Here is a 57,671-nt window from a genome sequence, read left to right as displayed (position 1 = left end):
GGACAGCGCCGTCACCGCGCTGCGCCAGCGGCACCGGGTGCTGGTGCTGCCCTGCGGACCGGACTCGCTGCGGTTCCGCCCTCCGCTGACCGCCGAGCACGCCGACCTGGCCGAGGCGGCCGCGGCACTGCGCCGGACCCTCGCCGAACTCGCTTAGGACGCCCGCGCTGCCATGCGGTCCTCCGTCACTGCCAGGACGGGAGCCACATCTGCGCCTGCCAGTGCTGCGGGGTGATCGGTTCGCCGTTGAGGATCGGCCACAGCCACACGAAGTTCGCCACCACCAGGCCGACGTACAGCGAGACGGCCAGCAGTCCGGTGCCCCGCCGCTCCGGACGGCCGGTCGCCGGACCCAGCAACTCGCCGAGCACCAGCACGATGCCCAGCACCAGGAACGGTGCCAGCGGCGTCGCGTAGAAGTAGTACATCTGCCGGTCCAGATTGGTGAACCAGGGCAGGTAGCCGGCCGCGTAGCCCACCAGCACGGCCGCGTAGCGCCAGTCCATCCGGGTCGCGGTGCGCCACACCGCCCAGCCCGCCACCGGCAGGGCCAGCCACCACATCGCCGGTGTGCCCAGCAGCATGGTCGCTTCCACGCAGTCGGTGCGGCCGCAGCCGGAAACATCGGACTCGTAGTAGTAGAGCATCGGGCGCATGCCCATCGGCCACGCCCACGGCTTGGACTCCCACGGGTGCGGATCGTCCGGCGTCACCAGCGAGGTGTGGAAGTCCAGCACGTTGAGCTGGTAGTACAGCAGCGAGCGCAGCGGGTCCGGCAGGAAGCCCAGCCCGACGTCGTCGCTGATGTCCACGGCGTGCCGATCGGTGGCGGTCTCGCTGGCGAACCAGCCCGACCAGCTCGCGAAGTACACCAGCAGCGGGACCGCGACCAGACCCCACAGGGCCGGTGCGGTGTCCCGGCCGAGCGCTCCGCGCCACGGCTTGCGCACCCCGGCCGAACGCCTGCTCAGCGCATCCCAGAACACGCTGAGCAGGCCGAACGCCATGATGTAGTAGATCCCGTTCCACTTCACCCCGCAGGCCAGGCCGAGCATCAGGCCGGCGCCGAACCGCCACCAGCGCACGCCCAGCCGCGGACCCCAGGTGCTCACCGCGATCCGGCCCGCCTCGTGCGCGCGCAGCAGCCGGCTGCGCGCGTCGTCCCGGTCGACCAGCAGGCAGGCGAACGCGGCGAGCAGGAACATCGCCTGGAAGATGTCCAGCATCCCCACCCGCGACTGCACATGGCTGAGCCCGTCGCAGATCAGCAGCACCCCGGCCAGCGCGCCGAGCAGCGTGGACCGGGTCAGCCTGCGCGCGATGCGCACGACGAGCAGCACCATCACCGCGCCGGACACCGCCGCGGCCACCCGCCAGCCCCAGGGCGTGTAGCCGAACAGCCACTCGCCGGCCGCGATCAGGTGCTTGCCGATCGGCGGGTGCGCGACCAGCTCGTAACCCGGGTTGTCCTCGTAGCCGCCGTTGCGCAGCACCTGCCACGCCTGCGGGACGTAGTGCTTCTCGTCGAAGACCGGGGTTCCCTCGTCGGTGATCCGCCCGAGGTCCCACAGCCGCACCAGGCCCGCCAGCAGGGTCAGCACCGCGGTGACGATCCAGCTGCGCAGCCGGTCGGCGGGATTCCAGACGTCCAGCAGCGGTCCGGGATCGGTCTCGCCCGGTCGCCGGGCTGGCGGGGTGCTACCGGGCCGCACCAGGTCCGTACCGGAGTTGCCGACGAGAACGCTCACGCCCCCAGATCGTAGAGCCGGGCGGCGGCAGCCGGGCTCAGGCCCGACACGGCTCGCCGAATACGCTGTGCAGCCATGGACCCCGAAGCCCGACCGGGCACCTTGCTGCTGGCCGCGACGCCGCTCGGCGATGCGCGGGACGCCTCGGCCCGGCTGGTCGACGCGCTGTCCGCGACCCCGGTCGTGGCCGCCGAGGACACCCGCCGCGTCCGGGCGCTGGCCGCGCACCTCGGGGTCCCTCCGACGGGCCGGGTCGTCAGCTACTACGAGGCGGTGGAGTCGGCGCGCACCCCGGTGCTGCTGGAGGCGCTGCGCGGCGGCCAGGACGTGCTGCTGGTGACCGACGCGGGCATGCCCAGCGTCTCCGACCCCGGGTACCGGCTGGTCACCGCGTGCGTGGCCGAGGGGTTGCCGGTCACCTGCCTGCCCGGTCCGTCGGCGGTGACCACCGCGCTGGCCGTGTCCGGCCTCCCCTCCGACCGGTTCTGCTTCGACGGGTTCCCCCCGCGCAAGCAGGGCGAGCGGCGCCGCTGGCTGGCGCGACTGGTGGGCGAGCAGCGCACCTGCGTGTTCTTCGAGGCCCCGCACCGGCTGGCCGACACGCTCGCCGACGCCGCCGACGTGCTGGGCGCGGACCGCCCGGCCGCGGTCTGCCGCGAGCTGACCAAGACCTACGAGCAGGTCCGCCGCGGCGGGCTCGGCGAGCTCGCGCAGTGGGCCGCGGACGGTGTGCGCGGGGAGATCACCGTCGTGCTCGGCGCGGCGGCCGAGGTGGCGACCGACCCGGGCGAGCTGGTCGCGCGGGTGGAGCAGCGCGCCGCGGACGGGCTGCGGCTCAAGGACGCGGTGGCCGAGGTCGCCGAACTGGCGGGCGTGCGCAAGAAGGACCTCTATGACGAGGTGCTCAGCGCCCGAGCCGACGGCTAGGGATTGTCTTCGGGAACACCCTGTTCAACGGAGCAGGGATAGCGCCGGGGCTGCTTTGGTGAGGCACTCCTGCCACTCGCGGTCCGGGTCCGAGTCGGCGGTGATGCCGCCGCCCACGCCCAGGTGCAGCGTGCCGGCCGACTGTTCCAGCGTCCGGATGGCCACGTTGAGCTCCATGCCCGCGACCGGGGAGGCCATGCCGACCGCCCCGCAGTAGACGTCGCGCGGCTGCGCTTCCAGTTCGGCGATGACCTCCAGCGCGCGGGGTTTCGGCGCCCCGGTCACCGATGCGGGCGGGAAGGTGGCCGCCAGCAGCCGGGAGTTGGGCGTTCCGGCGGGAAGTCGCGCGCGCACGTCCGAGACAAGGTGCCACACACCGGGATGCGGTTCCACGGCCAGCAGGCGCGGGACGCCGACCGTGCCGACCTCGGCCACCCGGCCCAGGTCGTTGCGGGCCATGTCCACGATCATCACGTTCTCTGCGGTGTCCTTGACCGAGGAGCGCAGCAGTTCGGCGTTGGCCGCATCGGCCGGACCGCGCCGCGGAGTGGTCCCCTTGATCGGGCTGGAGCGCACCACGTCGCCGTGCCGGGCCAGGAACAGTTCCGGGGACAGCGAAGCCACCGCACCCCAGTCGCCCGCGACGTGCGCGGCGCGGGCCGGGGCGAACCGCTCGCTGCCCGCGGCGAACACCTCCAGCGCATCCCCGTCGAACGGCACCGCGAACCTGCTGCAGATGTTGGCCTGGAAGATCTCGCCGGCCGCGATCTCGGCCACGCACCGGTGCACCGCCTTGCGGTGCAGGTCGGCGTCCGGGTACTCGACCGGCCCGGCGCGCAGGGCGTCGGCGGGCCGGTCCTGGCAGGCGAGCAGGTCCGCGAGCTCGGCCTCCAACCCGGGATCGGGCCCGGTCAGCGATTCGAACCACCACTGTCCGTCCGGGGCGAGTCGGAGCACCTGGTCGGTCCAGCCCCAGGCGGCGTCCGGCAACCGCCGCGGGTGCAGGTCCGGGTCGGTGCAGCCGTACCCGAGGTAGCCGATCCAGCCGCCGCCCACCGGTCCCGGGCCGCCGGTCCCGGCCGCGGGCAGGTCCAGCGGTGCGAACCCGCCGCCCGGCGGGGCGGGCGTGATCCGCACGGAGGGCACCAGCACCGCCGCACCGCCGAACCAGTCCCCGGTCAGCGCCGCGGGCGGAGGCAGATCGCGGTCCCGCGCCCTGGCGCCGAGCAGGCGCAGCGCTCCGGTCGCGGTGAGGTCGCTGTCGATCGGCCGCGTGTAGGTGTCCACCTGCCCAGTATGAGCGGACCGGGCGGCGCGCCCGTGCGGCTCCGCGACGGGTGCGGTCGAGGATCTGCGCAGGTCACCGCCCGATTACCGGCGCAGGTGCGTTCGCGAGGGTGACCCTTCGCACCGCTCGCGGCTCCCGGGCGCGGTGCGGCTGACGTGCGGGCACGACCCGGCGGGCGTGCGCGGCGGGTGGTTTACGCTGAAGGCATGAGTGCCTCCGTGCTGACCGCTGTGGCCTGGCCCTACGCCAACGGTCCTCGGCACATCGGCCACGTTTCCGGGTTCGGTGTGCCGTCCGACATCTTCTCCCGCTACCAGCGCATGGCCGGCAACCAGGTGCTCATGGTCTCCGGTACCGATGAGCACGGGACCCCGATCTCGGTGCAGGCGGACAAGGAGGGGCTCACCCCGCGCCAGGTCGCCGACAAGTACAACCGGGTGATCACCGAGGACCTGCAGGGCCTCGGCCTGTCCTACGACCTGTTCACTCGCACCACCACCGGCAACCACCAGCGGGTCGTGCAGGACCTCTTCCTGGCGATGCACCGCAACGGCTACATCGTGCCGCGGACCACCACCGGCGCGGTCAGCCCGTCCACCGGCCGCACGCTGCCGGACCGCTACATCGAGGGCACCTGCCCGATCTGCGGGACCGACGGCGCGCGCGGCGACCAGTGCGACACCTGCGGCAACCAGCTCGATCCGGCCGACCTGCGCAACCCGGTGTCCCGGATCAACGGCGAGCGCCCGGAGTTCATCGAGACCGAGCACCTGTTCCTCGACCTGCCCGCGTTCACCGAATCGCTGGGCAAGTGGCTGTCCACCCGCACCGACTGGCGGCCCAACGTGCTGCGGTTCGCGCAGAACTTGGTGGAGGACATGCGCCCGCGGCCGATCACCCGCGATCTCGACTGGGGCGTGCCGATCCCGTTGGACGGCTGGCGGGACCAGCCGATGAAGCGGTTCTACGTCTGGTTCGACGCGGTGATCGGCTACTTCTCGGCCAGCGTCGAGTGGGCGCAGCGGATCGGCGAGCCGGACGCCTGGCAGCAGTGGTGGACCGATCCCGCCGCACAGCCGTACTACTTCATGGGCAAGGACAACATCACCTTCCATGCCCAGATCTGGCCCGCGCTGCTGATGGCGCACAACGGTCAGGGCGACAAGGGCGGTGAGACCGGTCCGTTCGGCGAGCTCAACTTGCCCGGCGAGATCGTCTCCAGCGAGTTCCTCACCATGAGCGGCTCGAAGTTCTCCACCTCGCGCGGCACGGTGATCTACGTGCGCGACTTCCTGCGCGAGTTCGGTCCGGACACGCTGCGCTACTTCATCTCGGTGGCCGGACCGGAGAACCAGGACACCGACTTCACCTGGGACGAGTTCGTGCGGCGCACCAACTTCGAGCTCGCCAACGAGTGGGGCAACCTGGTCAACCGCGCGGTGTCCATGGCCGCGAAGAACAACGGGGCGATCCCGGCGCCGACCGCGCCGCACGCCGACGACGAGGAGCTCAAGGCGCAGTCCCGCGCCGCGTTCGACGTGGTCGGCGGGCACCTGCAGCGGTCCCGGTTCAAGGCTGCCGCGCAGGAGGCCATGCGCGTGGTCTCCGCCGCGAACAAGTACCTGTCCGACCAGCAGCCGTGGAAGCTCAAGGAGGACACCGACCGCCGGGATGCGGTGCTGCACACCGCGCTGCAGGTGGTGTCCGACGCCAATGCGCTGCTCACGCCGTTCCTGCCGCACTCGGCGCAGAAGGTGCACGAACTGCTCGGCGGCAGCGGGGTGTGGGCGGCACAGCCGCAGCTGCACGACGTGTCCGATTTGGACGATCCGTCGATCGAATACCCGGTGCTGATGGGCGATTACGCCGCCGAGCAGGCGCGTTGGGCCTCCGCGGACATCGAGGTCGGCCGCCCGCTGGCCAAGCCCACCCCGCTGTTCGGCAAGCTGGCGCCGGAGCTGGGCGAGACCGGCCCGGAGTGGGCGCCGATCCCGCAGGACTGACCGGCCCCCAGGACCGTCCTGTCCCGGGTAGTGCCGGCCGGAGACCACCCCGTGCACCCCGGCCATCCGCTGCGGTGGCCGGGGTGCACCTGTGCTGGAAAGGATCCCGATGGGCAAGAGCGAGCGCAGGCGCGAGCCGCCGCCGGTCCCCGAAGCGCTCCCGGCACCCGCGGTGGACGCGCACACCCACCTGGACGCGTGTGGGGCACGCACCCCCGAGGACGTGCGCGCGCTGGTCGACCGGGCCGAGCGGGCCGGGATCGAGCGCGTGGTGACGGTGGCCGACGACATCGCGGCCGCCCGCTGGGCCACCGAGGCCGCTTCCTGGGACGACCGGGTCTTCGCGGCCGTGGCGCTGCATCCGACGCGCGCCGGTGATCTGGGCGAAGCGCAGCGCAGCGAGCTGGCGGAGCTCGTGACGCGCCCGCGGGTGGTCGCCGTCGGCGAGACCGGGCTGGACTACTACTGGGACTACGCCACGCCGCAGGACCAGCAGGAGGCCTTCCGCTGGCACATCGACCTGGCCAAGCGCACCGGCATGCCGCTGATGATCCACGACCGGGACGCGCACCAGGACATCCTGGATGTGCTGCGCTCCGAGGGCGCGCCGGAAACCGTGGTGTTCCACTGCTTCTCCGGCGACGAGGTGTTCGCCAAGACCTGCGCGGACGCGGGCTACGTGCTCTCGTTCGCCGGTACCGCGACCTTCCGCAACGCGGCCGGGGTGCGCGAGGCGGCGCGCATCGTGCCGGTGGAGCAGATGCTCGTGGAGACCGACGCCCCGTTCTTGACCCCGCACCCGTTCCGCGGGCAGCCGAACGAGCCGTACTGCGCCAACTACACGCTGCGGGCCCTGGCGGAGCTGCGCGGGGCGGATCCGGCGGAGCTCGCCGCGGCCACCACGGCCACGGCCGAACGGACCTTCCGCTTCGACCGGGTGTGACCCGCCGCGTCGTCCGGAGTGCTGCGCGTGGCCGCGCGCGGCTCGGCCGATCGCGCTCGGACCGGTCGCACGCGGGCGGCGCCGCTCGGTTTTCCGGACATTTCGGGAGTCACCGGATCGGGATGACGAGTGCGATATGTCACGGGTGATCTTGCGACGTAGGAGTAACACCGGTCGGGCACACCGCCACCAGGAGGGGATTCGCCAGCGGCTCGGATACGGGCTGTGCCAGGTTGTTCGGCGATTTGGTGTGACCCAGATCACATGCCGGTTGCGGGATCTTGGCCCCCCGCTTTGATCACGCTAGAGTCTCGGCCCCGTAACCGATGACAACCAGTCATGGGGAACGCCCGCTAGTCGCCGCCGGTGTACGTCGGGGAAGCGGGGCCCGCTGCAACGGAGCTCGGGTCCGCTGGACGGCGCTTGGCTACGGGAGTCGGATACACACGCGAAGCACGAAGGTTCCGTGCTCGTGCCGCCGGGAGGAGCGTCTGCGGAGTCAGCTCCGCCGACGCCGAACAACTCGGCGGACGGCACGGCTTTGCGCCTTCGGGAGGTAACGGCCCTGTGAACGGACGCGACGAACCCGGTTATCCCGGGTACGGCAACTACCCGCGGGCAGGCAGCAGCCCCTGGGTCGATCCACTCGACACGGCGACGGACTGGTTCACCCCGGTCCAGCCGGCGCAGACCCGCACCGCGGTGGGCGTGCTGGACCGCCCCCAGCCACTCGACCGGACCGGCTCGCCGGAGCGGACCGAGTCGCTGGACCCGATCCGCTCCCTCGACCGCCCGCAGCCGCAGCGGTACCCGACCGAGGACTACCCGAGCATCCCGCCGGGCACGCTGGACATCACGCCGGAGGACATCTACGAGGCGCTGGGCCCGCAGGCCCAGGACATGCTGTCCACGGCAGAGATCGATGTGGACGAGGTCATCCGGCTGATCAACGCCGAGACCACCGTCCTGCCCCCGCTGGTCATCCCGGACACCGTCGCGGATGCCGAGACCGGGGAGTACCCGCCCGCCGAGCTCGTCGAGGCGGTCACCGACTGGAAGCGCCGCTTCCTCAAGGGTGCGGTGGCCGGGGTGCTGCTGACGCTGACCTCCACCGGCGGTGCCGCCGCCGCGATGGACAAGTCCGTCACCGTCGAGGTCGACGGCCAGGAGCACAGCGTCAACACGTACCAGTCGACCGTCGGCGAGGTCCTCGAAGGCGAGGGCATCGACATCGGCCGGCACGATGCGCTGAGCCCGAGCCCGCAGGCCGAGGTCGGCCACGGCGACACCATCACGCTCGACCGCGGCCGGCTGCTCACGATCAACGTGGACGGCGAGCAGCGCGAGGAGTGGGTCCGCTCGGTCACGGTCGACCAGGCGCTGCGCCAGCTGCAGATCCCCGCGGACGGTGCTCAGCTGTCCGCGGACCGCGGGATGGCGGTCCCCGAGGGCGGCATGGAGCTCACGGTCAAGACCGCCAAGGACATCACCGTAGTCGACGGCGGCGGGGCTCCGCGCCAGGTGACCACGCACGCGGTGACCACCGACGAGCTCATCGCCGAGCAGAACCTGCAGGTCGGGCCGCAGGACCAGGTCACCGGCGGCGCCGAGGGCAAGGTCACCGACGGCGCCGAGATCCGCATCGACCGCACCGGCAGTTCGGTGGTCCCGGAGACGATGCCGGTGGAGCCGCCCGTCGAGGAGATCGTCGACCCGAACATGTTCCAGGGCGAGGAGCGGGTGGAGAAGCCCGGTACGCCCGGCGAGAAGGTCGTGTTCACCCGGATCACCGAGGAGAACGGCCAAGAGATCGGCCGCGAGGTCGTCGAGGAGCGGGTCACCAAGGAGGCCGCGCCGGAGGTCGTCCGGGTCGGCGGCAAGGAACCGCCGAACAGCGGCGTCTGGGACAAGCTCGTGGAGTGCGAGGCCACCGGCGACTGGTCGATGAACAGCGGCAACGGCTACTACGGCGGGCTGCAGTTCGACAAGTCCACCTGGGACTCGCACGGCGGCGATCAGTACGCGCAGTACCCGCACCAGGCCAGCCGCGAACAGCAGATCGCGGTCGCCGAGCAGGTGCGCGACGAGCGGGGCGGCAGCTACGGCGCTTGGCCGTCCTGCTCCTCCGAGCTCGGCCTGAGCTGATCGGCCGCGGTGCCCCGGCCGTCGTCCGGGGCACCGCGGCGGGTCCGGGTGGGTGGTGCCGGGGCGCTCCGGATGCGCGGGTACGTTGCCGTACGTGGACCAGCAGGCATCGCTGCTCGGCCCGGCCGATGTCCGTCGACTGGCCGGTGAACTGGGCATTCGGCCGACGAAGAAGCTCGGCCAGAACTTCGTGCACGACCCGAACACCGTGCGCCGCATCGTGGCCGCGGCCGGGGTCGGTGCCGAGGACGTCGTGCTGGAGGTGGGCCCGGGTCTGGGCTCGCTGACCCTGGGGCTGCTCGAACCGGCGCAGCACGTGGTCGCGGTCGAGGTCGATCCCGAGCTGGCCGAACGGCTACCGCGTACCGCGGCGGAGCGGGCGCCGGACGCGGCCGACCGGTTGACCGTGCTCACCGCGGACGCGCTCCGGCTGCGCGCGGCCGATTTCCCGCGGCAACCCACCGCTCTGGTCGCCAACCTGCCCTACAACGTGGCGGTGCCGGTCGTGCTGCACCTGCTGGCCGAACTCCCGCAGCTGCGGCACGGGTTGGTCATGGTGCAGTCCGAGGTCGCCGAGCGATTGGCCGCAGGCCCCGGCGGGCGGGTGTACGGGGTGCCGAGCGTGAAAGCCGCCTGGTTCGCCGACGTCCGGCGCGCGGGTGCGGTACCGCGCAACGTGTTCTGGCCGGTGCCCAACGTCGACTCCGGGCTGGTGTCGTTCACCCGCATACCGCCGCCGTCCTCGTCCGCGCCACGTGCCGAGGTCTTCCGGGTCGTGGATCTCGCGTTCGCCCAGCGACGCAAGACGCTGCGGGCCGCGCTGTCCGGCTGGGCCGGGTCGGGGGCGGCCGCCGAGGAGCTGCTGCGCTGCGCCGGGGTGCAGCCCGGCGCCCGCGGGGAGCAGCTGGAGATCGCCGACTTCGCCCGGCTCGCGGAGTGCGCTCAGGAACGGAGCGCGTAGCGCGCCCCTCGTTCGGGCGGTTGTTTTTCCGCAGAACTGTGTTACCGCGCGTGACCAAACAACCCGCCGGGCCAGATCATTCCCGCTCGACCGGGTATGTGACCTTTCAAACGATTTCGGAAAGTGACCAGTATCAACTTGCGTCGGCAAGTGCCAGTGGGGTCTACTATCCGAGAAATCCATCCCGAGCGGCCGAGAGATCTGGCTCGTCGACGCCGCAGCAACCACCCGCCGTGGCAGGTGCTACCGCCAGGACCGATGGAGCTGTTGTGGTTTCCAAAGCACTGTTAGCCGGCCCGGGCCAAGACCGGAGCCCCTCTCGATCGAAGCGATCCCGATGCACCCACGTCCGGAGGCTGCTGACCCAGCGGCGCGTGATCGATCTCGGACGGCGGACCACCACCGCCTGTCGACGCGCTGTGTGACGCAAGCCTTCGTCCCGCTTCCCCCAGGAACCGCGCGAGCCCGCGCGGCCTGCACGAGCTGATGTGGAGCAGATCGTGATCACAGTCGAGAACCTCTCGAAATCGTTCCAGCAGAACAACGAGACCGTGCGCGCGCTCGACGGCGTGTCCATGGAGGTCGCCCCCGGATCGGTGTGCGGCGTGGTCGGGGAGAGCGGTGCGGGCAAGTCGACCCTGGCCCGGTGCATCGGTCTGCTGGACAAGCCGGACTCCGGTGCCATCCGGGTCGACGGCACGGACCTCGTCTCGCTGGACGGCAAGGCGCTGCGCGCCGCCCGCCGCCAGATCGGCGTCGTTCCGCAGGGCGACTCGCTGCTGCGCCAGCGCACCGCCGCGGGCAACGTCGCCCTCCCGCTGGAGGCCGCGGGGATTCCCGCCGCGCAGCGCCGCCAGCGGGTGACCGAGCTGTTCGAACTGGTCGGTCTCAGCGACAAGGCGGGTGCCTACCCGGACCAGCTGTCCGGCGGCCAGCGCCAGCGGGTGTCGATCGCGCGGGCTCTGGCGGGCAAGCCGTCCGTGCTGCTGGCCGACGAGCCGACCTCCGCGCTCGACCCGAGCACCACCGACTCCGTGCTGACCGTGCTCGACCGGGTGCGCTCCGAACTCGGGGTCACCGTCCTGGTCGTCACGCACGACATGGCCGTGGTGCGGCGGATCGCCGACGACGTCGCGGTACTGGAGCAGGGCCGCGTGATCGAGCACGGCAAGGTGCTCGACCTGGTCGCCGAGACCAGCAGCCGGGTCGGCGAGACGCTGCTGCCCGCCACCGACCAAGCCGCGCCGCTGCGCCCGGCCCGGACCGGTCACGACGTGGTCGCCGAGGTCGTGCTGGTCGGGTTCGCCGCGGTCGGTGCGCTGCTGCCCGAGGCCTCCAGCCGGTTCGAGGTCGACCTGTCCATCCTCGGCGGCGGGCTGACCAGGCTCGGCGACACCCCGGTCGCGAAGTTCAAGGTCGGGCTGACCGGGGAGCGCTCGGAAGCCGCCCTGAACTGGATGATCGAACGGGACGCGAACGTGCGCCGCGCCCCGGTGGCCGTTGACGGAGTCGCTGCGTGAGTGATCTGACCCCTTGGTCGGAGGTCTTCGAAGTACTGGGTGAGGCGACCGCCGAGACGCTGTACATGGTGCTGGTTTCCACCGTGCTGGCGGTTCTCGGCGGTCTGCCGCTCGGCGTGCTGCTGCACCTGACCTCACCCGCGGGCCTGACCCCGAAGCCGGTGCTCTACCGCGTGGTCGGCGTGGTCGTCGACGTGGTGCGCTCGGTCCCGTTCGTGGTCCTGCTGGTGATCCTGGCCTCGTTCACCCGGCTGCTGATCGGCACCTCGTTCGGCAGCAGCGCGGTGATCGTGCCGCTGACCATCGGCGCGGTGCCGTTCTTCGCGCGGTTGACGCAGAACGCGTTGCGCGAGGTCGGTTTCAACGTGGTCGAGGCCGCGATCACCACCGGATCCAGCAAGTCGCGCATCGTGTGGACGGTGCTGCTCGGCGAAGCCCGGGCCGCGCTGGTCGGCGCCATCGGCGTCACCGCGGTCGCGCTGATCGGCTACGCGGCGATGGCCGGGGCCATCGGCGGCGGCGGGCTCGGCACCACCGCGATCCAGGACGGCTACCAGGGCTACGACGACCGGCTGCTGTACAGCTCGGTGGTCGTGCTCGGTGTGCTCGCCTTCGCGATGCAGCTGCTCACCGACCTGGTGGCCAAGCTCGTCGACCGCAGGCGCACCGCGACCACGTAGCGGGAGCGCCGATCCGCTCGTCGGGCGGTGCGGGCCGATCTCCGGAAGCCGCCGCCGCTGCGGGAACAGGCCCGAGGCGGGCGGCCTGCCCGCTTGCTCACGGGGACCTTCCCCGCGCATCAGAAAGGACAACCCATGCGGAAACGTTTCGCCGTCGTGCTGGCCGCTGCCGGACTGGCGCTGGCCGGGTGCGGTGGTGGCGCCACCGACGCCGCGCAGGATCCGGAGGCCCCGCTCACCATCGGCGTGAGCCCCACCCCGCACGGCGAGATCCTGGAGTACGTGCAGGACAACCTCGCCGCGCAGGCGGGCATCGAGCTCGAACTGGAGCAGTTCGACGACTACAACCGGCCGAACGAGGCCGTGGCCAACGGTGAGCTGGACGCGAACTTCTTCCAGCACAAGCCGTACCTGCAGGAATACCAGCAGGAGCGCGGCGGCGAGTTCACCTGGGTCGAGTCGGTCCACCTCGAACCGCTGGCGGTGTACTCGACCAAGCACCGCTCGCTGCAGGAAATCCCGGACGGCGGCACGGTCATGCTCTCCAACGACCCGGCCAACCAGTTCCGCGGTCTGCAGCTGTTGGCCGACAACGGGCTGATCGAGCTCAAGCCGGACGCCTCCCCGGACACCCGGGTGGACGCGGCGATCGCGCAGAACCCGAAGAACATCGAGTTCCAGCCGATCGCCCCGGACCAGCTGCCGCGCTCGGTGGAGGACGCGGACGCCTCGGTGGTCAACGGCAACTACGCGCTCAAGGCCAACCTGTCCGACCCGCTGGTCGCGGAGGAAGCAGAGGGCAACCCGTACGCCAACGGCCTGGTCGCCAACCCCGCCATGGCCGAGGACCCGCGGATGGTCAAGCTCGCCGAGCTGCTCAAGTCCGACGAGGTGAAGAAGTTCATCCAGGACGAGTGGCGCGGCGTCGCGGTCGTGCCCGCGGACTGATCCCGCTCGTGGGGCGTCCTCGCGATCGCCGGGGACGCCCTGCGCACATCGGCACCGGCCCGCCGACACGTCCCCGTGCGCAGGGAAGTCGGCGGTGCGGTCCGGCGGGCACGTACGCTTGGAGCGTGCTGTCCGTGGTTCCAACACCGATCACCGTCCGCGTCCCGGCCAAGGTCAACCTGCACCTGTCGGTCGGCGAATCCCGCGAGGACGGGTACCACGAGCTGGTCACCGTGTTCCAGGCGCTGTCGCTGACCGACGACGTCACGGTGGTCGGTTCCGACGAGCCCGGTGTCGAGGTGCACGGCGAGGGCGCCGGGGAAGTCCCCGCCGACGGGCGCAACCTGGCCTGGCGAGCGGTCCGGCTGCTGGCCGAGCACGCCGGCCGCGATCCGGAGGCGCCGGGCGTGCGGGTGTCGATGAACAAGGGCATCCCGGTGGCCGGCGGGATGGCCGGTGGCAGCGCGGACGCCGCGGCGACCCTGCTGGCGCTGAACGGCCTGTGGCACCTGGAGCTCGGCCGGGACGAGCTGTCCGAGATCGCCGGCCGGCTGGGCAGCGATGTCCCGTTCGCGCTGCAGGGCGGAACGGCGCTGGGCACCGGTCGCGGCGAGCGGTTGGTGCCGGTGCTGGCGCGGCACACGTACCACTGGGTGATCGCCCTGGACCGGGACGGCATGGAAACCCCGGGCGTGTACGGCGAACTGGACCGGCTGCGCGCCGAGTCCAAGCCCAACCCGGTGGGCGACGTGGAACCGCTGCTGGAAGCGCTGGCGTCCGGGGATCCGCGGCAGCTGGCCCTGCTGCTGGGCAACGACCTGCAGGCGGCGGCGGTCTCGCTGCGGCCGGGGCTGCGCCGCACGCTGCGCGCCGGAGTGCAGGCGGGTGCGCTGGCCGGGATCGTGTCCGGATCCGGTCCGACCTGCGCGTTCCTGTGCACCGACGCCGATGCCGCGGTCAAGGTGGCCGCTGAGCTGTCCGGTGCCGGGGTGTGCCGCACCGTCCGGGTGGCGCACGGGCCGGTACCGGGCGCGAAGGTCTCCGAGGAGCGCAGCGACCGACCCACCCCGCCGCAGGTGCACGCCTGAGCGCAGCGCTCGGCGGCCGCGATCGGCAATCAATCGACGGAAGTGGAACGACCACCTGATGGTGAACCTGGTCAACCTGGAATCGGTCAGCAAGAGCTACGGCGTGCGCCCGCTGCTGGACGGCGTGTCCCTCGGCGTGGCGCAGGGTCAGCGGATCGGGGTGGTCGGGCTCAACGGCGGCGGCAAGACGACGCTGCTGGAAGTGCTGTCCGGGCTGGCCGATCCGGACGGCGGGCGGGTCAGCCACGGCCGCGACCTGCGCATGTCCGTGGTCACCCAGCGCACCGAACTGCCCGCCGGGGCGACCGTGCGCAACGCGGTGCTCGATCCGCTGGGCCTGTCCGCCGAGCACGAGTGGGCCGCCGACCCGCGGGTGCGTTCGGTGCTGAGCGGGCTCGGCATGTCCCGACTCGGCCTGGACACCCCGGTGGACGGTTTCTCCGGTGGTGAGCGCCGCCGCGTCGCGCTGGCCGCCGCGCTGGTCCGCGATCTCGACCTGCTGGTGCTGGACGAGCCCACCAACCACCTGGACGTGGAAGGGGTCGGCTGGCTCGCGCAGCACCTGCTGGACCGCAAGTGCGCGCTGGTGATCGTCACGCACGACCGCTGGTTCCTGGACGCGGTGTGCAACCGCACCTGGGAGGTCGTGCAGGGCCGCGTCGAGCAGTACGAAGGCGGGTACGCGGACTGGGTCTACGCACGCGCCGAACGGGCCCGGATCGCCCAGCAGACCGAGGAGAAGCGGCAGAACCTGGCCCGCAAGGAACTGGCCTGGCTGCAGCGCGGCGCCAAGGCGCGCACGTCCAAGCCCCGCTACCGGGTCGAGGCGGCCGAGGCGCTCATCGCCGACGTCCCGCCGCCGCGGGACACGGTGGAACTGGTCAGCTTCGCCAAGCGCAGGCTGGGCAAGACGGTGCTGGAGCTGGAGGACGTGGACCTGCGGGTGGCCGACCGCTCGCTGCTGGACGGGCTGACCTGGCGGATCGGCCCGGGTGACCGGATCGGTCTCGTGGGGGTCAACGGTTCCGGCAAGACCACGCTGCTGAACCTGCTGGCCGGCGAGCGCGAGCCGGACGCGGGCAAGCGCACCGAGGGCAAGACGGTCCGCATCGCGCACCTCACCCAGGAGCTGCACGACCTCCCGGGGCACTGGCGCGTGCTGGAGGCGATCGAGGACGTCGCCAAGCAGGTGACGCTGGGCAAGTACGAGCTGACCGCCTCGCAGCTGGGCGAGAAGTTCGGCTTCGGCAAGGGCAGGCAGTGGACGCCGGTGCAGGACCTCTCCGGCGGGGAGCGCAGGCGGCTGCAGCTGGCCCGGCTGCTCATGGACGAGCCGAACGTGCTCATCCTGGACGAGCCCACCAACGACCTGGACATCGACACCCTGCAGCAGCTGGAAGACCTGCTGGACGGCTGGGCGGGGACCCTGGTGGTCGTCTCGCACGACCGGTACCTGGTGGAGCGGATCTGCGACAGCGTGCACGCGCTGTTCGGCGACGGGAAGCTGACCCACCTGCCCGGTGGGATCGACGAGTACTTGGCGCGCAGGCATTCCCTGCTGGAGGCCGCGCAGAACGTCGGCAAGCAGGCCGATGACGCGGGTACCCGCGCGGGGTTGTCCGGGGCCCAGGAGCACGCCGCCCGCAAGGAGCTCGCGCGCTGCGAGCGGCAGCTGGACAAGCTCGCGACGAAGGAGCAGCAGCTGCACGAGAAGCTCGCCGAGGCGGCCACGTCGCCCGAGCGGTTGCAGGAGCTCAACGGGCAGCTGCGCGACCTCGGCGCGGAGAAGGAGCAGGTGGAGAGCCGCTGGCTGGAGCTCGCCGACCAGCTCGACTAGGGATTGATCTTTCGCGCACGGGCTTGCTGGGCGGTGCGGGTTGATCGGTGGGGTGGAAGCGGTCGGCGCCGCTCGGCAGGAGTCCTGCGGCCCGGTCGACGCGGAGTCGTGCGTGCAAACCGGTTTCCGTGATCGGGGGCACGGTGCCGATTCCGGTTGCGCGGTGTCGGCCCGCGCGCGTCGGACCGTACGCTGACGGGTCATGAGCCGGTTCGTGGACACGATGGTCGCCACCGCACGGGAGAACGACGGCCCGGACGCGCGCGGGTTGACCACGGGGGAGCCGCACCAGCCGCGCCGCCGCACCTGGGGGCAGGTGCACTCTGATGCGCGGCAGGTGGCGGGGGCGCTCGGCGAGGACCTGCGCCCGGGTGCCGCGGTGGCCGTGCTGGCCGCCGATCCGGAACTGATCGCCACCGCGGTGCAGGCCGTGTGGCTCGGCGGCGGCAGCGTGACCATGCTGCACCAACCCACCCCGCGCACCGACCTGGAGCACTGGGCGCAGGACACCCTCGCGGTGCTGGAGATGATCGAGGCCGAGCTGGTGCTGCTCGGCTCACCGTTCGACGACCTCGCCGGACTGCTGGACGAGAAGGGCATCCGGTACCGGACTTCGGCGGATCTGGCCTCCAGCGACGCCGCACCGCTGGCCGCGCCGATCGAGGTCGGCGAGCAGGAGACCGCCCTGCTCCAGCTGACCAGCGGGTCGACCGCCGAGCCCAAGGCGGTGCGGATCACGCACGGCAACCTGTACGCCAACCTGCGCGCGATGGTCTCGGCCGCGGAGCTCGACCCCGCGGTCGACGTCGTCGTGTCCTGGCTGCCGCTGTTCCACGACATGGGCATGGTCGGCTGCCTGACGGTGCCGATGGCCATCGGGGTCGAGGACGTCAAGGTGACCCCCGCCGACTTCCTCGCGTCCCCGCTGCTGTGGCCGGAGCTGATCAGCAAGTACCGCGGGACCGTCACCGCCGCGCCGAACTTCGCCTACGCGATCGTCGGCCGCCGGATGGCGCGGGCCGACGAGGGTTCGTTCGACCTGTCCAGCCTCCGCTTCGCGCTCAACGGTGCCGAACCGATCGACCCGAGCGCGGTCGCCTCGTTCACCGAGGGCGGTGCCGCGTTCGGGCTCGACCCGGGCTGCATGGTGTGCGCGTTCGGCATGGCCGAGGCCACGCTGGCCGTCTCGTTCACCCCGCTGGGCGCGGGTTTGCAGGTGGACGCGATCGACGCCGAGGCGTTGGAGGCGCGGCACCGCGCCGAACCCGTCGACCCGGAGCGGGCGAGCCGGCGGTTCGCGCTGCTCGGCGCACCGCTGCCCGGTCTGCAGGTCGAGGTCCGCGACGACGCGGGTGCCCGGCTCGGCGAACGCGAGGTCGGGCGGCTGCACATCCGCGGCGAGGCGGTCACCCCCGGGTACCTCACGGTGCGCGGACCGCTGGACGCGCAGGGCGCGGACGGCTGGCTGGACACCGGGGACGAGGGCTACCTGGCCGGCGGGCAGGTGGTGATCTGCGGGCGCCGCAAGGACGTCATCATCATGGGCGGGCGCAACATCTACCCGGTCGACATCGAGCGGGCGGCCGGCGAGGTGCCCGGGGTCCGCGCGGGCAACGCCGCCGCGGTGCGGCTGGACGCGGGCGGGCGGCGCGAGCGGTTCGCCGTGGTGCTGGAGTCGCGGTCGGCCGAGGACGCCGATGCGGTCAAGCAGCTGCGCAAGGACGTCGCGGCCCGGGTGTTGGACGAGGTCGGCGCGCGCCCGGCCGAGGTGGTGGTGTTGGCTCCCGGCACGCTGCCCAAGACGCCGTCCGGCAAGCTCAAGCGGGCGGCGACCGCGGAGTTCGTGGCCGGCTGACCTGCGCGGACGCGGTCAGTGGAAGCGGTTCTGCGCCGCTTCCAGGCCCTCGGTGGCCAGCGCTTCCACGGCGTCGGCGCAGCGGTCGATGAAGAACTCCAGCTCCTTGCGCTCCACGGTGCTGAAGTCCTTGAGCACGTAGTCCGCCGGGTCCATCCGGCCCGGCGGACGGTCGACGCCGAAGCGCACCCGCACGTAGTCGCGCGTGCCCAGCGACTTGCTGATCGAGCGCAGCCCGTTGTGCCCGTTCTCGCCGCCGCCGCGCTTGAGCCGGACCGTGCCGAACGGCAGGTCCAGTTCGTCGTGGATGACGATGACCGACTCCGGCGCGACCTTGAAGAACTTGGCCGCACCCGCCACCGGGCTGCCGGAGAGGTTCATGAACGAGCGCGGCTTGACCAGCACGCTGCGCGTCCCGGCCAGCCGTCCTTCGACGACCTCGGCACCGGATTTGTGCGCCTTGAACCGGCCGCCCGCGCGGTCGGCGAGCTCGTCGGCGACCAGGAAACCGATGTTGTGCCGGTTGCCTTCGTAGCGGGGCCCGGGGTTGCCGAGGCCGATGATCAGCGCGATCGAATCCGAGTCGGGCACGGGAGGTCGTCTCCTGCTGGGTCATGGGCACCCGCCGCGCCGCCCCACCGGAGGGCGGGACGGCGCGGGGTGCGCCCGACGACGAAGGGTGAGCCGATCAGGACTCGGCGGACTCCTCGCCGCCCTCTTCGGCGGTCTCGCCCTCGCCGCCCTCTTCGGTCATCTCGCCCGCGGGCTCGGTGATGTTGACGACCAGCGTCTCCGGGTCGGCCTGCAAGGTCACGCCGCGCGGCAGCGCGACCTCGGCCGCGGTGATCTGCGTGCCGGCCTCGACCTCCTCGACCGAGATCTCCAGCTGCTCGGGGATGTGCAGCGCCTCGGCCTCGATCTCGACCTCCATGACCTCCTGGTTGACCAGGGTGCCCGCGGCGGCCGTGCCGGTGACCGACAGCGGCACCGAGACGGTGACCTTCTCGCCGCGCTTGACCAGCAGCAGGTCGACGTGCTCGATGTAGTTCTTGATCGGGTGCGACGCGATCGTCTTGGTCAGCGCGAGCTCGCTCTTCGACCCGGCGACGTCCAGGGTCAGCACCGCGTTCTGGCCGTTCTCGCGGACCGCGCGGGCGAACTCGACGGCGGGCAGCGACAGGTGCTTCGGGTCGGAGCCGTGGCCGTACAGCACGGCCGGGATCTTGCCGGCGCGGCGGGTGCGGCGCGCGGCGCCCTTGCCGAACTCGGAACGGGTTTCGACGGGCAGGCGTACTTCGGACACGGTGGTGCACTCCTCGTGGCGTCGGGCGGAACGTGAATCGGTCGCTGGCCTGCGGCGACGGGGTGCGCGACGTGCACGATGCGGGAGGGGGCACCGGGTGGCCGAACAGCGGGCCCGCTCCGAGCGGGCATCCGGGCCACCGTGCCGACCGCGCCGATCACGCCGGGCGAACGACCCGACCTCGCCGAGGCAACCCCAACAGTCTAAACGGTGGCCGCGTTCCCGCAGCAGAGCGGGGGAGCCCCGCCGGGAGGTGGAGCTCCCGGTGATCGGGCGGGTGCGGGCGGTGCCCGGGACGTCACGGTTTGGTCGCACGATCCGCGCCGAACAGTGGCGCGGCGTTAGGTTCCCGGGATGGCTGCGGAGACGAACGCCGAGGACACCGCTGTCCCGGAGGCGACCTGGAAGGCGCGGATCAAGCAGGTCGGTCCGGGCGTCATGGCGGCGGCCACCGGGGTGGGCGCCGGTGATCTGGTCGCGACGCTGGTCGCCGGATCCCGGTACGGCTACACGCTGTTCTGGGCGGTGATCCTGGGCACGGTGTTCAAACTGGCGCTCGGCGAGGCGGTCGGGCGTTGGCACCTGGCTTCCGGGCGGACCATGCTCTCCGGCTGGCGCACGTTGGGCACGTGGGCGACGACCTACTTCGGCGCCTACGCCGTGGTGTGGGGCTTCGTCTACGGCGCCACCGCGATGTCCGCCTCGGCCCTGCCGCTCAACGCGCTGTTCCCGGTGCTGCCGGTCAGCGGCTGGGCGATGCTCAGCGGTCTCGCTGCGCTGGCATTGGTGTGGTTCGGCAGGTACGGCCTGCTGGAGAAGGTCATGACCGTGCTCGTCGGGGTCATGTTCGTGACCGTGGTCGGCACGGCGATCCTGGTCGGCCCGAACCTGCCGGAGCTCGGGGCGGGCCTGGTCCCGCGGATGCCGGACGGGTCGGTGGCCTACGTGGTCGGGCTGATGGGGGGTGTCGGCGGCACGATCACCATGGCCGCCTACGGCTACTGGACGTTCGCCAAGGGCTGGCGCGGGCCGAAGTGGCTGCCGTTCATGCGCACGGACAACGCCGTCGGTTACCTGACCACCGGCATCTTCGTGGTGGCCATGCTCGTGGTGGGCGCGGAGATCCTGGCCGGGCAGAACCTGACCGAGGACGACCAGGGCCTGCTGCGGCTGGGCGATGTGCTGGCCCAGGACTACGGCCAGTGGGCGCGGGTGCCGTTCCTGGTCGGGTTCTTCGCGGTCGCGTTCAGCTCGGTGATCGGGGTGTGGAACGGCGTGAGCCTGCTGTTCGCGGACTGGTGGCGCACCTGGCGGATGCCCAAGGACGCCCCGCCGGAGACCGCGGGCAGCTACGACCACAAGGCGGGCATGCACAGCACTCCGTACCGGCTGTACCTGCTGTGGTTGACCTTCCCGCCGATGCTGCTGCTCATGCTGGGCAAACCGTTCCAGCTGACGATCGTCTACGGGGTGCTGGGGGCGCTGTTCATGCCGTTCCTGGCGGGCACGCTGCTGGTGCTGCTCAATTCGAAGTCGATGATGCCGCAGCAGCACCGCTCCAAGTGGCTGTCCAACACGCTGCTCCTGCTGTGCTTGGGACTGTTCGTCGGTGTCGCGATCACCGAGGTCGCCGGGCTGTTCGACTGAGTCGGGCGGGGAATAGTTGAAACGTCAAGTTCGTTGTGGGTGGCGAGCGGTCGCCGACCCGCGGAGACCGCAGCGATGCACAGGAGTGACCGCATGACCGCCACCCACAGCACTCGGCTGGTGCTGGACGAGCACGCCCAGGACCTGCTGTTCCGCGAGGCGCGGACCTCGAACTCGTTCAGCGACGAGCCGGTGACCGATGAGCAGATCCGGGCCATCTACGACCTGGTGAAGTGGGCGCCGACCTCGATGAACCAGCAACCGCTGCGGATGGTGCTGGTGCGGTCGGACGAGGGCAAGCAGCGCGTGCTGCCGCACCTGATGGCGTCGAACGCGGCGAAGAGCGAGCAGGCGCCGGTGGTGGCGGTGCTGGCCGCGGACACCGAGTTCCACGAGCGGCTTCCCGAGGTGTTCCCGCACAAGCCGGAGGCGAAGGAGATCTTCGCGGACGACGCGTTCCGGGTCCGCAACGCGCGGCTGAACGCCACCCTGCAGATCGGCTACTTCATCCTCGGCGTCCGCGCCGCGGGCCTGGCGGCCGGCCCGATGACCGGCTTCGACGCCGGCGGCCTCAACGCGGAGCTGTTCCCGGAGGGCAAGCAGGAGGCCCTGGTCGTGGTCAACATCGGCAAACCGGGCGAGAACCCCTGGTTCGACCGCCTCCCGCGCCTCGACTACGACCAGGTGGTCACCGAACTCTGAAGAGCAGAAGGGCGGGGCACCTCCGAGAAGGAGGAGCCCCGCCCGAGAAACCAACCGGACACCCGGAGAACTCAGGCCTGGCCGTTGAAGAGGCTGGTTACCGACCCGTCCTCGAACACCTGGTGAATCGCCTCGGCCACCAGCGGCGCGATGGACAGCACCCTGAGGTTGCTGAACTGCATCTCGTCCGGGATGGGCAGCGTGTTGGTCAGCACGACCTCCTTGGCCCCGCTGTTCTCCAGCCGCTCGACGGCCGGACCGGACAGCACCGCGTGCGTGGCGGCGATGATGACGGCCTTGGCGCCGGACTCCAGCAGCTGCTCGGTGGCCTTGGTGATCGTGCCGCCGGTGTCGATCATGTCGTCGACCAGGATGCAGACCCGGCCCTCGACGTCGCCCACCACGCGGTTGGCCACGACCTGGTTGGGCTTGCTGGGGTCGCGGGTCTTGTGGATGAACGCAAGCGGGGTCCCGCCGAGGTCGTCGGCCCACTTCTCCGCCACGCGCACGCGGCCGGAGTCCGGCGAGACCACGGTGATCTTCTCGTCGGCGTAGGTCTCGCTGACGTAGCTGGCCAGCATCTTCTGCGCCATCAGGTGGTCGACCGGACCGTCGAAGAAGCCCTGGATCTGATCGGTGTGCAGGTCCACGGTCATGATCCGGTCGGCGCCCGCGGTCTTGAACAGGTCGGCCATCAGCCGCGCGGAGATCGGTTCGCGGCCCTTGTGCTTCTTGTCCTGCCGGGCGTAGCCGTAGAACGGAACGACTGCGGTGATCCGCTTGGCGCTGGCGCGCTTGAGCGCGTCCACCATGATCAGCTGTTCCATGATGGCGTCGTTGAGCGGGCTGCTGTGCGACTGGATGACGAACGCGTCGCAGCCGCGCACGGACTCGTCGTACCGGACGAAGATCTCACCGTTGGCGAACTGGTAGGCGGCCTGGGGCGTGACCGTCACGTCGAGCTGCTTGGCCACCTCCTCGGCGAGCTCCGGGTGGTTGGTCCCGGAGAAGAGCTTCAGGCTCTTCTTCGGGGTCGCAGACATGGCACTCACGGTCATCGTCCCTCCCCGTCGACGTCCGTCACCGGGCGTCACTCGTCGGATTGGATTGTTCTTGCATTGCCAGTGCCTGCTGTGCGGCCTGGTCGGCGGCGGTACCCGGGCGGCGCTTGGCCACCCAGCCTTCGATGTTGCGTTGCCTCCCGCGGGCGACCGCCATCGCACCGGGGGGGACATCTTCGGTGATCGTGGAACCGGCGGCGGTGTACGCGCCGTCCCCGACCTCGACCGGCGCCACGAACATGTTGTCCGCGCCGGTCCGCGCGTGGGAGCCGATCACGGTGCGGTGCTTGTGCACCCCGTCGTAGTTGACGAAGACCGTGGCGGCGCCGATGTTGCACTGCTCGCCGATGGCCGCGTCCCCGACGTAGGTCAGGTGCGGGACCTTGCTGCCCGGGCCGATCTCGGCGTTCTTGGTCTCGACGAAGGTACCGACCTTGGCGTCGTGCTCCAGCCGGGTGCCCGGCCGCAGGTAGGCGAACGGGCCCACCGAGGCGTCCGGGCCGACTTCGGCGCCCTGGCCGTGCGTGCGCACCACCGTCGCCCCGGTTCCCACCCGGCAGTCGGTGAGCGTGCTGTCCGGCCCGATGGTGGCGCCTTCACCGACGGTGGTCGACCCGCGCAGCTGCACGCCGGGTTCGAGCAGCACGTCCCGGTCCAGTTCGACGTCGCAGTCCAGCTGCACCGACGAGGGGTCGAGGACGGTGACGCCCCGGCGCATCCAGCCCTGCACGAGCCTGCGGTTGAGCTCCCCGGTCAGCCCGGCCAGCTGCACGCGGTCGTTGACCCCTTCGACCAGCCACGGGTCCGCGCAGACCAGGGCGCCGACCCGGCCGCCGTCACCGCGGGCGATAGACAGCACGTCGGTGAGGTAGAGCTCGCCCTGCGCGTTGTCGGTGGACAGCCGGTCCAGCGCGTCCGCGAGCACCGCGCGGTCGAAGGCGTAGACACCGGAGTTGATCTCGGTGATGGCGGCCTGGGCGTCGTCGGCGTCCTTCTGCTCGACGATGCCGGTGACCTCGCCCGCGGCGTCGCGCACCAGCCTGCCGTAGCCGGTCGGGTCGCTGACCACCGCGGAGAGCACGGTCACCGCGTTGCCGGTCCCGTCGTGCTCGTCGAGGAGCCCGCGCATGGTCGCGGCGTCGAGCAGCGGCACGTCCCCGTAGCTGACCAGCACCGTTCCCGGGTCGTCGCCGGTCGGTACGGGCAGCCGGGCGAGACCGCAGGCCACCGCGTGCCCGGTGCCGAGCTGCTCCTCCTGCACGGCCACGTGGATGTCCCGGTCGATGCGGGTGGCGAGCTCGTCGAGGTGCGCACCGACCGCGTCCCGGCCGTGCCCCACGACGACGGCGAGATCGTCCGGGTCGAGCCCGGCCGCGGCGCGCACCGCGTGCTCCACCAGCGGGCGGCCCGCGATCGGGTGCAGGACTTTGGGGGTCGCCGACCGCATGCGCGTTCCCTCGCCGGCGGCGAGCACGATCGTGCTGACCGGTCGCGGCGCACCTGTGCCGCGGGAGGAGGGTCGGGCGGTTTCGCCCTGGAGCATCAGTGCTCTCCCTTGATCTCTCGGTGCTGCTCGGTGACGTGCGTCCGGCCGGCGAACCGGCGGCGACGGGTCTGTTGCGTCCAAGCGGGTGAAGGGTAACCGGCGCCGGGACCTCCCGGCGCGCGGCCCCTGCACCCGTCCGGCTTGCGTGATGATACCGGCGAGCAGGGGTGGTTCGTCTGCTGCGCCCCGCTGTGCGCTGCGGTTTCCACGTCGCCCGCCGGTGTGCCGGGAGGGCTCCAGCCGAGCGTGGGGCGGGTGCCCGGGGATGCTCCGCGGTGCTCCGGCGGAGTGAGTTGCAGTACACATCGGGCGCACCGGGGCGGTTTCGGTCCGTTCGTCGGATTCCCGGTCCGGGGCGGGCTCCGGCGGGCTCAGCCTTCGCCGGGCGGGATCCACACCGGGCGCTCGCCGGTGCTCTCCGCGCTGCCCGCGAACGCCGACACGCGGTTCCCGCCGTCCCGCTTGGCCCGGTACATGGCGGCGTCGGCGCGGGCCAGCACCTGTGCGGCGGACTCGTGCGGGCGCATCTCGACCACGCCGATGGACAGCGTCACTCCGCGGGACAGGTCGCCCGGGAGCCCGTGCACGGCGCGCACGGTGCGGTGCAGGGCGGCTTCGGCGGAGGTCAGCGGCGCGCCGGGCAGCAGCACCACGAACTCGTCGCCGCCGTAGCGGGACACGAAGTCGTCGTTGCGCAGCGTGTCGCGCAGCGCGCCCGCGACGGTGCGCAGCACGTCGTCCCCGTCCGCGTGCGAGCAGCGGTCGTTGACGCCCTTGAACCCGTCCAGGTCGACCAGGGCCACGGCCAGCGGCTGGGCTTCCCGGGAGGTGAGCAGGTTCTCCAGCCGGTCGTCCAGCGCCCTGCGGTTGGACAGACCGGTCAGCGGGTCCTGCAGCGCCTGCCGGGTGATCGCGTCGTGCTTGTGGTTCAGCCGCTCGTTCTCCAAGCGGGTGACCAGTGTGGACAGCCGGGCCTGGCGCATCGTCCACAGCTCGGTCTCCAGGTCGCGCGCGTAGTCGCGCAGTGCGTCCGACGCGCCGTCCCCGCTGCGCAGCAGCAGCGCGTGCTCGCGGGCCAGCGAGATGTGCAGCGTCGGTTCCGAGGAGGTGGTCCCGTCGAGCCCGGACCGGGTGTCCGCGAGCAGGTGCAACGCCTGTTCGCGGCGATCGGCGCTGATCAGGCAGCGGGACAGCGCGATGGCGACCAGGATCTCCTCCCGCGGCGCCATCGTGCGGTCCAGGGTGCGCAGCACCTCCAGCCGCTCGATGTGCTCGAACCGCGGGCCGGCCAGCGCGTGCGCGGCGCCGAGCACCGGCATCTGCTCGGCGGCGGAGAGTTCGGACAGCCGGGGGAACAGCGATTCCCGCCACGGCCCTTCCACCGCCACGGCCAGCGCCGATGCGGTCGCGAACCGTGCACCCGCCTCGTCCTGCTGGCCGATGCGCTCCAGCCGCAGACCCCAGCTCAGCAGCATCCGGCAGCGGTTGATCATGTGCACCGCGATCTCGTGCGGCCCGCCGCTCTCCCGGATGCGGTGGTGCGCGCGTGCCATGACCTCGTCGGCCATCTCGTAGACGCCGAGCTGGGTGAGCACCAGCCCGATGTCGATCAGCGAGGTGGCCAGCAGCCGCTCCCAGGAGCGCTGGCCGAGCGTGCGGTCCGGGGCGAGCTCGTCGTCCAGGATGGCCAGGCCGCCCGCGATCTCGGTGAGCGCCTCGTCCTCGCTGCCCGCCAGCAGCGCGCGCCGGCCGCGCAGCGCGTGCGCATCGGCCTTGAGCACGTCGAGCCCGTGCCTGCGGGTGTGCGTGAGCAGTTCGTCGAGCAGCGGATCGGCGCTGTCGACCCGGGTGCGGGTGCCGAGGCGCAGGGCGGCGCAATGCCGCAGCAGCTGGGCGACGATCCGAGGTTCTCCGCGGCGGCGGGCTTCGACGAGCAGCGCATCGGCTTCGCGGATGGTGTTGCGCTGGCCGTTGATATCGCTGTGCTGGCCCGCTGCGTTCAGTTCCCGCGCGCGACCGACCAACCACGCATCGGACACCTTGCCCAGCGTGGTCGCCGCTTCGTCGCGCACCGCGGTCGTCTCGTCGCGCAGCGGCGCACACCCCCTGTTCACCTGTCCGCCCGGCACGCCGGGGCCGGCACCGTCTTCGGCGGTCACCGCGGTCGTCCCGGGTGGCCCGCTCGCTCCGCCGCCAGGATTCGAACCTGGACCATCGGAACCAAAATCCGAGGTGCTGCCTTTACACCACGGCGGATCGGGCGCTTGTCGCCGGTGCGGGGCCGCCAGCGCGGAAGCCTACCGGCGGGTACGGCGCAGCGGGAACGCCCGGCCGACATCGTGACATGCGCGGCTGCGCTGCCGATCTGCGGGCGCCGCCGGGGCGGGGCCGTGTCAAGGGTTGCTCGCACCGCGGTGGGACGCGTGCCGCTCGGCCCGGGTTTCCCGGCCGATCGGGTGAAGAATCGCAGCTGACACGCCCGGGAATGCCCGACACGCCGCATTTTCCGAGCCGGGGGTGACGATTCGGCATCGAACAACTTACGCTGGCGTAGGTTACGGTGCCGTAGGCTAGAGGTGTTGCGGAACCGTGACCTTCCGAGCCGGCGGACGTTCGAGCCGACGACGTTCGCGCTGGCGGAAGTTTTGCCAAACTCCCCCGAAGTCATCGAGGTAGTGAGTATGACCGCAGCAACCGAGCCGGTCGCCGCTGAGCGCGCGGCCGAGACCCGGTCCGGCCCGAAGCCCTTGACCGAGGGCAGGCGTGGATGGGTCGCGCAGCTGTCCGTGTACCTGTTCGTGCTGGTCCCGTTCGTCGCGCTCATCGCGGCCGTCCCCTTCGCCTGGGGGTGGGGGCTCGGTTGGGTCGACGTCGGCCTCGCGCTGGTCTTCTACGTCATCTCCGGCATCGGGGTGACCGTCGGCTTCCACCGGCACTTCACGCACGGGTCGTTCAAGGCCAACCGCGGGGTGCGGGCGGCGCTGGCCATCGCGGGCATGATGTCCGCGCAGGGGCCGGTGATCACCTGGGTGGCCGATCACCGCAGGCACCACGCCTACTCCGACCGCGAGGGCGACCCGCACTCGCCGTGGCGGTTCGGCAGCTCGCCCAGCGCGCTGGCCAAGGGCTTCTGGTACGCGCACATGGGCTGGCTGTTCGAGCGGGACATCACCAACCGCGAGCGCTTCGCCCCGGACCTGCTCAAGGACCGCGAGCTGGTGCGCACCGACCGGTTGTTCCCGCTGTGGACGGTGCTGAGCTTCCTGCTGCCCGCGGCGCTCGGCGGCCTGCTGACCTGGTCGCTGTGGGGTGCCGCCACCGCGTTCTTCTGGGCGGGGCTGGTGCGCATCTCCGCGCTGCACCACATCACGTGGTCGGTGAACTCGATCTGCCACATGATCGGCGAGCGGCCGTTCAAGAGCCGGGACCGGGCGGCCAACTTCTGGCCGCTGGCGATCGTGTCCTTCGGCGAGTCCTGGCACAACTCGCACCACGCCGACCCGACGTGCGCCCGGCACGGGGTCCTGCGCGGGCAGCTGGACATCTCCGCGCGCACCATCTGGGCGCTGGAGAAGCTCGGCTGGGCGTGGAAGGTCCGCTGGCCCAACGAGAAGCGCCTCGCGCGCATCGCGGCCACCGAGCACGCCGCCTGATCGGCGGCCCTCCGATACCGGTGGATCCGGGAGTCCCGCACACGTGATCGGCTCCGACGTCTTAGGCTTGCGCGAGTGGCAGCACGGCGACGCGGGCGGACAGCCGCCGAAACGGGCGGGACCCCGGAACCCTCCGGTCGCGCGGCGAGGGTCCGCATGACGGGCAAGGAGCGCCGCCAGCAGCTGCTCGACGTGGCTCGGGCACTGTTCGCCGAGAAGGGGTTCGACGGCACCTCGATCGAAGAGATCGCGCACCGGGCCGGGGTGTCCAAACCGGTCGTCTACGAGCACTTCGGCGGTAAGGAAGGCGTCTACGCCGTCGTCGTCGACCGCGAGATGCGCAACCTGCTCGACCTCGTGGTCAACGCGCTGTCCGCCGGGCACCCGCGGGACCTGCTGGAACAGGCCGCCCGGGCGCTGCTGGACTACATCGACAACTCCACCGACGGGTTCCGGGTGCTGGTCCGCGACTCGCCGATCGCCAGCACGTCCGGCACCTTCTCCAGCCTGCTCAACGACATCGCCAGCCAGGTCGAGCACATCCTCGGCCTGCAGTTCAGCGCCAAGGGCTACGACCCGAAGCTGGCGCCGCTGTACAGCCAGGCCCTGGTCGGCATGGTCGCCGTCGCGGGCCAGTGGTGGCTGGAGGTGCGCAAGCCCAAGAAGGAAGAAGTGGCCGCGCACCTGGTCAACCTCGCCTGGAACGGGTTGTCCCACCTGGAGCACAAGCCGCGGCTGTACACCACGAAGTAGCGGGTCAGCCCGCGAGCGACACCCGCAACACGCGGTCGTCCGCCCCGTTCGAGGTCGTCAGGTACGCGGCACCGTCCGGGCCCTGCCGGATCCCGCGCAGCCGGCCGTGCGTGCCGTCCAGTTCCGCGGGCACCGAGATCTCCTCGACGGCGCCGTCCGGGCCCAGGCCGAACAGCAGCAGCTTGCTGCCCTTCAGCGCGGTGACCGCCAACGTCCCGTCCAGCGGCCCCCAGTCCGGTCCGTGCAGGAACTCGGCCCCGGAGAGCGCCTCGGTTTCCGCCCCGGAGGACCAGACCGCCCGCTGCGCGTCCGGGAAGCGCTGCAGGTCGGTCATCGGCACCGACTCGTCGTAGCCGTCCGAGGTGCCGCCGCGCGAGGGGTCCCAGCCGTAGTTGCCGCCGGGGTGCAGCCGGTTGATCTCGTCGTCCACGTCCGGCCCGTGCTCGGCGAGCAGCACCTGGTCGCCACCCGGTCGCGGCGCCACCCCCTGCGCATTGCGGTGGCCGTAGGTCAGCACCAGCCGCTCCCGCGGATCCGGTGCGCCGGCGAACGGGTTGTCCGGCAGCGGGCGTCCGGTGTCGAGGTCCATTCGCAGCACCTTCCCGCCGAGGGACCGGCGGTCCTGCGCGACCTCGGGTGTCGCCGCGTCCCCGGTGCTGACCAGCAGCGATCCGTCCTGGGCGATCGCGGGCCTGCAGCCGGAGTGCCGTCCGCCGGGGTTGACCGGCAGGCCGGTCAGCAGCGGGTCCAGCCGCTCGGCGCTGGTGCCGTCCGGGCCGAGTTCCCAGCGCACCAACCGCACATCGACCGGGCGCCCGCCCTCCTGGTGGGTCTGGCAGGTGATGAACTGCCGGTTCTCCGCGAAGTCCGGGTGCACCACGAGGCCCATCAGCCCGCCCTCGCCCTGCGCGAACACGTCGTCGAGATCGGCCTGCACCGGACGCGGCTGCGCCCCCGGCCCGGTGTCGTCCAGCAGCACGAGGCGGCCGGAGCGCTCCGGCACCAGCGCGGCGCCGTCCGGCAGCAGCCCGACGTCCCACGGGTGGTCGAGCCCGTCGGCGACCACCTCGACGCGCAGCCCGGGCGGTGCGGTCCGCTCCGGAGCGGCTCCCGGAGCACCGCCTCCGGCGCACCCGGTCAGCAGCAGGCCGCCCAGCAGTGTCGCGATCCCGCGCCGAGAGAGCATGTGCGCAGTGTGACATCGGACATCGGGTGTTTCGGGGTGGCGGCGCGATGTCGTGGCGGAGTCGTAGTCTGGCCGGGACGCCTGACCGCCGACCGGCGCGCGCCGCCCCGGCTCCCGCCCGATCTGCTGCGGCCCGCCCGCGGATCCGCGGCGCAGGTGTGTCCGCTTTCGCGACGTCCGCTGCGAGGTACTCCGATGAGCCAGGCCGGTCCGCTGCGCGGACTGCTTCGAGTCGTGCTCGGCGACGATACGTTCGGCCGGGTGGTGGCGGCCGCCGATCGGCCGCGGATGGTGCTGGAAGGTCCGGCGGCGGCGCGTTCGCTGACCGCCGCGGCGCTGGCGGACGGCGACGGCGCCGACCGGCCGGTGCTGCTGGTCACCGCCACCGGACGCGAGGCCGAGGAAGCGTCCGCCGCGCTGGCGGACCTGCTGGGCCCGGGCGCGGTCGAGACTTTCCCCTCCTGGGAGACGCTGCCGCACGAGCGGCTGTCGCCGCGCGCGGACACCGTCGGCAGGCGGTTGTCCGTGCTGCGCAGGCTGGCGCATCCCGAGGAGGACCCGCGCGGCGGCCCGCGGGTGCTGGTGACCACGGTGCGCAGCCTGATCCAGCCGATCGCCCCCGGCTTGGGCGAACTGCGGCCGGTGCAGCTGGCCGTGGACACCGAGCACGACTTCCAGGAGCTGGTCCAGCGGCTGGCCGGGCTGGCCTACGAGCGGGTCGACATGGTGGAGAAGCGCGGGGAGTTCGCGGTGCGCGGCGGCATCGTGGACGTCTTCCCGCCCACGGTCGAGCACCCGCTGCGCGTGGAGTTCTGGGGCGACGAGGTCACCGAGATCCGCCCGTTCTCGGTGGCCGACCAGCGCTCGCTGCCGGAAGCCGAACGCGCCGAGCTGTACGCGCCCGCCTGCCGGGAGCTGCTGATCACCGAGCAGGTCGCCGAGCGCGCGGCCAAGCTCGCCGAGCAGCACCAGGCCGACGAGCAGCTGGCCGAGATGCTGGGCAAGATCGCGGGCGGCGCCCCGGTCGAGGGCATGGAGGCGCTGATCCCCGCGCTGTGCGAAGGCGAGATGCGGCTGCTGACCGATCTGGTCCCCGCGGGCACGCACGTGCTGCTCGCCGATCCGGAGAAGGTCCGCGCGCGGGCGGCGGATCTGGTGCGCACCGGTCAGGAGTTCCTGGAAGCGTCCTGGATGGTGGCCGCCGACGGCGGCAAGGCGCCGATCGATCTGGGCGCGTCGGCCTACCGCGGGCTGGCCGAGGTCGCCGAGCACACCCGCTCGCTCGGGCTGCCGTGGTGGACGCTGACCCAGCTGACCAGCGAGAGCGATGAGGGCGACGCGGAGACCGCCCGGCTGGCGATTCGCCAGGTGGAGGGCTACCGCGGGGAGATCGAGCGTGCCTTCGCCGATCTGCGCGCGCAGCTGGCCACCGGTGGCGCCGCGGTGCTCGTGGTCGCGGGCAGCGGCACCGCCCAACGCGCGGTGCAGCAGCTCACCGAGGCCGAGATCCCCGCGCGGTTGGCCGAGGACGGCCTGTCCGCGGCACCGGAGGGCGGTCTGGTCACCGTGACCCGCGGCGGGCTGGAGGACGGGTTCTCCGCGCCCGGAGCGGGTCTGGTGGTGCTCACCGAGGCCGACCTAACGGGGGGCCGCGGGGGCACCTCGACGCGGGACATGAACCGGATGCCCGCGCGGCGGCGCAACGCGGTCGACCCGCTGTCGCTGAAGGCGGGCGACTTCGTGGTGCACGAGCAGCACGGCATCGGCAAGTACGTGGAGATGGTGCAGCGCACCGTGGGCGGGGCGACCCGCGAGTACCTGGTGCTGGAGTACGCCTCCAGCAAGCGCGGTCAGCCCGGCGACCGGCTGTTCGTGCCCACCGACCAGCTCGACGAGGTGACCCGCTACGTCGGCGGCGACGTCCCCTCGCTGAACAAGCTCGGCGGCTCGGACTGGAAGAACACCAAGGCCAAGGCGCGCAAGGCGGTCAAGGAGATCGCCGCGGAACTGGTGCAGCTCTACGCGGCCCGGCAGTCCTCGCCGGGACACGCGTTCGGCGCGGACACTCCGTGGCAGCGCGAGTTGGAGGACGCCTTCCCGCACGCGGAGACCGGTGATCAGCTGTCCGCGATCGACGAGGTCAAGCAGGACATGCAGAGCTCGGTGCCGATGGACCGGGTCATCTCCGGCGACGTCGGCTACGGCAAGACCGAGATCGCCGTGCGCGCCGCGTTCAAGGCGGTGCAGGACGGCAAGCAGGTCGTGGTGCTGGTGCCGACGACGCTGCTGGCCCAGCAGCACCTGACCACGTTCACCGACCGGATGCGCTCGTTCCCGGTGACGATCCGCGGGATGTCCCGGTTCACCGACCCGATGGAGGCCGAGCAGACCACGCAGGGGCTGGCCGACGGTTCGGTGGACATCGTGATCGGCACGCACCGCCTGCTGCAGACCGGGATTCGCTACAAGGATCTCGGGCTGGTGATCGTCGACGAGGAGCAGCGGTTCGGCGTCGAGCACAAGGAGCACATCAAGTCGCTGCGCACCTACGTGGACGTGCTGACCATGTCGGCCACGCCGATCCCGCGGACGCTGGAGATGAGCATGGCCGGTATCCGCGAGATGTCCACGATCCTGACCCCGCCGGAGGAGCGGCACCCCGTGCTGACCTACGTCGGCGCGTACGACGAGAAGCAGGTGGCCGCCGCGATCCGCCGCGAGCTGCTGCGCGACGGCCAGGTCTTCTTCGTGCACAACCGGGTGCACGACATCGAGAAGACCGCCCGCCACCTGCGCGAGCTGGTCCCGGAGGCGCGGGTGGTGACCGCGCACGGGCAGATGAACGAGGAACGCCTGGAGAGGATCATCCAGGGCTTCTGGGAGCGCGAGCACGACGTGCTGGTCTGCACCACGATCGTGGAGACCGGACTGGACATCTCGAACGCGAACACGCTGATCGTGGACCGCTCGGACATGCTCGGCCTGGCCCAGCTGCACCAGCTGCGCGGGCGCGTCGGCCGGGCCCGCGAGCGCGGGTACGCGTACTTCCTGTACCCGCCGGAGAAGCCGCTGACCGACACCGCGCACGACCGGCTGGCCACCATCGCGCAGAACTCCGAGCTCGGCGCGGGCATGGCGGTGGCGATGAAGGACCTGGAGATCCGCGGCTCGGGCAACATCCTCGGCGCCGAGCAGTCCGGGCACATCGCCGGTGTCGGCTTCGACCTCTACGTCCGGCTGGTCGGCGAGGCGGTGGAGAACTACCGCAACGCGGTCGGCGGGGACGGCGAGCAGCCGGAGGAGGAGCTCGGCGAGGTGCGGGTGGACCTGCCGGTGGACGCGCACATCCCGCACGAGTACGTGCCGGGGGAGCGGTTGCGGCTGGAGGCCTACCGCAAGATCGCCGCCGCGCCGGACGAGGACGGGCTGGCGGCGATCCGCGCCGAGCTCACCGACCGCTACGGCGCGCCGCCGGACACCGTCGAGCGGCTGCTGCGGGTGGCCCGGTTCCGGCAGGTGTGCCGCGAGCACGGGATCCGCGAGGTCGCGCTGCAGGGATCCTCGCTGCGCATCGCGCCGTTCGAGTTGTCGGACTCGCAGCTGGTGCGGTTGAAGCGGCTCTACCCGAAGGCGGTGTACAAGGCCGCGGTGCGCACGGTGTCGGTCCCGCGCCCGACCGAAGGTGCCGCGGGCGGGCGGATCGGCGCGCCGCCGCTGCGCGACGAGCCGCTGCTGGACTGGTGCACCCAGCTGATCACTTCGATGACCGCGGCACCCGCCCCGGCGGGCTGACCGGCGCCGGCCGGGCGATCGCCGGAGTTGCCGCACCCGGTGGGCCGAGTGACCGTGTAGGCGGTCAGGACTCGGTCACCGGGAGGCGCGTCGATGGCGGGGCAGCACGAGACTTCGCAGGATGAGGCCCCGTCTTCTGCAGCGGATGTCACCCGGCCGCGCACCGATTTCGTCGTCTTCGGCGTCACGGCGCTGCTGATCGCCTTCTTCGTCGGTTGGGGTATCACGTCATCGTCCACATTGGGCGCCGCGGCCGAAGCGGGGCTGGACTGGGCGGTCACCAACATCGGTTGGGGATTCGTGCTGGCCTCCACGGGTTTCGTGTTCTTCGCGCTGTGGCTGGCGTTCAGCCGCTACGGGGCGATCCCGCTGGGCACCGATGACGAGTCACCGGAGTTCCGCACGTCGTCCTGGATCGCGATGATGTTCAGCGCCGGGATGGGCATCGGGCTGATGTTCTTCGGTGTGTCCGAACCGCTGTCGCACTTCGTCGAGCCGCCCCCGGGCACGGTGGCCCCGGGCAGCGGTGCCGCCGTGGAGGTCTCCATGGCGACGTCGTTGTTCCACTGGACGCTGCACCCGTGGGCCATCTACGCGGTGGTCGGGCTGACCATCGCCTACGGCAGCTTCCGCCGCGGGCGCAAGCAGCTGATCAGCGCCGCGTTCGCCCCGCTGATCGGCGAACGCGCGGCGCAGGGGCCGCTGGGCAGGTTCATCGACATCCTCGCGCTGTTCGCGACGCTGTTCGGCTCGGCGGCCTCGCTGGGCATCGGCACGCTGCAGATCCGCAGCGGGATGGAGGCGGCCGGGTGGATCGGCGCGGTGGGCAACACGGTGCTCGTGCTGATCATCGTGGTGCTGACCATGTGCTTCGTGGCCTCCGCGGTGTCCGGGGTGGCCCGCGGGATCCAGTGGCTGTCCAACATCAACATGGTGCTGGCCGCGGTGCTGGCGGTGTTCGTGTTCGTGGCCGGGCCGACGGTGTTCATCCTGGACCTGGTCCCCACCGCGATCGGTTACTACATCAGCGATTTCGGCGAGATGGCCTCCCGCTCCGGCGCCACCGGCGGCGAGGTGATGAACGAGTGGCTGAGCACCTGGACGATCTTCTACTGGGCGTGGTGGATCTCCTGGGCGCCGTTCGTGGGCACGTTCCTGGCGCGGATCAGCCGCGGCCGCACGATCCGGCAGTTCGTCGGCGGCGTGATGCTGGTGCCCAGCGCGGTGAGCGTGGTGTGGTTCGCGATCCTCGGCGGCAGCGCCATCGACCTGCAGCGCGACGGTGCCGTGGACGTGGCCGGCTCGGGCGGCGAGGAAGCGCAGACCTTCACCGTCATCGAGACACTCCCGCTGGCGGGCGTCACCACGGTGCTGGTGATCCTGCTGGTGGCGATCTTCTTCGTCACCGGCGCCGATTCGGCCTCGATCGTGATGGGCACGCTGTCCCAGCGCGGTTCGATCTCGCCGCGGCTGTGGGTGGTGGTGTTCTGGGGCGTGGCCACGGGTGCGGTCGCGGCGATCATGCTCATCTCCGGCGGGGAGAACGCGCTGGAGGGCATCCAGAACCTGACCTTCCTCGCCTCGGTGCCGTTCGCGCTCGTGATGGTGTTCATGTGCCTCTCGCTGAGCGGGGACCTGCGCACCGACGACCTGACCCGCCGCGGGGAGAAGGGCGTGGAGGTCTTGGAGCAGGCGGTCATCGCCGGGACCGAGGCGCACGGCGAGGACTTCCAGCTCGAAATCGGGCCCGCCGAGGAGTCCGATGCGGACTCGGGAGAGCAGGACGGGACCGGGTCCGGTGCGGACGAGGGGCCCGCGGAGCGGGACTGACCGCGCGCCGCGCGGTGTTCGCCCTTCTCCGCGGCGTGGCTTCGTGAGAGGCTCACGTTCGTGACGTTCGCCATACCGCTTCGCGCGCGCCGCTGGGCACCGGTGCTGCTGACCGGACTGCTGCTGGCCGGGTGCGGGACCGGGCCGGGCGAGCCCGGTGCCGCCGCCATCGTCGGCAGCGCGCGCATCCCGGTGTCGCAGGTCCAGGACCGGCTGGACGAGGTGCTGCGGGATCCGGAGGAGGCCGCCCGGCTGCGCGAGGAGGGCGGGCTCGGCAACCGGGGCAGGCAGCTGGCCTCGTTCCTGGTCCAGCAGGAGCTCATCGAGCAGGCCGCCGTGCGGGAAGGGCTGCGGGTGCCGGAAAGCCGGGTCGACGCGGCGCTGCAGGAGCAGGGTGGACCGGCGGCCGTCGCGGACGGAACCCTGGTCACCCCGCCGCACGTGCGGGACTACGTGCGCTCCTCGCTGCTGCTGACCGAACTCGGCCGCGCCCAGGCGGGGCGGCTGTCCGTGCTGGTCGACTACCTCGGCGCCGGGACCCGCGGGCAGGCCCAGCAGCTGGCCGGCCGCATCGCCGCCGGGGACACCGCGGCGCTGGACGAAGCGCAGCGCGCCGGGCGGCCGGTCGCGCGGGGTGAGCGCCTCTCGGTGGCGGGCAATCCCGAACTGGCCGCGCTCACACCGATGTTCGGGGCGCAACCGGGGACGGTGCTGGCCTTCGAACCGCAGCCCAACAGCGGGCAGTGGATCGTGGCGCGCATCGCGGAGCGCTCGGTGGCGCCCGGTGCTCCCGACCCGGCCGCGGCGCAGCTCGACGAGCAGACGCTGCAGGCGATCGGGCTGCGGCTGCTGGGCGCGACCGCGCAGCAGGTCGGGGTGGAACTGAGCCCGCGTTACGGGGTCTGGGACCCGATCGCGCTCAACGCGGCGCCGGAAGCGGGGCAGACCACCGGGTTCAGCTTCCCGCCGCGGGCCGCCGACCGCGGGTGAGCGCGCGCACAGCCGGCGGTGCCCCGCGTGGTGGAAGAATCGGGGCCATGGATGAGCTCGCTGCCGGCAGTGCCGTCGTCCTGGTCGACCACCGGCTCGGTGCGGTGCTGCCCGCCGCGGCCGCACCGCTGCTGCGCGCCGCGCAGCAGGTGTGGGCCGATCCCGAGCTGGACGGGGCGACCCGCGTGGCGCTCGGTGCGGTCCCTGCCCCGCCGGCCGCCGACCTGGTGCGGCAGGCCGGTTCCGGACCGGTGCTGCTGTTCGCGGCCCGGGCGGACGCGGCGGCGGCCGAGGTCCTGCGCGCCGCGGGGGCGCAGCTGATCGGCGGTACCTCGCCCGCGGGCGGGGAGCTGCTGGCCGCGGTGCGGGTGATGGATCGGTTGCGTTCGCCCGGCGGATGCCCGTGGGACGCGGAGCAGGACCACGATTCGCTGCGCAGATATCTGGTGGAGGAGACCTACGAGCTGCTCGACGCGATCGAGCGGCGCGATCGCGCGGAACTGCGCGAGGAGCTCGGCGACGTGCTGCTGCAGGTGCTGTTCCACGCGCGGGTGGCCGCCGAGGACCCCGCGGACCCGTTCGACGTGGACGAGGTCGCGGCCGGTCTGGTCGGCAAGCTCGTCGCCCGCCATCCGCACGTCTTCGCCGAGGACACCGCGGTGTCCGACGCCGAGTCCCAGGGGATGCGCTGGGAGGAGCTCAAGCAGCGCGAGAAGCAGCGGGAGTCCGCTGTGGACGGTGTTGCGCTCGGCCAGCCCGCGGTGGCGCTGGCTGCCAAGCTCGTGCAGCGCGCGAGCCGGGCCGGCGTTCCCGCGGACGCGCTGCCCTCCGGCGGCGGCACCGGTGAGCAGCTGTTCGACCTCGCGGCGCGCGCGGCACTGGCCGGGGACGACCCGGAGGACCGGTTGCGTGCGGTGGCGACCGGGTTCGCCGACCGCGTCCGGGCCGCCGAGCGCCGCGCCCGGGAGTCCGGGGCGGATCCGGCGGACCTGCCCGCTGCGGAGTGGCGGCGCCTGCTGTCCGCGTCGCCCGCCCCGGCCCGGGCGCGGGGCGAAGCGTGACGCAGACTGGTCCGCGCCCGGCCGGCGCCGGGCGGTGCGCACGCGGTTCCGCCGGTGCGCGAGCTGCCGGGGACATCGGACGGGGGAGTGCCGTGGCGCGTCGTCGATGGTGGTCGGTGCTGCTCGCGCCGATCGTGCTGTTGCCCGCCGGCTGCGGATTCGAGCTGAACCTGCCGGACCGCCGGAGCTCCGCGCCGCCGCCCGGGGCGCAGGCACCGCCCGACCCCGGGCACCCGCCGCCCGAGGTGCGGCTCGGCACCGCCGAGGACCGCCCGCTGCCACCGGAATCCCGACCGCAGGCGCAGCTGGCGGACTGGGCGCGGCCTATCGCGGAGAGCACCGGGGTGTCCGCCACGGCGCTGCAGGCGTACGGGTACGCGGCGCTGGCGGTGCAGGCGTCCGCGCCGGAGTGCGGGTTGACCTGGACGACGCTGGCCGGGGTCGGCGCCGTCGAGTCCCGGCACGGCACGCTCGGCGGTACCGAGCTGGACGGGACCGGGCGTCCGCAGGAACCGATCATCGGTGTCCCGCTGGACGGGTCGGCCGAGGTGCGGCGGGTCGACGACACCGACGGCGCCGCCTACGACGGCGATCCGGTCTTCGACCGCGCGGTGGGGCCGCTGCAGTTCATCCCGGAGACCTGGGAGCGCTGGGCGGTGGACGCCGACCTGGATGGGCGGGCCGACCCGCACGACATCGATGACGCGGCGCTGGCCGCGGCGCGGTACCTGTGCTCGCAGGGCGAGGACATGAGCGATCCCGAGGGGTTCTGGGAGACCGTGCTCGTCTACAACCAGAGCAACAGCTACGTGCAGGACGTCGTGGACTACGCCGATCACTACGGCGGTCTCAGCAGGCCGCCGCAGCCGGGTGAGCGGGACTGATCCGCCGGGACGGATCGTGGCCACACGTGTTACCGACGCGTAGCCTGATCGCGTGTTCCGGATCACCTCGCCCGTGCTCGCCGCGGGAGGCCGCCTGGCGATCGCGGTGCTGCTGTTAGCCGTGCTGGCAGGCGGCCTCGGGCTGCTGCAGACCGCGACCCGCCCCGCCCAGGCGCCCGCCGCCGCACCGCCGCCCAGGAGCATCCCCGAACCCGCCCGGGTGCAGCCGGGAACCGCGGTCCCGCAGGTCGAGGAACCGGCGCCGGCCCCCGCTCCGGCTGCGGGCGCGGCCGATCCGGTGCGCGCCTGGGCCGATGAGATCGCCGCTGTGCAGGACATCCCGGCGCGCGCGGTGGTCTCCTACGTCAACGCCGAACTGGCCATGCGGCACTACCAGCCGGAATGCGGGATCTCCTGGACCACCCTCGGCGGGATCGGGCGCATCGAGTCCGACCACGGCCGGTTCGGCACTCGGCAGCTGGACGAGGACGCGCGGCCGTCGGCGCCGATCATCGGCGTGGCGCTGGACGGGGTCCCCGGGGTGCAGCAGATCCCGGACACCGACGGCGGCGCGCTGGACGGGGATCCGCAGTGGGACCGCGCGGTCGGCCCGATGCAGTTCATCCCGTCCACCTGGGCGAAGTGGGCGACCGACGGGACCGGCGACGGCAAGGCCGATCCGCAGAACCTGGACGATGCCGCGGTCACTGCGGGGCGCTACCTGTGCGCGAACGGGCGGGACATGAGCAGCGGCGAGGGCTGGTGGTCCGGAGTGCTCGGCTACAACAACTCGGTGGAGTACGCCCAGCAGGTGTACGCGCTGGCCGAGGGCTACGCGGCGGCGGGCGGCCGCCGGGACTGAACCGGGCAGCCCGTCCGGCGCGGTCAGGAGCTGCGCAGCGCGATGTTCGTGTTGATCTCGCCGAGCGCTTCCCGGTACGCGGGTTCGTCCGGATGCATGGTGACGGCGAGCCGCAGCTGGGCCCGCGCTTCGGCGAGCCTGCCCTGCCGTTGCAGGGTGCGGCCGAGCGCCAGCCGCGCGTAGTGGTCGGTGGGATCGAAGTCCAGCACCCGCAGGAACGCGTTCTCCGCTCGCTGCAGCTGGGAGGAGAAGAAGTACGCGCGTCCCAGCAGCAACTGCACGCTGGGCTTGTCCGAGTCGACGTCGAGGACGGGTTCCAGGGTGCGCAGCGCTTCCAGCGGGCGGCGCCGCGAGACGAGCTCTTCCGCCCGCCGGAAGGCTGTGATGGTGGCTTCGCTCGTCATATCCCGGACAACGCTACGCCCGGACCTGCTGTTCCGAGACGTCCGACCGGATGGTATAAGCCCGCTGCCGCGGGGCCGATGTGAATCGATGAACGCGGCATCCGCGCACGTCATGGCCCTGTTTCGCCGGGCGGAACCGGGTGGCGGTGTGATCCGCGCGAGTCTGCGGCCGCGCCTGCGGCCGTCCGGTTAGGCTCGGAGGCGGTCGTTGGGCGTTCGGCACGTCGGCGCTGGTCCGCACGGCCGCGCCGGAACGGGCGTCCGTAGTTCGAATGCTGATTAGGAGCACACGTGGCGATCATCGAACAGGTCGGCGCCCGCGAGATCTTGGACTCCCGCGGGAACCCCACCGTCGAGGTCGAAGTGGCGCTGGAGGGCGGCACGCTGAGCCGCGCGGCGGTCCCGTCGGGCGCCTCGACCGGCGAGCACGAGGCCGTCGAGCTGCGCGACGCCGACCCGGCCAGGTACGGCGGCAAGGGCGTGGAGAACGCCGTGACCGCGGTGCTGGACGAGATCGGTCCCGAACTGGCCGGGATGGACGCCACCGAGCAGCGCGTCGTCGACCAGAAGCTCGTCGACCTGGACGGCACCTCGGGCAAATCCCGCCTCGGCGCCAACGCCCTGCTCGGCGTCTCGCTGGCGGTGGCCAAGGCGGCGGCCGAGTCCTCGGACCTGGAGCTGTTCCGCTACGTGGGCGGTCCCAACGCGCACGTGCTGCCGGTGCCGATGATGAACATCCTCAACGGCGGCGCGCACGCGGACACCGGGGTGGACGTCCAGGAGTTCATGATCGCGCCGATCGGGGCGGACTCGTTCTCCGACGCGCTGCGCTGGGGCGCGGAGACCTACCAGGCGCTGAAGTCGGTGCTCAAGGCGAAGGGCCTGCCGACCGGGCTCGGTGACGAGGGCGGGTTCGCGCCCGACCTCGCCAACAACCGCGAGGCGCTGGACCTGATCACCCAGGCCATCGAGAAGGCCGGCTACAAGCCGGGCCGGGACATCGTGCTCGCGCTGGACGTGGCCGCCACCGAGTTCTTCTCCGGCGGCAGCTACCGGTTCGAGAAGTCCGAGCGCACCGCCGAGCAGATGGCGGAGTACTACCGCGAGCTGCTCGACGCCTACCCGCTGGTGTCCATCGAGGACCCGCTCAGCGAGGACGACTGGGACGGCTGGGCCAAGCTCACCCGGGAGATCGGCGGCAAGGTGCAGCTGGTCGGCGACGACCTGTTCGTCACCAACCCGGAGCGGCTGGAGGACGGCATCAGCCGCGGTGTGGCGAACGCGTTGCTGGTCAAGGTCAACCAGATCGGCACGCTGTCCGAGACGCTGGACGCGGTCAACATGGCCACCGCCAGCGGCTACAAGAGCATGATGAGCCACCGCTCCGGCGAGACCGAGGACACCACGATCTCCGACCTGGCCGTGGCCACCGGCTGCGGGCAGATCAAGACCGGTGCTCCGGCGCGCAGCGAGCGGGTCGCCAAGTACAACCAGCTGCTGCGCATCGAGGAAGCCCTCGGCGACGCCGCCCGCTACGCGGGTGAGCTGGCCTTCCCCAGGTTCACGCCGGAGAGCTGATCCGTGGCTGCCGGGGGCGGATCGCAGGACCGGGCCCGACGTCGGGGGCAGACCTCGGCGCGGGGCTCCGAACGCGCTCGCAGGACCGGCGGCGGCGCTGCCCAGCGCCCGGGTGGCAAGCCCGCCCGGGCGCGGCAGCGGTCGGGTGCCGCGGGGGCGTTCAAGCTCTCCTCCACCCGCCGCGCGGCGGGGCTGGCGATGCTGGTGTGCGTGATGGCGCTGAGCGTGTCGGTGCCGCTGCGCACCTTCCTCAGCCAGCAGGCCGAGCTCGACGCGCAAGACCGGCAGCAGGTGGCGCTGACCAGGGAGGTCGCCGAGCTGGAGCAGCGCAAGGCGCAGTTGTCCGACCCGGCGCACATCGAGGCCGAGGCCCGCGAGCGGCTGGGCTACGTGCGTCCCGGCGAGACGCCGTACACGGTGCACCTGCCCGAGGAGACGGGGGCCGGTCCGGCCGAACCGCCCGAACCGGGCGCCGGGGACGCGCCGTGGTACGAACGCCTCTGGCAATCGGTGGTGGGGAAGGACGAATGACGGTGGACACGGGCGAAGGTGCTGCTCAGGCGGTCGGTGAGCAGGACCGGGCGGCGGTCGCGCGCCAGTTGGGCAGGCCGCCGCGGGGGCTGCGCGCCGTGGCCGCGCGGGACGCGGCGGGCGAGCCGACGGTGGTGCAGACCTGGCCCCGCGTGGAGGGCGGCACGCCCTTCCCCACGCTGTACTACCTGACCGCGCCGCAACTCGTGGCGCATGCCTCCACGTTGGAGGCGGAAGGGCTGATGCGGGACATGGCGCGCCGGCTGGCCGAGGACCCGGAGCTGGCGGCGCACTATCGCCGCGCGCACGAGTCCTACCTCGCCGAGCGGGATGCGCTGGAATCGTTGGGCACCGAAGTGACCGCGGGCGGGATGCCGGACCGGGTCAAGTGCCTGCACGTGCACATCGCGCACGCGCTGGCCAAGGGGCGCGGCGTGAACCCGTTCGGCGACGAGTGCCTGGACGTGATCGCCGAGCGCTGGCCGCAGCACCGCTACCTGCTGGGCTGATCGCGGCCCTGCCGCTCATCCGGCGAGCTCGGGGCTCCTGGTGTATTCAGGAGTCCCGTTCTCGTCGCGCGCACCGCCGGTGACCTGCTGTTCGAGCGGGCCGCGCGGTGCCAGGAGGAGCCAGTGACGTCTCGCCGCAACCGCCGGGCCGCCAAGCATCCTTGGGCGGGACCGCCGGCTCTGCGATCCGCGCCGGCCGACCGCGGCTCGACCCGCTCCCGCAGGCGTCCGATCGCCGCGCTGGCCCCGGCGCTGCTGCTGCCCGCGGCGCTGGTCGTCGGTGCGGCTCCGCTGCTGCAGTCGCCCGAGGACCCGGAACCGCCGCGCGAGCTGGGCGCCACCGGTGAGCTGCCCCGGCAGCCCGCGCCGGGCCCGGAGCTGCTGGACCGCGCGCAGCGGCCGGACGTGCGCGAGCAGGCGCCGCCGGACGAGGAGGTCCCGGCGCCGGACCACCTGGGCATCCCGGAACCCGTGCTGGCCGGATACCGGGGGGCGGCGGAGTCGCTGCAGCGGACCCGCCCGCAGTGCGGGGTGCACTGGTCGCTGCTGGCCTCGATCGGCCGCATCGAGTCCGCGCATGCGCGCGACGGCGCGGTCGATGCGGACGGCACGGCGGTGCGCGCGATCCTGGGCCCGCGGTTGTCCGGCGGTTCGGGCGTGGCCGCGATCCCGGACACCGACGGCGGGCGGTACGACGGCGACCCGGTCTGGGACCGCGCGGTGGGACCGATGCAATTCATCCCGTCGACCTGGCAGAAGCACGGAACGGACGGCAACGGGGACGGCGTTGCCGATCCGCACAACGTGCACGACGCCGCGGCGGCCGCGGGTGAGTACCTGTGCTCCGGCGGCGGGGATCTCGGCGACCGGGCGCAGGCCGCCGAAGCGGTGTTCGGCTACAACCGCTCCGAGGAGTACGTGCGGACCGTGTTGACCTGGGCCGATGCCTACGCGCGGGGTGTGCTGCCCACACCGGTCGACCCGCCCCCGCCCGCCCGCGGGGACGTGCTCGCCGGGCAGCGGCTACCCGCCGACGACTCGCCGCTGATCATCCCGGACTTGCCGCCGGTGGACGAGCACCCGGCCGCGGCCCCTCCGCCGCAGGACGCCGCCCCCGCACCCGAACCGCCGGAGATCCGGCCGCTGGAGACGGAACCGGCGGAGACCGAGCCGCTGGAGACCGAGCCGCCGGAGACGGAACCGGCGGAGACCGAGCCGCTGGAGACCGAGCCGCCGGAGACGGAACCGGCGGAGATCCGGCCACCGTCGCCGGACGTGTCGCCGCCGGACGTCGGGTCCCCGTCCGCACCGCAGGTCGATCCGCCCGCCGCACCGCAGCTCCCGTCCGAGGCCGGGCCGCAGGGCGAGTCGTCGGTCCCGGGAGCGCCCGGCGACACCGCGACGCCCGGCACGCAACCGTCCACATCGGACTCTGCTCGCCCCTCCGCGCCCGCTCCGTCGTCGACCGGGATCGGTCCGGTGCCGATGACCGGCGATCCCGGTGCGCTGCAGCCCTGCGAGGTCGCGGCGCTGCGCACCGGTGAGGTCACCCGCGTCGCGGAGCCGGACATCGTCGGCGAGCTCCGGCCGGGCGAGGTCGTGCACACCGGTGAGCCCGGGACGCAGCAGCCGTGCCGGGTCCCGGAGTCCTACCGGCCCTGACGCCGGGCGGCCCCGCTAGCGTGGGAGGACCGGTCCGGTGAACGGGCGGTGCCGAACGAGCGAGGAGGAGCCTGATGTCGCGGGTTGCGGCGATCGATTGCGGGACCAATTCCATCCGGCTGCTGGTGGCCGACGTGTCGGTCAGCCCGGAGGAGGAGTCCGGGGTCCCCGGTGGGCGGCGCGATCTGCGCGACGTGCACCGCGAGATGCGCATCGTGCGGCTCGGGCAGGGCGTGGACGCGACCGGCAGGTTGGCCGAGGAGGCCATCGAGCGCACCCGGCAGGCGCTGGTCGACTACGCCGCGATCGCCCGGCGGAAGGGCGTGCAGGCCGTGCGCATGGTGGCCACCTCGGCCACCCGGGACGCGAGCAACCGCGAGGACTTCTTCGGCATGGTCCGGGACGTCCTCGGGGTGGACGCCGAGGTGATCACCGGCGACGAGGAGGCGCGGCTGTCGTTCACCGGTGCGGTGGGTGATCTCGACCCCGCGGACGGGCCGTTCGTGGTCGCCGACGTCGGCGGTGGGTCCACCGAGCTCGTGGTCGGTACCTGGGACGGCGGCCGGGCGCACATCACCGCCGCGCATTCGGCGGACATCGGCTGCGTGCGGCTGACCGAGCGTTGCCTGGCCGGGGATCCGCCCACCGAGCAGGAGGTCGCCGAGGCGCAGCGCGTCGCGCGGCAGGAGCTGGACGAGGCGTTCGCCGCCGTCGACGCGTCCGGTGCGCGCACCTGGGTTGGCGTGGCGGGCACCGTCACCACGCTGTCAGCCATCGCGCAGGACCTGCCCGAGTACGACCCGGCCGCGATCCACCTGTCCCGCATCCCGCGGGACCGGATCGACCGGATCTCCGCCGACCTGCTGGCGATGGGGCACGACGAGCGGGCCGCGATCGGCTCGATGCACCCGGGCCGGGTGGACGTGATCGGCGGTGGTGCGCTGGTGGTGCGGGTGCTGGCCGAGGAGCTCGCCGAACGTGCCGGGATCTCCGCGATGATCGCCAGCGAGCACGACATTCTGGACGGCATCGCCCTGTCGGTCGGCTGAGTCCTCCCAGTACCCGGACGGCGACCGCAGAACCCGAGTGCGGAATCGATAAAGAACATGACTCCTTTGTGACATGACACCGCTGTGAGCCTGTTCTCACCTATGTTTGCGCTCATCCGGTGCGACGGCGGTCGTGCCGTCGACGCGCGATCGACCCCCGGGATCCGCCCGATCCCGGGGGCCGCGCTCGGGAACAGGAGGGCGCACATGCACAAACGGCGCTTGGCAGCTTGGCTCGCGGCCCGCTCGCGGTGGCCGTCTTCGCGAGCGGCTGCGGTGGCGGTGGCGGGGGAACCGAGGAAGGCGTGGTGTCGGTCAACAGCACCGAACCGCAGAACCCGCTCGTCCCCGGCAACACCAACGAAGTCGGTGGCGGCAACGTGCTGGACGCGATGTTCACCGGCCTCGTCGGCTACGACGAGAAGACCGGCGAGCCGTACAACGAGGTGGCCGAGGACATCGCCACCGAGGACAACCGGGTGTTCACCATCAAGCTCAAGCCCGGCTGGACCTTCCACGACGGAACACCGGTCACCGCAAGCAGTTTCGTCGACGCCTGGAACTACACCGCCTACGCGCCCAACGGCCAGTCCGGTGCGTCCTTCTTCGAGCACATCCAGGGCTACGACGAGGTCAACCCCGGCGGAGAGGAAGAAGGCGGACCGCCGCCCACCGCCGAGGAGATGTCCGGCCTGGAGGTCGTCGACGACACGACCTTCACCGTGACCCTCAAGGAACCGTTCGCGACGTTCCCGGTGACGCTCGGCTACACGGCCTTCTCGCCGCTGCCGCAGAAGTTCTTCGACGACAAGGAAGGCTTCGAGCAGCACCCGGTCGGCAACGGCCCATTCCGGTTCGCCGCGCGCCAGCCGAACACTAACATCGAGCTGAGCCGCTTCGAGGAGTACCGCGGGCAGAACACGCCGCAGATCCGCGGGCTGGACTTCAAGATCTACAACGAGCTGGAGACCGCCTACCAGGACCTGATCTCCGGTGACCTGGACTTCATGGACCAGCTGCCGCCTTCGGCGCTGGTCGGTGAGAAGTGGAAGTCCGACCTCGCCGAGCGGGGCACCGAGAAGCCGATCCTGAGCAACAACGCCCTGCAGGTCCCGACGTACGCGCCGGAGTACCGGGATCCGAAGGTGCGGCACGCGATCTCCATGGCGATCAACCGCGAGGAGATCACGCAGACCGTGTTCAACGGTTCCTACGAGCCCGCCACCGGCTGGGTGCCGGAAGGCGCGGTGCCCGGCTACGAGCCCGGCGGCTGCGGCGAGTTCTGCGAGTTCAACCCGCAGCGCGCCAAGCAGCTCATCGACGAGACCGGTTTCGACGGCCCGGTGATCATCGACTCCAACGCCGACGGCGGGCACAAGGAGTGGATCGACGCGATCTGCGGGCAGGTCAAGAACAACCTCGGCGTGGACTGCGTGTTCAAACCGGTGCCCACCTTCGCCGAGTACCAGCGCATCCACGACGAGAACCAGCACGAGGGCCCGTACCGGTTCGGGTGGGTGGGCGACTACCCGGCGGCCGAGACGTTCCTGGGCAAGATCTACCGCACCGGTGGTTCCTCGAACTACATGCGCTACGACAGCCCGGAGTTCAACGCCGCGATGGACCGCGCCGACCAGGCCGGCAGCGTGGAGCAGGGCAACGCGCTCTACCGCGAGGCGGAAGCGGTGCTGGCCCGGGACATGCCGTCCATCCCGCTGTGGAACCAGAAGGCCGTCGTCGGCTGGTCGGAGCGGTTGGAGGGCGCCGACGTCACCTTCGACCGGCATCTGAACTGGGAAACCGTCAAACTGGCTCCCTGATCCAGCGCTTCCGGGTCCGGACCGCCTGCGTGCGGGCCGGACCCGGATTGCGTCTGTGAGGAGGTACGCGCGTGGGACGCTACGTGGTGCGGCGCCTGCTGCAACTGATCCCGGTGTTCATCGGGGCCACGTTCATCATCTACGCCCTGGTGTGGGCGTTGCCCGGCGATCCGTTCGCCGGCCGCTGCGGTGACCGGGGATGCCCACCGGCCTACATCGCCGAGATGACCGAGAAGTACAACCTGGACGATCCCGTCCTGGTGCAGTACTTCAAGTACCTCGGCCAGCTGCTGCAGGGCGATTTCGGGGAGACCTTCGCCGGCGTGCAGATCAGCCAGCTCGTCGCCGACGCGTACCCGGTGACCATCCGGCTCGCGCTGGTGGCGCTGGTCATCGAGGCCGTCATCGGCATCGGCGCCGGGATCCTGACCGGGCTGCGCGGACGCGGGTTCCTGGACAACCTCGTGCTGATGTCCACGCTGTTCCTGATCTCGCTGCCGGTGTTCGTGACCGGGTTCGTGCTGCAGGTCGTGCTCGGCACCGAGCTGGGCATCATCAAGCCGAGCGTGAGCTCCGACCCGGGCATCGGCGAACTGATCGTGCCCGGGTTCGTGCTGGGCAGCCTGTCCATGGCCTACGTGGCCCGGATGACGCGCACCAGTCTGATGGAGAACCGGCGCGCCGACTACGTGCGCACCGCGGTGGCCAAGGGACTCGGCCCGCGCCGGGTGGTCGGGGTGCACATGCTGCGCAACTCGCTGATCCCGGTGATCACCTTCCTGGGCACCGATCTCGGCGCGCTGATGGGCGGGGCGATCGTCACCGAGGGCGTGTTCAACGTCCGCGGTATCGGGCTGCTCATCTACAACGCGATCCTGACCAAGGAAGGCGCCACCGTCACCGGCATCGTCACGCTGCTGGTGCTGGTCTACCTGCTGATGAACCTGCTCGTGGACGTGCTCTACGCGGTTCTGGACCCGAGGATCCGATATGACTGACTCCACCGGAACCCGGCCCGCAGCCGCCGAACCGGCCGCACCGCGACCGGCCGCCGCGGCCGAAAAGCCCCGCGGCCTGTGGGGCGACGCGTGGCGGGACCTGGTCCGTCGCCCCATGTTCCTGGTCTCCGCGGGGATCATCCTGGTGCTGCTGGTGATGGCCGCTTTCCCGCAGCTGTTCACCTCGGTGGACCCGACCGACCAGGCGCTGTCCCGGGCGCGGCAGGAACCGTCCGCGCAGGCCTGGTTCGGCTACGACACCCAGGGCCGGGACATCTTCGCCCGCACCATCCACGGCGCCCGCGCGTCCATCGTGGTGGGTGTGCTGGCCACCGCGGCGACCGTGCTCATCGGGTCGGTCGCCGGTCTCATCGCCGGTTACGCGGGTGGCTGGGTGGACAGCCTGCTGTCCCGGTTCGGCGAGATCTTCCTCGGCCTGCCGTTCGTGCTCGGTGCCATCGTGATCCTGACGACGCTGAACCCGTCCACCGGCGTCCCGGACCCGGTGCGGATCATCGGCCTGGTCATCACGGCCATCGCGGTGCTGTCCTGGCCGATCGCGATGCGCATCATGCGCTCGGCGGCCATCTCGGCGCGCAACCAGGACTACGTGCGCGCGGCGCGGGCGCTGGGTGCCGGCCCGCTGCGGATCATCCTGCGGCACATGCTGCCGAACTGCCTGGCCCCGGTCCTGGTGTACGCCACGATCGCGCTGGGTGGTTTCATCGGTGCCGAGGCCACGCTGTCGTTCCTCGGCCTGGGCCTGCAGTCGCCGGTGGTGTCCTGGGGCGTGATGATCGCCGATTCCCGCGACTACATCACGGTCGCCCCGCACCTGCTGCTCTTCCCGGCCGCGTTCCTGGTCGTCACGGTGCTGGCGTTCGTGATGCTCGGCGACGCCGTGCGCGATGCGCTCGACCCGAAGCAGAAGTAGGAGGACCGCATTGTCCACTGCGCACGAAGCCCCCGCTCACGTCCCGAACGACGCCGCCGCGTCGCCGCTGCTGGAGGTCGACGACCTGCACGTGGAGTTCCGCACCCGCGACGGCGTGGCCAAGGTGCTCAACGGGGTCGATTACCGGGTCGGGCCGGGGGAGACGTTGGCCGTGCTCGGCGAGTCCGGATCGGGCAAGAGCGTCACCGCGCAGACGGTCATGGGCATCCTGGACGTGCCGCCCGGGGTCATCACCGGCGGGAGTGTCCGATTCAACGGCGAGGACCTGCTGTCCGCGGGCGAATCCCGCAGGCGCGAACTGCGCGGCGAGTCGTTGTCGATGATCTTCCAGGACGCGCTCTCCGCGCTGAACCCCGTCTACACCGTCGGCTTCCAGATCGCCGAGCAGCTGCGGCTGCGTCGCGGGCTGTCCCGCAAGGACGCCACGGCGCGCGCCGTCGAGCTGCTGGACCAGGTGCAGATCCCGAACGCGAAGCAGCGCGTGCAGGAGTACCCGCACCAGTTCTCCGGCGGGATGCGCCAGCGGGCCATGATCGCCATGTCCCTGGCGCTGGACCCGGACCTGCTCATCGCCGACGAACCCACCACCGCGCTGGACGTGACGGTCCAGGCGCAGATCATGGACCTGCTCGACGAGCTGCGCCGGGACCGCGGCATGGGGCTGATCCTCATCACGCACGATCTGGGCGTGGTGGCCGAGGTGGCCGACCGGATCGTGGTGATGTACGCGGGGCGCATCGTGGAATCGGCCGGCGCGCACGAGCTCTACCGCGAACCCGGCCACCCCTACACCGAGGGGCTGATGCGCTCCATCCCGCGGCTGGACCTCAAGGGCCACGACCTGGAAACGATCAAGGGCCTGCCACCCAACCTGATGGCGGTACCGCCCGGTTGCCCGTTCCACCCGCGCTGCCCGCGCGCCGAGCACGTCTGCGCCGAGCAGGTTCCCGACGACCACGTGCTGGTGGGCGGCCGCACCAGCGCCTGCCACTTCGCGGAGGAGTTGATCAGCGGTGAGTGAGCCGATCCTGCAGGTCCGGGACCTGGTCAAGCACTTTCCGGTCACCCAGGGCGTGCTGCTGCGGCGCACCATCGGGCACGTCCGCGCGGTCGACGGGGTGTCCTTCGATCTCGGGCGCGGCGAAACCTTCGGCCTCGTGGGCGAATCCGGTTGCGGCAAGTCCACGCTGGCCCAGGTGCTGATGCGGCTGGAGAAGCCCACCAGCGGCACCGCGCTGTTCGAGGGCCGGGACATGTTCGCGATGAAGGGCGCCGAGCTGCGCAAGCTGCGCCGGGACATGCAGATCGTGCTGCAGGACCCCTACACCTCGCTGAACCCGCGCCGCACGGTCGGCGACATCGTGGGCGAACCGTTCGAGATCCACCCGGAAGTCGCGCCGAAAGGCGACCGCAGGCGCAAGGTGCAGGAACTGCTCGACGTCGTCGGGCTGAACCCCGAGCACGTCCAGCGCTACCCGCACCAGTTCTCCGGCGGCCAGCGGCAGCGCATCGGCATCGCCCGCGCGCTGGCGCTGCGGCCGAAGGTACTCGTGTGCGACGAACCGGTGTCCGCGCTGGACGTGTCGATCCAGGCCCAGGTGATGAACCTGCTCGGCGAGCTGCAGCAGGAGTTCGGGTTGTCCTACGTGTTCATCGCGCACGACCTCGGCGTGGTGCGGCACCTGTCCGACCGGGTGGCGGTGATGTACCTCGGGCGCGTCGTGGAGACCGGGACCGACGAGGAGATCTACCAGCACCCGCAGCACCCCTACACCCAGGCGCTGCTGTCCGCGGTGCCGGTGCCCGACCCGGCGGTGCGCGGCAAGCGCGAGGTCATCCGGCTCACCGGTGACGTGCCCAGCCCGGCCGATCCGCCGTCCGGCTGCCGGTTCCGCACCCGCTGCTGGAAGGCCGAGGACATCTGCGCCGAGCAGACCCCGGCGCTGGAGATCCGCACCGGCGGGCACCCCGCGGCCTGCCACTTCGCGGAGGAGCGGCCGCAGGTGCTGAGCTGATCCCGGCCGCGGCGCGAGAAAAACCCCCGGCGCGTACGCGAGGTACTGGCTGACCGGGGGACTACACCGGGAACTTTACCATGCTGCCCCAGCGCAGTCACTCGGTGTCGAGTGGTAGAACGCGTTCCGTGATCGAAGACGGGACACCGATGTCGCTGTACTTGCTCGGGTGGCGGCCAGTTTTCACCACGATCTCGCGATCGCCGAGGTCGTCCTGCGCAACGCTATGAACGACCGCCTCGTCGAGCAGTACGGGCCGCGGTGGTGGGCCAACGAAAAGCTCCTGGACGAACGGGGGCAGAACGCGGTGGCCAAAGCGTTCAAGGACGCTCGGTGCACCGCGGAGAGCCCGCCAGGGCGCATCGTCGCCCAACTGGCCATGGGATTCTGGGTTCATCTGCTCGAACCGGGCGGATTCGTCGGACGCCCGCCGTTTCGCGCGCGACGGTATTACGACGCAGTACTCTGGCGGCCTGCCACTTCGCGGAGGAGCGGCCGCAGGTGCTGAGCTGATCCCGGCCGCGGCGGGGAAGCCGTCCCCGCCGCGGCGGACGGGTCAGCGCGGCGCCACGAACTCCGCGAGGTCGGCGGATTGCTGCCTGCGCGACGGGTCGTGCACGTACATCATGTGGCCCGCGTCGTAGTAGCGGACGTCGATGTTGTCGTGCAGCTGTTGCGGGATCTCCAGCTGGGCCAGCGTGTGCTCGGCGGCGAAGTACGGCGTCGCGCCGTCGGTCCGGCCGCTGCCCACGTGCACCCGCAGGTGCGGGTTGGCGCGCATCGCCGCGGCGAGCCGGTCCGCCGCGGTCACGCTGGAGCCCTCGAACTCCTTGTACGACCAGGGGTGCACCCTGCTGGACAGCGTCTCGTAGGGCAGGTCGCTGCGGTAGCCGAGCTCCTCGCGCATGTAGTGGTTGATCCCGGCCGAGTAGGCGCCGCGGATCCCGGAGATGCTGGGATCGTCGGTGAACCGCTCGGCCGCCGCGTCCGGTTCCCAACCGGTGAACCGCCCGTCCATCCGGCCGGTGGTCAGCCGCCGGTCGCGCAACAGCTCGCTGAAGAACCGCAGGTGCTCGATGCGCAGGTTCGCGCGCAGCACGTAGTCCTCGGTCAGCCCGGTCAGATCGGCGACCCGGCGCGCGATGCGGGTGCGCTGCTCCTCGGTCAGCCGCGCACCGCGGGCCAGCGCCCACGGGTAGTCGGTGGCGGCGAAATCCTCGGCTTCGGTGAGCACGTCGGACAGCGCCCGGTCGCCGTGCTTGCCGTGGTGGTGCGCGATCGCCGCGTAGGTCGGCAGGTACAGCGCGTACGGCAGGTCGTTGCCCTCGGTGAACCGGATGGTGCCCATGTCCAGCACCGAGGAGATCAGCATCAGCCCGTTCGGGTACCAGCCGTGCCTGCTCTGCAGGTGCTCGGCCAGCGCGGCAGCGCGCAACGTGCCGTAGGACTCGCCGGCCAGGTACTTCGGCGACATCCATCGCCCGTTGCGCGTCGTCCACAGCCGGATGGCCTCGCCGACGGATTCGATGTCGCCCTGGAAACCGTGGAAATCACCGGGCTTTCCGCCCTCGACGGCGCGCGAGTACCCGGTGGACACCGGGTCGATGAACACGAGATCGCTGTGCGCGAGCAGGGTTTCGGCGTTGTCGGTGAGTTCGTAGGGCGGTGCGGCGAGATCCCCGGCGTCGCCGGACACCACGCGCCGCGGCCCGAGCAGCCCGAGGTGCAGCCACACGCTCGCGGACCCCGGGCCGCCGTTGAACGCGAACGTGACCGGCCTGCCCGGTTGGGCATCGGCGACGTAGCTGGTCAGGAACAGCTCGGCCTTCGGCTTGTGGCCGTTGAACGTGCCGTCCTCGTGCACCTCTTCGCGCAGCACGATCCGGCCGGTGGTGGCCGTGTAGGCGAGTTCGCCGCCCGGGGTGCTGATCGAGTGGTGCGTGCTGACCAGGTCGTCGACCGGTTCGGCCGCCTGCTGCTGCGCGGTCCCGTCCGCGCTGTCCTTCTCGGTGGCTGACATGGGGCCACCGTACGTGCCGCGGATCGGGTTTTCTGCCACGTTGGACCGATGACCGATGTGCGCTCCGAGCTGGTGGCCGATCCGGTGGGCGAGCCCCGCGAGGTGGCTCCGACGACGCGCGACGTGACCGGGTTGGACGAGCTGGTGGTGCGCTGCACGGCCTGCCCGCGGCTGGTGGCGTGGCGCGAGGAGGTGGCCCGGGTCAAGCGGGCCGCGTTCCGCGCGGAGACGTACTGGGGCAGGCCCGTGCCGGGTTTCGGGCCGCCGGACGCGGCGCTGGCGGTGGTCGGGCTGGCTCCCGCCGCACACGGCGCCAACCGCACCGGCCGGATGTTCACCGGCGACCGCTCCGGCGATGTGCTCTACCGCGCGATGTACGACGTGGGCCTGGCCTCGCAACCCGCGGTCACCGGCCCCGGCGACGGGATGCGGTTGCACGGCGCGCGGATCACGGCACCGGTGCGCTGCGCTCCGCCCGCCAACAAGCCCACCCCGGCCGAACGGGACACCTGCCGCCCGTGGATGGCCCGTGAGCTGGCGCTACTGCGCCCGACGCTGCGCGTGGTGCTGGCGCTGGGCGGGTTCGGCTGGCAGGCGGTGCTGCCGGTGCTGGACGAGGAGGTCTGGCAGGTGCCGCGCCCGCGGCCGAAGTTCGGGCACCGCGCGCACGCCGTGCTGCCGGCCACCGACGGTGGTCCGGACCTGCACCTGCTCGGCTCGTACCACGTCAGCCAGCAGAACACGTTCACCGGCAAGCTCACCCCGGCCATGCTGCGCGAGGTCCTGCACCAGGCGAAGGACCTCGCCGGCCTGTCCTGACCGGGGCGGACCGGCACTGATCCCGTCCGCGCCGGAGATCTCGGAGCACATCGGCCGCCTTGCCCGGTGCGGCGCGAAAAGCGCGGTGTGTCGGGGAAGTCCCGCTCAGCGATGTTGATTTGCACATCGGCGCGGGGCGTTCGGTACAGTGGCTGGCACACCAGGACCGCGGCGGCCCGCCGACCGGCGACCGCGCTCGATCAGCCCGACAACCGGGTACGCACGCAGTGCGTTCGACCACTCACGGTGCGTCTGCCGTGATCGACGCCACTGGCGACCGGCGTCACATTCAGGGGGGTCGGCGCAGCGCGAGCGCGCGCTTCGGTGCGAGCATGGCGGACATGGCTGGTAAATCCGATCCCACGCGGATTCTCATCCTCGGCGGCGGTTACGTCGGTATGTACACGGCACTTCAGCTGCAGAAGAAGCTGGGTCGTCGTGAAGCTTCCGTCACGGTCGTCGATCCTCAGCCGCACATGACCTACCAGCCCTTCCTCCCGGAAGCGGCAGCAGGTTCGGTCGAACCGCGCCATGTGGTAGCGCCACTGCGACGAGTGTTGAAGCGGTGCCACGTGATCACCGCCGCCGTCAGCGAGATCAAGCACGACGACAAGCTCGTGACGATCGAGAACCCGCAGACCGGCTCCGAGACGCTCTCCTACGACGTGCTCGTCGTGGCGCTCGGATCCGTTCCCCGGCTGCTGCCCATCCCCGGGCTCGCCGAGCAGGGCATCTCGCTGAAGACCGTTGGTGAGGCCGCGTACCTGCGCAACCACGTGCTCGCCAAGATGGACGCCGCGGACAACACCGACGACGAGGAGCTGCGCAAGCGGCTGCTGACTTTCACCTTCGTCGGCGGCGGGTTCGCCGGTGTCGAGGCCTTGGCCGAGCTGGAGGACATGGCCCGGTACGCGAGCCGCGACTACCGCAACGTCAAGCCCGAGGACATGTCCTGGTCGCTGATCGAGGCCGCCGGCCGGGTGATGCCCGAGGTCAGCGAGAAGATGGGCGTCTACGTGGTCAAGGCGCTCGAAGACCGCAACATCAAGGTCTACCTGAACACCTTCCTGAAGTCGGTGGAGGACGGGCACGCCGTGCTCTCCGACGGCACCGAGTTCGACACCGAGACGCTGGTGTGGAACGCGGGCGTGAAGGCCAACCCGGTGCTCAAGAAGAGCGATCTGCCGCTGGACGAGCGCGGCCGGATCAAGGCCACCTCGCACCTGCAGGTCGAGGGGCTGCCCGGGGTGTGGGCCGCCGGTGACTGCGCCGCGGTGCCGGACCTGTCCAAGGCCGAGGAGGACCCGAACGCCACCTGCGCCCCCTCGGCGCAGCACGCGGTCCGGCAGTCCAAGCAGCTGGCCAAGAACATGCTGTCCTCGCTGCGCGGCAAGCAGACCGAGCGCTACTTCCACAAGTACCTCGGTTCGGTGGCCGGCCTCGGGTTGTACAAGGGCGTCGCCGACGTGAACGGCATCAAGGCCAAAGGCTTCGTCGCCTGGTTCATGCACCGCACCTACCACGTCAGCAAGATGCCCACGTTCAACCGCAAGCTGCGGATCGTCGTGGACTGGACGCTGGCCTTCCTGTTCAAGCGGGAAGCGGTCTCCATGGGCCAGATCCAGAACCCGCGCGAGGCCTTCGAGCGGGCGGCCACCAGCTGATCGACGCTCCCGGGATGCCGCGTGCCGTTTTCGGCGCGCGGCATTCGTGCGTCCGGGCGGTGCACGGCGTCCCACGGGTGGAGAGGGCCATGGGGCGTTCTTGACAATCCGTAGTGGGAGATCGAAGACTGCTCCCCGAATCTTCACCTGAACGGGTGCGTCCACGGGGGAAGGGGCAGGCCCTTGACGCTCAGCGAACTCGCCGCGCTGCTGCGCAGCGGAACGGTCGACGAGGGTCCGCTCGCCGAGTTCGACGCGGACTACCGCGCGGCCGCCGAGCTCGTGCGCAAGAAGGACGACTGACGGTGGGCCCCTCCCCAGCCGGGGAAGGTCGAGCCGGGGACGAGCCGCCGCTGGCCCCCGCTCCGATGCTGCTGCAGGGGCAGGAGTACTTCTTCCGGTCCCCGGGCATCGGCCTCGATTTCCAGGACCGGATGTACCGCGCCGACCTCGTCTCCGAAGAACCCGGCGACCCGGCGCCGTGCGTGCTGGTGCTCGCCCGCGCCGCGGACATGGAGATGAACGAGCTGTCCCTGGCGCTGGCCGAACGCGATATCCGCATGGTGCGCATCGACGCCGACCGGTGCGTCGACCTGGGCTTGACCATTTACACCGACGCCCCGCTGATCGAACTCGACCGGTGGCTGCTGCGCCCGGTCCTCGTCTGGCGGCGGCACTTCGACGTCACCGCCATCCCCGTCGACCCCACGACGGTGCAGGGCGCCTACGTTCGCGAGCAGTGGCACGCGGTCGCGGGCTGGCTGTCCGGACGTGCCGACTGGACGCAGGTCAACGCGGGCGGCGCGGGAGAATACCTGGACCGCCTCACGCAACTGCGCGATGCGGGCGACTTCGGGCTGAGCCTGCCGCGCACCGCGGTCACGACCATGCCCGGCAGGACCCGTCCCGGCGGCGGGAGGTGCATCGTGAAGACTGCGGGCCACCACCTGCTGGAACCGCAACCGGGAGCCCTGCGCGGCCTGTTCCCGCAGCCGCTGGACGTCCGGCGCGCCGCGGAACCGCGCGAGCCCGCCCCGGTGCTCGTCCAGCAGTACGTGGAAGCGGAGCAGGAACTGCGGGTGTTCGTCGTCGGCGGGGAGGTGATCGGCTTCCGGGTGCGCAAACTCGACCCGGCCCAGCTGTGGGTCGACCCGGAATCGGTATCCGTGGAACCCGTCGACGTACCGACCGGGCTCGCCGAGCGGCTCCTGGCGCTCAGCGCGCACTGGGGGTTGAACGTCGCCGCGTTCGACCTGCTCGACACCGGCGCCGACTGGGTCTTCCTGGAGGTGAACGTCAACTGCGACTGGTGGTGGTTCGAACAGCGCTCCGGCTGCACGGCGGTGTCCGACGCCGTGCACGCGTGGATCGGCGCGAAGTTCGGTGAACTCGCCGGAGAACCCGCGCACCGCTGAGCGGGCGGTCGCACTGGTGATCGTGCACCGGGCCGGGCACGGTACCGGTACCGGAGCGGACCCCGGCCCCACGAGCCCCCGTAGCCCAATTGGCAGAGGCAGACGACTTAAAATCGTTCGAGTGTCGGTTCGAACCCGACCGGGGGCACCCTTCTGCTGTGTGCTGGTTTTGCTGCGCGCTGCGGGCGAGAACCTCAGCGGCGCCGCTTGCCTGACGGCTTCGCCGCGCCTTGCTCGCCACGTCGGTGGCTCGTCTCGGTGAGCGGGTCTGCGGGGTGTTTCGAGGTGATCTAGCGTCCTTCGCGGCGGAGCTGATCGTTTGGGCTTTCGCCGTTGACGCTCCTTCCTCGATGGCCTTGGGGGTCTGTGGTGTTCCCTGCGCGAACGGTTCCGGAGCGGCGATGGCTTCCTCGTGCGCTGATCGTCGGGTGCGCTTGCCCGGGCCTGCTGGTTTCCGGGCCCGCCGCGTTCGCCGGAGCTGGAACGGCTGGTCACGTGTTCGCGCAGGCCGGTTCTCCCGGATCGCTGCCCGCGCTGCTGTTCCCCTCGCTGCTCGTGCTGGTGCTGGGCTCGGTGGCGATGCTGGTGGCCGCTCGGCACAATTCGCGGCGCTGATCGGCTGACCGGCGGTTTCGGGATGTTCGACACGTGATCACCGCAGGGACTTTCGCCCGGACGTGATCACCCGTCACAATGCGCGACCATGGCCAACGAGCGCGCAGACTCCCGCGACGGGTACCCGCAGTCGGGGCAGCCCGGTCCTGAAGGGCAGCCACCCCCGCCACCGGGACGTCCGCCGCAACCGCCGCCGCCCGGGGCCCCGCCGCCGCAGCCGGGTCAGGTACCGCCCGAACCCCCCACCCGGCAGGGCGTGCCACCGGCCGCACCGCAGCCCGACGCGACCCGGCAGGTACCGCCGCCTCCGCCCGCGCCACCGGAGGGCGGTCGACCGATGCCGCCGCAGCCACCCCCGGGACCGCCCGGGCCCGGAGCCCCCGGACCGCACGGCGCGGTCCCGC

General features: G+C 71.7%; 46 protein-coding genes, 2 tRNA genes and 1 riboswitch (1 of these 49 running past the window's edge). Of the genes, 37 read left to right on the top strand and 11 right to left on the bottom strand.

The window, feature by feature from the left end; all coding sequences use genetic code 11:
• Positions 1 to 157: the 3' portion of an L-lysine 6-transaminase gene (lat, locus tag IQ251_RS05600; protein ID WP_193927372.1), read on the top strand. Its footprint begins 1,205 nt before the window's first position; 157 of the gene's 1,362 nt are visible here — the last part of the coding sequence; its start codon lies beyond the left edge, outside the window; it ends in the stop codon at positions 155 to 157.
• Between the two features lie 28 nt (positions 158 to 185).
• On the opposite strand, the gene IQ251_RS05595 is transcribed toward lat, so the two are convergent.
• Entirely contained in the window at positions 186 to 1,748 is a 1,563-nt protein-coding gene (locus IQ251_RS05595) for a dolichyl-phosphate-mannose--protein mannosyltransferase (protein WP_193927371.1), read from the bottom strand.
• 75 nt (positions 1,749 to 1,823) lie between these two features.
• Here IQ251_RS05595 and rsmI point away from each other — a divergent pair, with 75 nt between their 5' ends.
• The gene (gene rsmI / locus IQ251_RS05590) at positions 1,824 to 2,675 is read left to right on the top strand and encodes a 16S rRNA (cytidine(1402)-2'-O)-methyltransferase (RefSeq protein WP_193927370.1); all 852 of its coding nucleotides are present in this window, start codon (positions 1,824 to 1,826) and stop codon (positions 2,673 to 2,675) included.
• 24 nt (positions 2,676 to 2,699) lie between these two features.
• On the opposite strand, the gene IQ251_RS05585 is transcribed toward rsmI, so the two are convergent.
• Positions 2,700 to 3,962 (bottom strand): aminodeoxychorismate synthase component I, encoded by a 1,263-nt coding sequence (locus IQ251_RS05585; RefSeq protein ID WP_193927369.1) that lies wholly within the window; start codon positions 3,960 to 3,962, stop codon positions 2,700 to 2,702.
• 207 nt (positions 3,963 to 4,169) lie between these two features.
• On the opposite strand from IQ251_RS05585, the gene metG reads away from it, so the two are divergent.
• The 10 genes from metG (at position 4,170) to IQ251_RS05535 (ending at position 17,943) form a co-directional block, all read left to right on the top strand.
• The gene (gene metG, locus IQ251_RS05580; RefSeq protein WP_193927368.1) at positions 4,170 to 5,966 is read left to right on the top strand and encodes a methionine--tRNA ligase; all 1,797 of its coding nucleotides are present in this window, start codon (positions 4,170 to 4,172) and stop codon (positions 5,964 to 5,966) included.
• Positions 5,967 to 6,075: 109 nt separating this feature from the next.
• The gene (locus IQ251_RS05575; protein WP_193927367.1) at positions 6,076 to 6,909 is read left to right on the top strand and encodes a TatD family hydrolase; all 834 of its coding nucleotides are present in this window, start codon (positions 6,076 to 6,078) and stop codon (positions 6,907 to 6,909) included.
• A gap of 567 nt (positions 6,910 to 7,476) precedes the next feature.
• On the top strand, positions 7,477 to 9,054 hold the full coding sequence (locus IQ251_RS05570; protein WP_193927366.1) for a resuscitation-promoting factor: 1,578 nt from the start codon (positions 7,477 to 7,479) through the stop codon (positions 9,052 to 9,054).
• A 94-nt stretch (positions 9,055 to 9,148) separates the two neighbouring features.
• Entirely contained in the window at positions 9,149 to 10,015 is an 867-nt protein-coding gene (gene rsmA, locus IQ251_RS05565) for a 16S rRNA (adenine(1518)-N(6)/adenine(1519)-N(6))-dimethyltransferase RsmA (protein WP_370591223.1), read from the top strand.
• A 176-nt stretch (positions 10,016 to 10,191) separates the two neighbouring features.
• A riboswitch (SAM riboswitch) is annotated at positions 10,192 to 10,280 on the top strand.
• 235 nt (positions 10,281 to 10,515) lie between these two features.
• Entirely contained in the window at positions 10,516 to 11,535 is a 1,020-nt protein-coding gene (locus tag IQ251_RS05560; protein ID WP_193927365.1) for a methionine ABC transporter ATP-binding protein, read from the top strand.
• Positions 11,532 to 12,215: a methionine ABC transporter permease gene (locus IQ251_RS05555; RefSeq protein WP_193927364.1), complete on the top strand. Its 684-nt coding sequence runs from the start codon at positions 11,532 to 11,534 to the stop codon at positions 12,213 to 12,215. Before IQ251_RS05560 ends, IQ251_RS05555 begins: the two co-directional genes overlap by 4 nt.
• Before the next feature lie 135 nt (positions 12,216 to 12,350).
• The gene (locus IQ251_RS05550; protein WP_193927363.1) at positions 12,351 to 13,163 is read left to right on the top strand and encodes a MetQ/NlpA family ABC transporter substrate-binding protein; all 813 of its coding nucleotides are present in this window, start codon (positions 12,351 to 12,353) and stop codon (positions 13,161 to 13,163) included.
• A 134-nt stretch (positions 13,164 to 13,297) separates the two neighbouring features.
• The gene (locus IQ251_RS05545) at positions 13,298 to 14,251 is read left to right on the top strand and encodes a 4-(cytidine 5'-diphospho)-2-C-methyl-D-erythritol kinase (RefSeq protein ID WP_193927612.1); all 954 of its coding nucleotides are present in this window, start codon (positions 13,298 to 13,300) and stop codon (positions 14,249 to 14,251) included.
• Positions 14,252 to 14,309: 58 nt separating this feature from the next.
• A complete protein-coding gene (locus tag IQ251_RS05540; RefSeq protein WP_193927362.1) occupies positions 14,310 to 16,088 on the top strand; it encodes an ABC-F family ATP-binding cassette domain-containing protein in 1,779 nt (592 codons plus the stop codon).
• 202 nt (positions 16,089 to 16,290) lie between these two features.
• On the top strand, positions 16,291 to 17,943 hold the full coding sequence (locus IQ251_RS05535; protein WP_193927361.1) for a fatty acyl-AMP ligase: 1,653 nt from the start codon (positions 16,291 to 16,293) through the stop codon (positions 17,941 to 17,943).
• Positions 17,944 to 17,958: 15 nt separating this feature from the next.
• On the opposite strand, the gene pth is transcribed toward IQ251_RS05535, so the two are convergent.
• On the bottom strand, positions 17,959 to 18,534 hold the full coding sequence (pth, locus tag IQ251_RS05530; protein WP_193927360.1) for an aminoacyl-tRNA hydrolase: 576 nt from the start codon (positions 18,532 to 18,534) through the stop codon (positions 17,959 to 17,961).
• Positions 18,535 to 18,631: 97 nt separating this feature from the next.
• A complete protein-coding gene (locus tag IQ251_RS05525; protein WP_193927359.1) occupies positions 18,632 to 19,246 on the bottom strand; it encodes a 50S ribosomal protein L25/general stress protein Ctc in 615 nt (204 codons plus the stop codon).
• Positions 19,247 to 19,600: 354 nt separating this feature from the next.
• On the opposite strand from IQ251_RS05525, the gene IQ251_RS05520 reads away from it, so the two are divergent.
• Both IQ251_RS05520 and IQ251_RS05515 read left to right on the top strand, forming a co-directional pair.
• Entirely contained in the window at positions 19,601 to 20,893 is a 1,293-nt protein-coding gene (locus IQ251_RS05520) for an Nramp family divalent metal transporter (RefSeq protein ID WP_193927358.1), read from the top strand.
• A gap of 93 nt (positions 20,894 to 20,986) precedes the next feature.
• Entirely contained in the window at positions 20,987 to 21,595 is a 609-nt protein-coding gene (locus IQ251_RS05515) for a malonic semialdehyde reductase (protein WP_193927357.1), read from the top strand.
• Positions 21,596 to 21,666: 71 nt separating this feature from the next.
• Here IQ251_RS05515 and IQ251_RS05510 read toward each other — a convergent pair whose 3' ends face one another.
• The 4 genes from IQ251_RS05510 to IQ251_RS05495 all read right to left on the bottom strand — a co-directional run bounded on the left by IQ251_RS05510 (position 21,667) and on the right by IQ251_RS05495 (position 26,458).
• Positions 21,667 to 22,647, bottom strand: a complete 981-nt coding sequence (locus tag IQ251_RS05510; protein WP_193927611.1) for a ribose-phosphate diphosphokinase — start codon at positions 22,645 to 22,647, stop codon at positions 21,667 to 21,669.
• A 28-nt stretch (positions 22,648 to 22,675) separates the two neighbouring features.
• The gene (gene glmU / locus IQ251_RS05505) at positions 22,676 to 24,199 is read right to left on the bottom strand and encodes a bifunctional UDP-N-acetylglucosamine diphosphorylase/glucosamine-1-phosphate N-acetyltransferase GlmU (protein ID WP_193927356.1); all 1,524 of its coding nucleotides are present in this window, start codon (positions 24,197 to 24,199) and stop codon (positions 22,676 to 22,678) included.
• A gap of 374 nt (positions 24,200 to 24,573) precedes the next feature.
• Positions 24,574 to 26,274 (bottom strand): GGDEF domain-containing protein, encoded by a 1,701-nt coding sequence (locus IQ251_RS05500; protein ID WP_193927610.1) that lies wholly within the window; start codon positions 26,272 to 26,274, stop codon positions 24,574 to 24,576.
• Positions 26,275 to 26,387: 113 nt separating this feature from the next.
• Positions 26,388 to 26,458 (bottom strand) — tRNA-Gln (locus IQ251_RS05495).
• Positions 26,459 to 26,883: 425 nt separating this feature from the next.
• Between IQ251_RS05495 and IQ251_RS05490 the strand changes: the two genes are divergently transcribed.
• Both IQ251_RS05490 and IQ251_RS05485 read left to right on the top strand, forming a co-directional pair.
• Positions 26,884 to 27,855 carry an acyl-CoA desaturase gene (locus IQ251_RS05490; protein WP_193927355.1) on the top strand — a complete coding sequence of 324 codons (972 nt, stop codon included), beginning with the start codon at positions 26,884 to 26,886 and terminating at the stop codon, positions 27,853 to 27,855.
• 156 nt (positions 27,856 to 28,011) lie between these two features.
• Entirely contained in the window at positions 28,012 to 28,608 is a 597-nt protein-coding gene (locus tag IQ251_RS05485; RefSeq protein ID WP_193927354.1) for a TetR/AcrR family transcriptional regulator, read from the top strand.
• A 4-nt stretch (positions 28,609 to 28,612) separates the two neighbouring features.
• Here the strand turns inward: IQ251_RS05485 and IQ251_RS05480 are convergent, their stop codons facing one another.
• Positions 28,613 to 29,794: a PQQ-dependent sugar dehydrogenase gene (locus IQ251_RS05480; protein ID WP_193927353.1), complete on the bottom strand. Its 1,182-nt coding sequence runs from the start codon at positions 29,792 to 29,794 to the stop codon at positions 28,613 to 28,615.
• A gap of 195 nt (positions 29,795 to 29,989) precedes the next feature.
• Here IQ251_RS05480 and mfd point away from each other — a divergent pair, with 195 nt between their 5' ends.
• The 6 genes from mfd (at position 29,990) to IQ251_RS05450 (ending at position 39,213) form a co-directional block, all read left to right on the top strand.
• Entirely contained in the window at positions 29,990 to 33,586 is a 3,597-nt protein-coding gene (gene mfd / locus IQ251_RS05475; protein WP_193927352.1) for a transcription-repair coupling factor, read from the top strand.
• A gap of 93 nt (positions 33,587 to 33,679) precedes the next feature.
• Positions 33,680 to 35,416: a BCCT family transporter gene (locus tag IQ251_RS05470; protein ID WP_193927351.1), complete on the top strand. Its 1,737-nt coding sequence runs from the start codon at positions 33,680 to 33,682 to the stop codon at positions 35,414 to 35,416.
• A gap of 60 nt (positions 35,417 to 35,476) precedes the next feature.
• Positions 35,477 to 36,406 (top strand): SurA N-terminal domain-containing protein, encoded by a 930-nt coding sequence (locus tag IQ251_RS05465; RefSeq protein WP_370591222.1) that lies wholly within the window; start codon positions 35,477 to 35,479, stop codon positions 36,404 to 36,406.
• Between the two features lie 47 nt (positions 36,407 to 36,453).
• Complete coding sequence (locus tag IQ251_RS05460; protein ID WP_193927350.1) at positions 36,454 to 37,467, top strand: nucleoside triphosphate pyrophosphohydrolase; 1,014 nt, start codon at positions 36,454 to 36,456, stop codon at positions 37,465 to 37,467.
• Positions 37,468 to 37,559: 92 nt separating this feature from the next.
• Positions 37,560 to 38,351: a lytic murein transglycosylase gene (locus IQ251_RS05455; protein WP_193927349.1), complete on the top strand. Its 792-nt coding sequence runs from the start codon at positions 37,560 to 37,562 to the stop codon at positions 38,349 to 38,351.
• Positions 38,352 to 38,403: 52 nt separating this feature from the next.
• Positions 38,404 to 39,213 carry a lytic transglycosylase domain-containing protein gene (locus IQ251_RS05450; protein ID WP_193927348.1) on the top strand — a complete coding sequence of 270 codons (810 nt, stop codon included), beginning with the start codon at positions 38,404 to 38,406 and terminating at the stop codon, positions 39,211 to 39,213.
• A 23-nt stretch (positions 39,214 to 39,236) separates the two neighbouring features.
• On the opposite strand, the gene IQ251_RS05445 is transcribed toward IQ251_RS05450, so the two are convergent.
• Entirely contained in the window at positions 39,237 to 39,617 is a 381-nt protein-coding gene (locus IQ251_RS05445) for a tetratricopeptide repeat protein (protein ID WP_193927347.1), read from the bottom strand.
• A gap of 291 nt (positions 39,618 to 39,908) precedes the next feature.
• Here IQ251_RS05445 and eno point away from each other — a divergent pair, with 291 nt between their 5' ends.
• The 11 genes from eno (at position 39,909) to IQ251_RS05390 (ending at position 51,242) form a co-directional block, all read left to right on the top strand.
• Positions 39,909 to 41,195: a phosphopyruvate hydratase gene (gene eno, locus IQ251_RS05440; protein ID WP_193927346.1), complete on the top strand. Its 1,287-nt coding sequence runs from the start codon at positions 39,909 to 39,911 to the stop codon at positions 41,193 to 41,195.
• Positions 41,196 to 41,198: 3 nt separating this feature from the next.
• Positions 41,199 to 41,726 carry an FtsB family cell division protein gene (locus IQ251_RS20215; protein WP_193927345.1) on the top strand — a complete coding sequence of 176 codons (528 nt, stop codon included), beginning with the start codon at positions 41,199 to 41,201 and terminating at the stop codon, positions 41,724 to 41,726.
• On the top strand, positions 41,723 to 42,235 hold the full coding sequence (locus IQ251_RS05430; protein WP_193927344.1) for a DUF501 domain-containing protein: 513 nt from the start codon (positions 41,723 to 41,725) through the stop codon (positions 42,233 to 42,235). Before IQ251_RS20215 ends, IQ251_RS05430 begins: the two co-directional genes overlap by 4 nt.
• Before the next feature lie 123 nt (positions 42,236 to 42,358).
• Positions 42,359 to 43,897, top strand: a complete 1,539-nt coding sequence (locus IQ251_RS05425) for a lytic transglycosylase domain-containing protein (protein WP_370591221.1) — start codon at positions 42,359 to 42,361, stop codon at positions 43,895 to 43,897.
• A 74-nt stretch (positions 43,898 to 43,971) separates the two neighbouring features.
• Entirely contained in the window at positions 43,972 to 44,946 is a 975-nt protein-coding gene (locus IQ251_RS05420) for a Ppx/GppA phosphatase family protein (protein WP_193927343.1), read from the top strand.
• 308 nt (positions 44,947 to 45,254) lie between these two features.
• The gene (locus tag IQ251_RS05415) at positions 45,255 to 46,766 is read left to right on the top strand and encodes a peptide ABC transporter substrate-binding protein (protein WP_370591220.1); all 1,512 of its coding nucleotides are present in this window, start codon (positions 45,255 to 45,257) and stop codon (positions 46,764 to 46,766) included.
• A 71-nt stretch (positions 46,767 to 46,837) separates the two neighbouring features.
• Entirely contained in the window at positions 46,838 to 47,764 is a 927-nt protein-coding gene (locus tag IQ251_RS05410) for an ABC transporter permease (RefSeq protein WP_193927341.1), read from the top strand.
• The gene (locus IQ251_RS05405; RefSeq protein ID WP_193927340.1) at positions 47,757 to 48,698 is read left to right on the top strand and encodes an ABC transporter permease; all 942 of its coding nucleotides are present in this window, start codon (positions 47,757 to 47,759) and stop codon (positions 48,696 to 48,698) included. The genes IQ251_RS05410 and IQ251_RS05405 overlap by 8 nt, the downstream gene beginning before the upstream one ends.
• 10 nt (positions 48,699 to 48,708) lie before the next feature.
• Complete coding sequence (locus IQ251_RS05400; protein WP_228046193.1) at positions 48,709 to 49,740, top strand: ABC transporter ATP-binding protein; 1,032 nt, start codon at positions 48,709 to 48,711, stop codon at positions 49,738 to 49,740.
• On the top strand, positions 49,733 to 50,734 hold the full coding sequence (locus IQ251_RS05395) for an ABC transporter ATP-binding protein (protein ID WP_193927338.1): 1,002 nt from the start codon (positions 49,733 to 49,735) through the stop codon (positions 50,732 to 50,734). Before IQ251_RS05400 ends, IQ251_RS05395 begins: the two co-directional genes overlap by 8 nt.
• A 169-nt stretch (positions 50,735 to 50,903) precedes the next feature.
• Positions 50,904 to 51,242 (top strand): hypothetical protein, encoded by a 339-nt coding sequence (locus IQ251_RS05390; protein ID WP_193927337.1) that lies wholly within the window; start codon positions 50,904 to 50,906, stop codon positions 51,240 to 51,242.
• 48 nt (positions 51,243 to 51,290) lie between these two features.
• On the opposite strand, the gene IQ251_RS05385 is transcribed toward IQ251_RS05390, so the two are convergent.
• Positions 51,291 to 52,754, bottom strand: coding sequence for a S10 family peptidase (locus tag IQ251_RS05385; protein WP_193927336.1), 1,464 nt, complete (start codon positions 52,752 to 52,754; stop codon positions 51,291 to 51,293).
• 48 nt (positions 52,755 to 52,802) lie between these two features.
• Between IQ251_RS05385 and IQ251_RS05380 the strand changes: the two genes are divergently transcribed.
• The 4 genes from IQ251_RS05380 (at position 52,803) to IQ251_RS05365 (ending at position 56,800) form a co-directional block, all read left to right on the top strand.
• Positions 52,803 to 53,573 carry a uracil-DNA glycosylase gene (locus IQ251_RS05380; protein WP_193927335.1) on the top strand — a complete coding sequence of 257 codons (771 nt, stop codon included), beginning with the start codon at positions 52,803 to 52,805 and terminating at the stop codon, positions 53,571 to 53,573.
• A 341-nt stretch (positions 53,574 to 53,914) separates the two neighbouring features.
• Entirely contained in the window at positions 53,915 to 55,237 is a 1,323-nt protein-coding gene (locus IQ251_RS05375; protein WP_193927334.1) for an NAD(P)/FAD-dependent oxidoreductase, read from the top strand.
• A gap of 305 nt (positions 55,238 to 55,542) precedes the next feature.
• The gene (locus IQ251_RS05370) at positions 55,543 to 56,652 is read left to right on the top strand and encodes an ATP-grasp domain-containing protein (protein ID WP_370591219.1); all 1,110 of its coding nucleotides are present in this window, start codon (positions 55,543 to 55,545) and stop codon (positions 56,650 to 56,652) included.
• A gap of 74 nt (positions 56,653 to 56,726) precedes the next feature.
• Positions 56,727 to 56,800, top strand: a tRNA-Leu gene (locus IQ251_RS05365).
• Positions 56,801 to 57,671 lie beyond the last annotated feature (871 nt).

The sequence above is a fragment of the Saccharopolyspora montiporae genome (genome assembly GCF_015209505.1).
Taxonomy (GTDB): domain Bacteria; phylum Actinomycetota; class Actinomycetes; order Mycobacteriales; family Pseudonocardiaceae; genus Saccharopolyspora; species Saccharopolyspora montiporae.
The sequence above is the reverse complement of the archived record's forward strand: the minus strand, read 5'-3'. Positions and strand labels throughout refer to the sequence as shown.

What these genes read in the sequence shown, in the direction of transcription:
- rsmI (WP_193927370.1), top strand. Translation starts at nt 1,824, where the DNA reads ATGGACCCCGAAGCCCGACCGGGCACCTTGCTGCTGGCCGCGACGCCG.
- metG (WP_193927368.1), top strand. Translation starts at nt 4,170, where the DNA reads ATGAGTGCCTCCGTGCTGACCGCTGTGGCCTGGCCCTACGCCAACGGT.
- IQ251_RS05575 (WP_193927367.1), top strand. Translation starts at nt 6,076, where the DNA reads ATGGGCAAGAGCGAGCGCAGGCGCGAGCCGCCGCCGGTCCCCGAAGCG.
- IQ251_RS05550 (WP_193927363.1), top strand. Translation starts at nt 12,351, where the DNA reads ATGCGGAAACGTTTCGCCGTCGTGCTGGCCGCTGCCGGACTGGCGCTG.
- IQ251_RS05540 (WP_193927362.1), top strand. Translation starts at nt 14,310, where the DNA reads ATGGTGAACCTGGTCAACCTGGAATCGGTCAGCAAGAGCTACGGCGTG.
- IQ251_RS05535 (WP_193927361.1), top strand. Translation starts at nt 16,291, where the DNA reads ATGAGCCGGTTCGTGGACACGATGGTCGCCACCGCACGGGAGAACGAC.
- IQ251_RS05520 (WP_193927358.1), top strand. Translation starts at nt 19,601, where the DNA reads ATGGCTGCGGAGACGAACGCCGAGGACACCGCTGTCCCGGAGGCGACC.
- IQ251_RS05515 (WP_193927357.1), top strand. Translation starts at nt 20,987, where the DNA reads ATGACCGCCACCCACAGCACTCGGCTGGTGCTGGACGAGCACGCCCAG.
- glmU (WP_193927356.1), bottom strand. Translation starts at nt 24,199, where the DNA reads ATGCTCCAGGGCGAAACCGCCCGACCCTCCTCCCGCGGCACAGGTGCG.
- IQ251_RS05490 (WP_193927355.1), top strand. Translation starts at nt 26,884, where the DNA reads ATGACCGCAGCAACCGAGCCGGTCGCCGCTGAGCGCGCGGCCGAGACC.
- IQ251_RS05485 (WP_193927354.1), top strand. Translation starts at nt 28,012, where the DNA reads ATGACGGGCAAGGAGCGCCGCCAGCAGCTGCTCGACGTGGCTCGGGCA.
- IQ251_RS05480 (WP_193927353.1), bottom strand. Translation starts at nt 29,794, where the DNA reads ATGCTCTCTCGGCGCGGGATCGCGACACTGCTGGGCGGCCTGCTGCTG.
- mfd (WP_193927352.1), top strand. Translation starts at nt 29,990, where the DNA reads ATGAGCCAGGCCGGTCCGCTGCGCGGACTGCTTCGAGTCGTGCTCGGC.
- IQ251_RS05470 (WP_193927351.1), top strand. Translation starts at nt 33,680, where the DNA reads ATGGCGGGGCAGCACGAGACTTCGCAGGATGAGGCCCCGTCTTCTGCA.
- IQ251_RS05460 (WP_193927350.1), top strand. Translation starts at nt 36,454, where the DNA reads ATGGATGAGCTCGCTGCCGGCAGTGCCGTCGTCCTGGTCGACCACCGG.
- IQ251_RS05445 (WP_193927347.1), bottom strand. Translation starts at nt 39,617, where the DNA reads ATGACGAGCGAAGCCACCATCACAGCCTTCCGGCGGGCGGAAGAGCTC.
- IQ251_RS05430 (WP_193927344.1), top strand. Translation starts at nt 41,723, where the DNA reads ATGACGGTGGACACGGGCGAAGGTGCTGCTCAGGCGGTCGGTGAGCAG.
- IQ251_RS05420 (WP_193927343.1), top strand. Translation starts at nt 43,972, where the DNA reads ATGTCGCGGGTTGCGGCGATCGATTGCGGGACCAATTCCATCCGGCTG.
- IQ251_RS05405 (WP_193927340.1), top strand. Translation starts at nt 47,757, where the DNA reads ATGACTGACTCCACCGGAACCCGGCCCGCAGCCGCCGAACCGGCCGCA.
- IQ251_RS05385 (WP_193927336.1), bottom strand. Translation starts at nt 52,754, where the DNA reads ATGTCAGCCACCGAGAAGGACAGCGCGGACGGGACCGCGCAGCAGCAG.
- IQ251_RS05380 (WP_193927335.1), top strand. Translation starts at nt 52,803, where the DNA reads ATGACCGATGTGCGCTCCGAGCTGGTGGCCGATCCGGTGGGCGAGCCC.
- IQ251_RS05375 (WP_193927334.1), top strand. Translation starts at nt 53,915, where the DNA reads ATGGCTGGTAAATCCGATCCCACGCGGATTCTCATCCTCGGCGGCGGT.